Source organism: Rhodothermales bacterium (assembly GCA_039944855.1).
GTDB lineage: Bacteria > Bacteroidota > Rhodothermia > Rhodothermales > JANQRZ01 > JBBSMX01.
Genome location: JBDUXZ010000005.1, coordinates 170,286 through 227,956, shown reverse-complemented (window position 1 = coordinate 227,956; position 57,671 = coordinate 170,286). Strand labels below are relative to the sequence as shown.

At 68.8% G+C, this 57,671-nt stretch carries 43 protein-coding genes (2 of these 43 cut by a window edge); 19 read left to right on the top strand and 24 right to left on the bottom strand.

The annotated features are described in order from the left end of the window. The 9 genes from ABJF88_03520 to gap all read right to left on the bottom strand — a co-directional run. On the bottom strand, positions 1-1,031 hold the start of the coding sequence (locus ABJF88_03520; GenBank protein ID MEP0545975.1) for a protein kinase. 1,114 nt of this gene lie to the left of the window's left edge; only the first 1,031 of its 2,145 coding nucleotides appear in the window; the start codon lies at positions 1,029-1,031; its stop codon lies off the left edge, out of view. 300 nt (positions 1,032-1,331) lie between these two features. After that, a complete protein-coding gene (locus ABJF88_03515) occupies positions 1,332-2,042 on the bottom strand; it encodes a TIGR04283 family arsenosugar biosynthesis glycosyltransferase (protein MEP0545974.1) in 711 nt (236 codons plus the stop codon). A gap of 58 nt (positions 2,043-2,100) precedes the next feature. Further along, positions 2,101-2,991 (bottom strand): arginine deiminase-related protein, encoded by an 891-nt coding sequence (locus ABJF88_03510; GenBank protein ID MEP0545973.1) that lies wholly within the window; start codon positions 2,989-2,991, stop codon positions 2,101-2,103. A 122-nt stretch (positions 2,992-3,113) separates the two neighbouring features. Further along, positions 3,114-4,079, bottom strand: coding sequence for a hypothetical protein (locus ABJF88_03505; GenBank protein MEP0545972.1), 966 nt, complete (start codon positions 4,077-4,079; stop codon positions 3,114-3,116). 82 nt (positions 4,080-4,161) lie between these two features. Then, positions 4,162-5,043, bottom strand: a complete 882-nt coding sequence (locus ABJF88_03500; GenBank protein ID MEP0545971.1) for an ABC transporter permease subunit — start codon at positions 5,041-5,043, stop codon at positions 4,162-4,164. Beyond that, positions 5,040-6,002, bottom strand: coding sequence for an ABC transporter ATP-binding protein (locus ABJF88_03495; protein MEP0545970.1), 963 nt, complete (start codon positions 6,000-6,002; stop codon positions 5,040-5,042). The genes ABJF88_03500 and ABJF88_03495 overlap by 4 nt, the downstream gene beginning before the upstream one ends. Positions 6,003-6,055: 53 nt before the next feature. Then, the gene (locus ABJF88_03490) at positions 6,056-7,015 is read right to left on the bottom strand and encodes a mechanosensitive ion channel family protein (protein ID MEP0545969.1); all 960 of its coding nucleotides are present in this window, start codon (positions 7,013-7,015) and stop codon (positions 6,056-6,058) included. A gap of 29 nt (positions 7,016-7,044) precedes the next feature. After that, positions 7,045-8,226 (bottom strand): phosphoglycerate kinase, encoded by a 1,182-nt coding sequence (locus tag ABJF88_03485; protein ID MEP0545968.1) that lies wholly within the window; start codon positions 8,224-8,226, stop codon positions 7,045-7,047. Positions 8,227-8,297: 71 nt separating this feature from the next. Next, positions 8,298-9,317: a type I glyceraldehyde-3-phosphate dehydrogenase gene (gene gap / locus ABJF88_03480; GenBank protein ID MEP0545967.1), complete on the bottom strand. Its 1,020-nt coding sequence runs from the start codon at positions 9,315-9,317 to the stop codon at positions 8,298-8,300. Between the two features lie 268 nt (positions 9,318-9,585). Between gap and ABJF88_03475 the strand changes: the two genes are divergently transcribed. The 4 genes from ABJF88_03475 (at position 9,586) to nadA (ending at position 13,594) form a co-directional block, all read left to right on the top strand. Beyond that, positions 9,586-10,290 carry a tetratricopeptide repeat protein gene (locus ABJF88_03475; protein ID MEP0545966.1) on the top strand — a complete coding sequence of 235 codons (705 nt, stop codon included), beginning with the start codon at positions 9,586-9,588 and terminating at the stop codon, positions 10,288-10,290. Between the two features lie 77 nt (positions 10,291-10,367). After that, positions 10,368-11,753, top strand: coding sequence for a sigma-54 dependent transcriptional regulator (locus tag ABJF88_03470; GenBank protein ID MEP0545965.1), 1,386 nt, complete (start codon positions 10,368-10,370; stop codon positions 11,751-11,753). Positions 11,754-11,842: 89 nt separating this feature from the next. After that, on the top strand, positions 11,843-12,508 hold the full coding sequence (locus ABJF88_03465) for an ABC transporter ATP-binding protein (GenBank protein ID MEP0545964.1): 666 nt from the start codon (positions 11,843-11,845) through the stop codon (positions 12,506-12,508). A gap of 78 nt (positions 12,509-12,586) precedes the next feature. Next, positions 12,587-13,594, top strand: a complete 1,008-nt coding sequence (nadA, locus tag ABJF88_03460) for a quinolinate synthase NadA (protein ID MEP0545963.1) — start codon at positions 12,587-12,589, stop codon at positions 13,592-13,594. Positions 13,595-13,669: 75 nt separating this feature from the next. Here the strand turns inward: nadA and ABJF88_03455 are convergent, their stop codons facing one another. Further along, on the bottom strand, positions 13,670-13,792 hold the full coding sequence (locus ABJF88_03455) for a hypothetical protein (protein MEP0545962.1): 123 nt from the start codon (positions 13,790-13,792) through the stop codon (positions 13,670-13,672). 447 nt (positions 13,793-14,239) lie between these two features. Here ABJF88_03455 and ABJF88_03450 point away from each other — a divergent pair, with 447 nt between their 5' ends. Beyond that, positions 14,240-17,602, top strand: a complete 3,363-nt coding sequence (locus ABJF88_03450; GenBank protein ID MEP0545961.1) for an ATP-binding protein — start codon at positions 14,240-14,242, stop codon at positions 17,600-17,602. A gap of 4 nt (positions 17,603-17,606) precedes the next feature. On the opposite strand, the gene ABJF88_03445 is transcribed toward ABJF88_03450, so the two are convergent. After that, positions 17,607-18,962 carry a hypothetical protein gene (locus ABJF88_03445; protein ID MEP0545960.1) on the bottom strand — a complete coding sequence of 452 codons (1,356 nt, stop codon included), beginning with the start codon at positions 18,960-18,962 and terminating at the stop codon, positions 17,607-17,609. A gap of 255 nt (positions 18,963-19,217) precedes the next feature. Here ABJF88_03445 and ABJF88_03440 point away from each other — a divergent pair, with 255 nt between their 5' ends. From ABJF88_03440 to ABJF88_03395, 10 genes are all read left to right on the top strand, one after another. After that, positions 19,218-19,859, top strand: a complete 642-nt coding sequence (locus ABJF88_03440; GenBank protein ID MEP0545959.1) for an LON peptidase substrate-binding domain-containing protein — start codon at positions 19,218-19,220, stop codon at positions 19,857-19,859. A 46-nt stretch (positions 19,860-19,905) separates the two neighbouring features. Further along, positions 19,906-20,754, top strand: coding sequence for an MBL fold metallo-hydrolase (locus ABJF88_03435; GenBank protein ID MEP0545958.1), 849 nt, complete (start codon positions 19,906-19,908; stop codon positions 20,752-20,754). Positions 20,755-21,231: 477 nt separating this feature from the next. Further along, complete coding sequence (locus tag ABJF88_03430; protein MEP0545957.1) at positions 21,232-21,552, top strand: histidine kinase dimerization/phospho-acceptor domain-containing protein; 321 nt, start codon at positions 21,232-21,234, stop codon at positions 21,550-21,552. A 172-nt stretch (positions 21,553-21,724) separates the two neighbouring features. Continuing rightward, entirely contained in the window at positions 21,725-22,735 is a 1,011-nt protein-coding gene (locus ABJF88_03425) for a hypothetical protein (protein ID MEP0545956.1), read from the top strand. 353 nt (positions 22,736-23,088) lie between these two features. Further along, positions 23,089-27,234, top strand: coding sequence for a type IX secretion system sortase PorU (gene porU, locus ABJF88_03420; protein ID MEP0545955.1), 4,146 nt, complete (start codon positions 23,089-23,091; stop codon positions 27,232-27,234). A gap of 59 nt (positions 27,235-27,293) precedes the next feature. Then, on the top strand, positions 27,294-28,460 hold the full coding sequence (gene porV / locus ABJF88_03415; protein ID MEP0545954.1) for a type IX secretion system outer membrane channel protein PorV: 1,167 nt from the start codon (positions 27,294-27,296) through the stop codon (positions 28,458-28,460). Between the two features lie 255 nt (positions 28,461-28,715). Continuing rightward, on the top strand, positions 28,716-30,188 hold the full coding sequence (locus ABJF88_03410; GenBank protein MEP0545953.1) for a DUF92 domain-containing protein: 1,473 nt from the start codon (positions 28,716-28,718) through the stop codon (positions 30,186-30,188). Between the two features lie 254 nt (positions 30,189-30,442). Next, a complete protein-coding gene (locus ABJF88_03405) occupies positions 30,443-31,777 on the top strand; it encodes a dicarboxylate/amino acid:cation symporter (protein MEP0545952.1) in 1,335 nt (444 codons plus the stop codon). 119 nt (positions 31,778-31,896) lie between these two features. Beyond that, a complete protein-coding gene (locus tag ABJF88_03400; GenBank protein ID MEP0545951.1) occupies positions 31,897-33,408 on the top strand; it encodes a tetratricopeptide repeat protein in 1,512 nt (503 codons plus the stop codon). Between the two features lie 44 nt (positions 33,409-33,452). Beyond that, positions 33,453-35,051 (top strand): T9SS type A sorting domain-containing protein, encoded by a 1,599-nt coding sequence (locus ABJF88_03395; GenBank protein MEP0545950.1) that lies wholly within the window; start codon positions 33,453-33,455, stop codon positions 35,049-35,051. Positions 35,052-35,054: 3 nt separating this feature from the next. On the opposite strand, the gene ABJF88_03390 is transcribed toward ABJF88_03395, so the two are convergent. From ABJF88_03390 to ABJF88_03360, 7 genes are all read right to left on the bottom strand, one after another. Next, the gene (locus tag ABJF88_03390) at positions 35,055-36,116 is read right to left on the bottom strand and encodes a Gfo/Idh/MocA family oxidoreductase (protein MEP0545949.1); all 1,062 of its coding nucleotides are present in this window, start codon (positions 36,114-36,116) and stop codon (positions 35,055-35,057) included. Continuing rightward, complete coding sequence (locus ABJF88_03385) at positions 36,113-37,360, bottom strand: 1-acyl-sn-glycerol-3-phosphate acyltransferase (GenBank protein MEP0545948.1); 1,248 nt, start codon at positions 37,358-37,360, stop codon at positions 36,113-36,115. Before ABJF88_03385 ends, ABJF88_03390 begins: the two co-directional genes overlap by 4 nt. Then, positions 37,357-39,198 carry an AarF/UbiB family protein gene (locus ABJF88_03380; protein MEP0545947.1) on the bottom strand — a complete coding sequence of 614 codons (1,842 nt, stop codon included), beginning with the start codon at positions 39,196-39,198 and terminating at the stop codon, positions 37,357-37,359. The genes ABJF88_03385 and ABJF88_03380 overlap by 4 nt, the downstream gene beginning before the upstream one ends. 482 nt (positions 39,199-39,680) lie before the next feature. After that, positions 39,681-40,112, bottom strand: coding sequence for an NAD(+)--rifampin ADP-ribosyltransferase (gene arr / locus ABJF88_03375; GenBank protein ID MEP0545946.1), 432 nt, complete (start codon positions 40,110-40,112; stop codon positions 39,681-39,683). 57 nt (positions 40,113-40,169) lie between these two features. Beyond that, positions 40,170-42,197, bottom strand: a complete 2,028-nt coding sequence (locus ABJF88_03370) for a cation:proton antiporter (protein ID MEP0545945.1) — start codon at positions 42,195-42,197, stop codon at positions 40,170-40,172. A gap of 105 nt (positions 42,198-42,302) precedes the next feature. Beyond that, entirely contained in the window at positions 42,303-43,847 is a 1,545-nt protein-coding gene (locus tag ABJF88_03365) for a hydroxymethylglutaryl-CoA reductase (protein ID MEP0545944.1), read from the bottom strand. Between the two features lie 135 nt (positions 43,848-43,982). Beyond that, on the bottom strand, positions 43,983-44,459 hold the full coding sequence (locus ABJF88_03360; GenBank protein ID MEP0545943.1) for a GNAT family N-acetyltransferase: 477 nt from the start codon (positions 44,457-44,459) through the stop codon (positions 43,983-43,985). Positions 44,460-44,703: 244 nt separating this feature from the next. Between ABJF88_03360 and ABJF88_03355 the strand changes: the two genes are divergently transcribed. Further along, the gene (locus ABJF88_03355; protein ID MEP0545942.1) at positions 44,704-45,408 is read left to right on the top strand and encodes a Fe-S cluster assembly protein HesB; all 705 of its coding nucleotides are present in this window, start codon (positions 44,704-44,706) and stop codon (positions 45,406-45,408) included. A 16-nt stretch (positions 45,409-45,424) separates the two neighbouring features. Here ABJF88_03355 and ABJF88_03350 read toward each other — a convergent pair whose 3' ends face one another. Continuing rightward, positions 45,425-45,769: a hypothetical protein gene (locus ABJF88_03350; protein ID MEP0545941.1), complete on the bottom strand. Its 345-nt coding sequence runs from the start codon at positions 45,767-45,769 to the stop codon at positions 45,425-45,427. Positions 45,770-45,825: 56 nt separating this feature from the next. Continuing rightward, positions 45,826-46,242, bottom strand: coding sequence for a YkvA family protein (locus ABJF88_03345; GenBank protein MEP0545940.1), 417 nt, complete (start codon positions 46,240-46,242; stop codon positions 45,826-45,828). A 91-nt stretch (positions 46,243-46,333) separates the two neighbouring features. On the opposite strand from ABJF88_03345, the gene ABJF88_03340 reads away from it, so the two are divergent. Then, positions 46,334-49,294: a glycosyl hydrolase gene (locus ABJF88_03340; protein MEP0545939.1), complete on the top strand. Its 2,961-nt coding sequence runs from the start codon at positions 46,334-46,336 to the stop codon at positions 49,292-49,294. 104 nt (positions 49,295-49,398) lie between these two features. Here ABJF88_03340 and ABJF88_03335 read toward each other — a convergent pair whose 3' ends face one another. Together ABJF88_03335 and ABJF88_03330 are read right to left on the bottom strand one after the other, a co-directional pair. Beyond that, complete coding sequence (locus ABJF88_03335; GenBank protein ID MEP0545938.1) at positions 49,399-49,989, bottom strand: cob(I)yrinic acid a,c-diamide adenosyltransferase; 591 nt, start codon at positions 49,987-49,989, stop codon at positions 49,399-49,401. 88 nt (positions 49,990-50,077) lie between these two features. Next, positions 50,078-50,848, bottom strand: coding sequence for an ABC transporter ATP-binding protein (locus ABJF88_03330; GenBank protein ID MEP0545937.1), 771 nt, complete (start codon positions 50,846-50,848; stop codon positions 50,078-50,080). 81 nt (positions 50,849-50,929) lie between these two features. On the opposite strand from ABJF88_03330, the gene ABJF88_03325 reads away from it, so the two are divergent. After that, positions 50,930-51,424, top strand: coding sequence for a hypothetical protein (locus ABJF88_03325; protein MEP0545936.1), 495 nt, complete (start codon positions 50,930-50,932; stop codon positions 51,422-51,424). A gap of 178 nt (positions 51,425-51,602) precedes the next feature. Here the strand turns inward: ABJF88_03325 and ABJF88_03320 are convergent, their stop codons facing one another. Further along, positions 51,603-55,016, bottom strand: a complete 3,414-nt coding sequence (locus tag ABJF88_03320; protein ID MEP0545935.1) for a DUF4175 family protein — start codon at positions 55,014-55,016, stop codon at positions 51,603-51,605. A 502-nt stretch (positions 55,017-55,518) separates the two neighbouring features. Here ABJF88_03320 and ABJF88_03315 point away from each other — a divergent pair. Further along, entirely contained in the window at positions 55,519-57,534 is a 2,016-nt protein-coding gene (locus ABJF88_03315; GenBank protein ID MEP0545934.1) for a TonB-dependent receptor, read from the top strand. Positions 57,535-57,656: 122 nt separating this feature from the next. On the opposite strand, the gene ABJF88_03310 is transcribed toward ABJF88_03315, so the two are convergent. Beyond that, positions 57,657-57,671: the final stretch of an antibiotic biosynthesis monooxygenase family protein gene (locus ABJF88_03310; protein MEP0545933.1), read on the bottom strand. It continues 282 nt past the right edge of the window; the window shows 15 of its 297 coding nt (coding positions 283-297); its start codon lies beyond the right edge, outside the window — the gene reads right to left on this strand; it ends in the stop codon at positions 57,657-57,659.

Genomic DNA, 57,671 nt, shown 5'->3' with positions numbered 1-57,671 from the left:
GCAGACGTAGCGACGGGAGGGCGGACCGGCGAGGGCGAAGCGACGTGCGTCGCGTCGGGCTCAGCCGGCGCGGGTGGTACGTAGGCCGAGCCTGATTCGACAGCGATGGGCGCTGAGCCCGAGCGGCTCGCAGGTTCCTGTTCGATCTCCGTCTGGTCCTCCGGCTCGTGGCGCGAAGGGATCGGGGCGACGGTCGTTTCTGCCTCGGCCAACGGCGCGGCGAGGTCGAGTGCCCGCAGTGCTTCGCGGAGCGCGACGACGGAGGAGAACCGGTCGTCTGGGGCTTTGGCGAGGGCGCGGAGGATGGCGACTTCGAGCGCTTCCGGCAGGTCGGGCGCGAACTGGCGCGGCGGCGGTGGCGCCCGGTTGATGTGCGCCTCCATCACCTCGAACGAGCTCTCGCTCTGGAACGGCACGCGGCCCGCGACGAGCTCGTAGAGGAGCACGCCGAGGGCGTACACGTCGGCGCGGGCGTCCACTTCCTGGGCGCGGATCTGCTCGGGCGCCATGTACGCCGCCGTCCCGATCGTGTGCTGCGTCTGCGTCAGCCGGCTCGACCCGAGGAGCCGGGCGATCCCGAAGTCCATCACCTTCACCGTCCCGTCCGGCAGCCGCATCAGATTCGCCGGCTTGATGTCGCGGTGGACGATGCCGTGGCGGTGGGCGTGTTCGAGCCCGTCGAGTGCCTGCAAAAAGAGGGGGAGTGCCTCGGCCGGGGCCAGCCGCCCACGGCGGCGGAGGATCGCCTCGAACGTCTCGCCCTCGCAGAACTCCATCACCATGTAGAGGTCGTCTCCGGAGCGGACGAGGGTGTAGAGCGTGGCGATGTTCGGGTGGAGCAGGCGGGCGAGCGTGCGGGCCTCCATCCGAAAGCGCTCGACGGCGCCAGGCTGCGTGGCCGCGTCGGCGCGGAGCGCTTTGACGGCGACGGTCCGGTCGAGCATCGTGTCGAGCGCGCGGTAGACGGCACCCATCCCGCCGCGTCCCAGCAGCGCCTCGATGCGGTAGTTGCCGATGACACGACCGATCATGGCAGGGCCTCGGCGCCTGCGGCGCGGTCGGGGGAGACGCGGTTCGTTCCGCGGTTGTGGTCGTCAGTCAGCACATCGTCCCTGGAAGTGGGCGCGGTCACCCTGCGGCAAAGGCCTGCACGGGGAAAGTAGGGGCCGAAGTCCAGCAAGGCAAGGCGGATGGGCACGGCGGTGGGCGAAACGGACCGGCCCCGGGTGGCTCACGATCCTCGCCTACGAGAACGTAAAAACGGGGGCTGCCAGGTCACAGGGGACATCAGTCGCCGCGGTGCACGACCTTCGGGAGCCTGTTCACAGGGGTTACGACTGGGCGACGGCAGTGTCCTCGGGTTGCCTCGTGTGGGTCGGGTAAAAGCGGGCCATGCGATGCGGCGAAGCGCCGAGGAGCCACGCGCTCCACAGCGCCCAGTTGCGGAGCTGCTGCCGGAGCGCACCCCTGTGCGCGTACCGCCGCGCCGAGGTGACCACCACCGCATCGAGAAAGACGAAGCGGCCGTGCGGGAGTACGGCCTGGACGAAGTCGAGGTCTTCGAAGACGGGCTGGTCGGGAAAGCCGCCAGCGGCTTCGAAGGCGGAGCGACGGGCGAAGATCGCGCGGTCGCCGAAGGCCCACCGGGGCCAGCGCATCCACACGGACCGGGTCCAGAGCCAGAGCCAGAACCCGCCCCGGTCGAACCGGAGCCGGAAGCAGCCGGCGACGGTCTCCGGTGCGGCGAGCGCGGCGCGAATCCGGTCGAGGCCTCCGACGGGGAGCCGGGTGTCGGCGTGGAGGAAGAGGAGGACGTCGCCCTCGGCGTGCGCGGCCCCCGCGTTCATCTGCCGGGCTCGACCCCGCGCCGCCGCGGATACCACCTGCGCCCCGTGCCGCTCGGCAATCGCCTTCGTCGCATCGTCCGAGCCGCCGTCAACAACGATGATCTCCTTTGGGCCGGGTTGGGCGACCGCGCTCGCCAGCGTCGCGGGAAGCTCGGCCTCCTCGTTCAGCGCAGGGATGATGATGGATACAGTCAAGAGTCGGGGGGCGAGCGTCGGGGGTCAGGAGCCAGACCCTCAGCTCCGTACGCCCGACTCACCAATACATCAGCTTCATGCAGAACACGGAGCCGCCGGACTTGAGGAATTCGCCCGTCTCTACCTCGACGGGGGTGAAGCCGGCGTCGCGGAGCTGGGCGACGGTCTCGGTGCAGCCGCGCTGAATGAGGACGTGCTCGCCGTCTGGCGAGTGGGCGTTGCAGGCGAAGAGCGTACGGGCCTCGTCCTCCGGCGCTTCGAGCACGCGGGGGAAGAAGGCGTGGATCAGCGCGAGCCCGTCGTCGTCGAACGCGCCGGGATAGACGAGGGCCGTCTGCTCGTCGAGCGGGCAGAGGCAGGTGTCAAGGTGGTAGAAGTCGGGGTCGGTGAGGCGGAGGGCGCAGACGGGGAAGCCGAGGGCGCTGGACAACCGCTCGTACACTTCGAGGTCGGTGCGGTAGCCGTGGCCGCCCCAGAGGAGGTAGCGGCCGGGGTGCCAGAGCGCGTCGCCCATGCCCTCGAAGTCGCCGGGGAGGTCGGCGTCGAGGTGCTGCACGTCGTAGCCCCGGTCGGCGAAGAAGGCGGCGTAGTGCTCGACCTCGGGCTTCCGCTGCGACGCGTGCATCCGGCTGATGACGACGCCGCGCTCGCCGCCCGGTGTCTGGTACGGCAGCGACTGGTTCGCGCAGAACACCATGTCCGGGAGGTCCGGCGCCCCTTCCAGCACGGCCACCTCGGTGCCGGCCTGGCGGTACGCCGCGCGCAGCCGGTCCCACTGATGTCGGGCTTCGGCCGCGTCGACGGAGCCGATGTTGCCCTCCATGTGGGGGTTGATCACGTAGGCGACGCGGAAGTGCTCGGGCGTCGTGAGGAGGACGCGGTTCGGGCGCGGGATCGTCGGGAGCGCGTCGAGCGCGGGGAGGTCGTCGTTGGGAGTCGTGTAGACCATCGGGAGCCGGATTCGGGAGAGGCGCGGAATCTACGACGGGGCGCCGTGCTACCGCCGGTCTCCACGAAAAACCCCCGCCGACCGGAGCCGACGGGGGAACGTCATGCGAAACGAGCGTGCGGTCACGCGTCGTCGTGGGCTTTCATCGACCGAATGACTTTCTGGTCGACGAACCCCTCGATCGTCACGCCGTCACGCACCTCGCGGACGTCCACACGGTCGAGCGCGTCGAGCGCGGCGCGGTCGGACTTCGCCGACATCTTCATCGCGGAGACGGCCCCACGCACGAGGTCGGCCGCATCGGACGTGCTGGCGCCGGGGCGCGTCACGCCGCGGACCTGGAAGGCGACGCCGTCGTCCTCGAACCCTGCGGACACCACGACGTCTTGCATCAGCTGTCCGGCCTGCCCGAACGTGCTCTCGCCGACGGACCCGTTGTCGCCGGGGAGGTCGCGCATCGCGATCCACATGTCGTCGGGATGGCTGGCGTTGCGGATGAGGGCCATCATCGCGGCGTCCGCGCTCAGCCCCTTCGTGCCGCTCGCGAGGCGGTCGAGCATGGCGTAGACCTCAGCGCGGTCGCCGCCGACGATCATGTCGTCGTTGACGAGGGCGAAGGCCATCTCGCGGCCGTGCTGCGCTGTCAGGTAGACAGGAGCGTCGGCGTACGTCGTCCGTTCGAGTTCGAGGTCGGGCTGGCTGCCGACGTACTCGTCGAGGCGGTCGCGGTCGTAGTCGGCGTAGACGACGAAGGCGGGGGCGCTGTCGCCGCCGGGGTCGCCGGTGGCAGCGAAGTACATGCGGTGGAGGTCCTCGTCGGGGTCGAAGCCGGTGGCGGCGAGGAAGTCGTCGAAGCGGGCGGTGCCTTCGCCACCCATCCGGCGCATCGAGAGTCCGCCGTCGGTGAAGGTCTCGAAGGCGTTGGAGTCGCGGGCCTCTTCGGCGTTGAACATGCCGACGACGTTCGCGTCGGCGGGCAGCACGTCGAGGGCGCTCCGCGTCTGGAGGGTGAGCTCGGCCGGGGCCTGCACGTTTTCACAGCCCACGACGAACAGGGCGATGGCGAAGAGGGGGAGGAGACGGCGCATGAGGATTCCGGATGCTGGGAGGAGAGCGCGTGAGCGCATTTCCTTTCTTGTTCGGCGCTACGTCCCGCGAGGTTGCGCTGCCCTAGAAATCCTTTCGCTGGAAGAGGGCAAAGGCACCCGCATAACACGCCGCGCCGAAAGCGAGCGACGTGAGGAACGGCACCCAATTCTCGACGGGCTCGCCGCCGGCGAGCGTCCACGTCATCGCCGTCGCGGCGGGGAACTTGGGGAAGAGGTAATAAAGCCCAACGTAAATCTCTCGCCACGGCCGGTTGATCTGCAGCACAGCCTCGTCCGGTGCCGAGAGCACAAGCGAGGCCACGATGAGGCCGAGCGCGACGATCATCGCGAGCGCCGTGCTCTCCGTCCACACACTCACGAGCGTGACGATGCCGTAGAGCACGGCGAACATCGTCAGCACGACGGCCACGCCGATTAGGAACGAGCCGTTCCAGATCCCGCTCTTGATCGAGATCACGAGCCACACAGCTCCGAGCACGTAGACGACGAGTGCGGCGACGACGGCCCCCACGCCGAGCAATCTCCCGCCGAGCAGCGTTGAGCGTGCGACCGGCTTCGAGAGGAGGAGGTCCACCTGGCCGCGTTCCATCATGCTCGCCACGAGCGAGCCCGTCGCGAAGAGCCCGAGCAGGAGGACGACCCAGAACGTGATCCCCGCCACGCCCTGCTGCACCGAGATCACCAGGTTTTCGAGCGGGTTCTCGCCGAACGGCCGCAGCGTCTCGGTCCGCACCTCGCCCGTCTCCGGGTCCTCGACTTCGACCTGCTGCTCCAGCGCCGTCTCCTGTCCGAAGATCCGCATCCCGGCCAGCGTCCCGTCGACGATGTCGAGGTTGAGCGCGAACGTCAGCATCAGCCACACGAACGTCGCCACGGCGAAGAGGCCAACGATGATGAGCTTGGCGCGCAGCTCGCGGATCGTGAGGAGGATGAGGGCGGTCATGAGGGCACGGCCTCGCCGTCGCTCACCACCTCGACGAAGTACGCTTCGAGGCTCTGCCGGAGCGGCTGCACGGACTCGACTTCGACCCCGGCCCCGCGCAGCGCGTCGAGCACGGCGTTGAGGTGGGCGCGGTCCTGCACGGCGAGGCGGTATGACGCCAGCGCCTCGTCGGGGAGCGAGCGCGACTCCGCCGCGTCGAGCGGGCGAAACAGGCGGACGAATTCGGGATCGAGCGAATCGGGAAGCGGCGTGCAGCGGAGTTCGTAGACGCGGTCCTGCGTCGTCAACTCCTCGACGGTGCCGAGCCGGGCGAGGCGGCCCTCTTTCAAAATGGCGACGCGCGTGCAGATCTGTTCGACCTCGCTCAGCAGGTGGGAGTTGAGGAAGATCGTCGTGCCCTCGCGGCTGATATCGAGGAGGAGGTCGCGAATCTCGCGGCGGCCGACGGGGTCGACGCCGTCGGTGGGCTCGTCGAGGAAGAGGAGGTCGGGCGTGTTCACGAGGGCTTGCGCGAGGCCGAGCCGCTGCATCATCCCTTTCGAGAACTTGCGGACGCGCGTGTCGGCCCACTTCGCCATGCGGACGCGCTCCAGCAGTTCGGGAATACGGCGGACGCGCTCGGCTTCGGACACATTTGCGACGCGGGCGTAGGTGTCGAGCACCTGGGCTGCCGTGAGGTAGTCGGGGAAGCGGTGGCTCTCGGGGAGGAAGCCGACGGGTCGCCGCGCCTCGGGCTCCCGGATCGAGCGGCCGAAGAGCCGGCCCTCGCCGCCGCTCGGAAGGGCGACGCCGAGGAGCAGTTTGACGAGCGTCGTTTTGCCCGCGCCGTTCGGCCCAAGCAGGCCGAAGATCTCGCCCCGCTCCACCTCCAGATCGAGCGGGTGGAGCGCGTCGATGCTCGCGCCGAAGACGCTGCGGTAGGTTTTGTGCAGGCCGAGCGTGGAGATCGCGGCAGACATAGACGAGCGGGGAGCAGGAGGGACGGGAACGCTACGACCTTCCAATCTCAGAGTTACGCTGCGTCGTCCACGTTCTCGGCGGGCGAGGCCTCGGTCTGCTTGATGGAGCGGGCGGGCAGCTCCGTTTCTTGCCGGAGATAGAGGGTCCGGCGCGGGAACGGAATCTCGATACCCTGCGCGTCGAAGCGGCGCTTGATGCGTGCACGAAGGTCCCGCTCGGCCGGGAATTGCGAGCCCGGAATCACCTGCACGACGATCCGAGCCGTGACCGACGAGTCGCCGAGGTCGGTGACGGCCTGGACCACCGGCACCTCTTCGAGCATCGTCTCTTTGTTCTCCGGCACGGCGGCCCACTCCAGCGCCACCTCGTTCAGCACCTCGAGGATTTCGTCGAGATCCTGCTCGTACGAGACGCCGATCGGGACGATGACACGGGCGTAGCCGACGCTCTTGTTTCCGAACGTCCGCAGCTCACCCGCCGGGATCATCACGAGCTCGCCGTCGAACTTCCGCACCTTCACGAGCCGGAGGCTGATGGCCTCGACCGTCCCCGTCGTCGAGCCGAAGGTGATGAGGTCGCCGACGTGAATGATGTCGTCGAAGAGGAGGAAGAGCCCGGCGATCACGTCTTTAACGAGCGTCTGCGCCCCGAAGCCGACCGCGAGGCCGGCGATCCCGGCCCCGGCGATGAGCGGCCCGATGTCGAGCCCGATCGCGGCGAGCACCATGATCGTCGTGAACGTCCACACGACGTAGCGCGTCGCCGACATGATGAGGTTCGAGACCGTGAACGCGCGCTGCCGGCGCGGGTCAATCGCGGGCAGGGCTTCGTGCTCCGCCCGCCAGCGCAGCATCAGCCGCCGCACGAGGCCAATGATGAAGACGGCGAGGCCGAGGATGACGGCGACGCGGAGCACCGAGGCTCCGATGCTCAGCCAGAAATCCAGCCCGGCCAGGTCCGTCAGCGTCAGCGGGTCGGATTCTGTGATGACAGCGGTGGTGTCGGCTTGCATAGAAACGGGGAAGGGGAGAAGGGAAGGGGTTATCGGTCGCTCAGCGCGGCGATGCCGGGCAGGGCCTCGCCTTCGAGGAATTCGAGCATGGCGCCGCCGCCGGTCGAGACGTGCGTCACGTCGTCGGCGTAGCCGGCCTGCGTGATGGCCGCGACGGAATCCCCACCGCCGACGATCGTCAGCGCGTCGTTCTCGCGCGTAGCCTCGACGATGGCGTCGGCGACGGCGAGCGTGCCGGCGGCGAAGTTCGGCATCTCGAACACGCCCATCGGCCCGTTCCAGATCACGGTCTTCGCGTTGAGCAGGATGCTGCGGTACTGCTCGCGCGTCTTCGGCCCGATGTCGAGCGCCATGCCCTCGTCGATCTCGCCTTCGACGACGCGCCGCGCGGCGTCGTTGTCGAAGGCGTCGGCGACGACGTGGTCGGTGGGGAGGACGATCTGGTCGCGGGCGCCGTCGTAGAGCCGGAACGCCTCGTCCGTCCGGTCGTCCTCGACTTTGGAACTGCCGACGTCATGGCCGAGCCCTTTGAGGAACGTGTAGCTCATCGCGCCACCGATCAGCAGGCGGTCGACTTTGCCGAGGAGCGCGCGGATCACGCCGATTTTGTCCGACACCTTCGCCCCGCCGAGCACGGCGACGAACGGCCGCGCCGGGTCTTCGAGCGCGTCGCCGAGGATCTCGACCTCGCGTTGCAGCAGGTAGCCCATCGCCGCCTGCTCCACGAACTCGGTCACGCCGACCGTCGAGGCGTGGGCGCGGTGCGCCGCGCCGAAGGCGTCGTTCACGTACACGTCGCCGAGGGCGGCGAGCTGGCGGGAGAAGTCGGCGTCGCACTGGGTCTCGCCCGCGTGGAACCGCGTGTTTTCGAGCAGGACGACCGCGCCGTCCGGCGCGTCGGCGATCGCGCGCGCGGCTTCGTCCCCGACCGTGGCCTCGGAGAACACGACGGGCGCGTCGATGAGGGAGCGGAGGTGCTCGGCGACGGGGGCGAGGGAGTACGCCGGGTCGGGCGCGCCCTTCGGGCGGCCGAAGTGGCTCATCAGGATCGCGGTGGCACCGCTGCCGGTGATTTTGCGAATCGTCGGGAGCGCGGCGCGGATGCGGGTGTCGTCGGTGATCGTGCCGTCTTCGAGGGGCACATTGAAGTCCACGCGGACGAGTACGCGGCGCCCGCGGAGGTCGAGGTCGTCGAGGGTGAGTTTCGGCATCGGGAGAGGGGAAATGAGTAGGGGCGACGCACGCGCCGCCCCTACAGTCGTTCAGGGAGGGGACGCAGCGCTTACTTGCCGGCGTTCATCAGCTTGCCGATGAGGTCGACCGTGCGGCAGGAGTAGCCCCACTCGTTGTCGTACCAGCCCACGACCTTCGCGAGGGTCCCGTGGGCCATCGTCTGCTCGGAGTCGAAGATGCAGGAGTGCGGGTTGTGGACGATGTCGGAGGAGACGAGCGGCGCCGTCGAGTACTCGAGGATGCCCTTGAGCCCGTCGCCGGCGGCCTTCTGGAACGCCGCGTTGATCTCCTCGGCCGTGGCCTCAGTCTTGAGGACGACCGAGAGGTCCGTCATCGAACCGTCGGGGACGGGGACGCGGACGGCGAACCCGTCGAGCTTGCCCTGCAGCTCGGGGAGGACGAGGCCGACGGCCTTCGCGGCGCCGGTCGTCGTCGGGACCATGTTGATGGCGGCGGCGCGGGCGCGACGGAGGTCCTTGTGCGGGGCGTCCTGAATGTTCTGGTCGGAGGTGTAGGCGTGGATCGTCGTCATGAAGCCCTTGTCGACGCCGAAGGCATCGTCGAGCACCTTCACCATCGGGGCGAGGCAGTTCGTCGTGCAGCTCGCGTTCGAGACGATCTCTTCGTCGCCGGTGAGCGTGTCGTCGTTGACGCCGATCACGACGGTGGCGTCGACCTTCCCGCTCGCGGGGGCGGAGATCACGACCTTCTTCGCGCCGCCCTTGAGGTGGAGCGCGGCCTTCTCGCGCGTGCGGAAGACGCCCGTCGACTCGACGACGACTTCGGCGCCGAGGTCGCCCCACGGGAGGGCGGCGGGGTCGCGCTCGGCGAACACCTTGAACCGGTCGCCGTCGATCACGAGGTCGCCGCCCTCAACCCGGACTTCGCCGGGGTAGATGCCGTGGACGGAGTCGTACTTAAAGAGGTGGGCGAGGGTCTCGGCGTCGGTGAGGTCGTTGACAGCGACGACGTCGTAGTCGTGCTGACCGGCGCCTTTGCGTTCGAGGATGGCGCGGAACACGAGCCGGCCGATGCGGCCGAATCCGTTGATCCCAATCTTGATCGACATAAAAGCGAGGGCTAGGGTGAGAGGGGAGGAGAGCCGTGGTGCAGGCGCTCTGATGAACGTACGCAGGGCCCCCCGATAGGGTAGTGAAAACGCGGCAAAAAGGGCTCTGAAAACCGCGCAAAGGGGGTCGGGGGCGGGGCGGGTCGTTGCGGCCGGCAGCCCCTCGGACTATCTTCTGCGCCTCGCTCCGTTTGGGGCGGCTAACCCTTTGCAATCCGCTGCGCTCGTTCCCCGAGCCCTAACCCGACAGGCCCCCCTTATGTCTTCGATGCTCAAGCCCCCCAAGCAGGTCAGCCGCCGCCAAGAGCTCCGGGAGGACAAAGTTATCACCGCGTACGCCCGGACGATGACGATGGCCGAGAAGTACCGGGGCGCGCTGATCGCCGCCGGCATCGGGATCGTCGTGATCATCTTCGGCGTGCTCGGCTACACCTATTACATGGTGAACCAGGGCGAGGTCGCCAACGACGCCCTCGGCGAGATCCTTCCGGTCTACGAGAGCGGGTCGTTCCAAGAGGCCCTCGACGGCACCGCCGACGCGCCCGGCCTGCTGGAAATCGCCGACGAGTACGGCTCCACGGGCGGCGGCAACCTCGCCCGGTTCTACGCCGCGAGCGCGCTCTTCGAACTCGGTCGCTACGAAGAGGCCGGTGCGTACTTCGAGGACTACGACGGTGGGGAGGACATCCTCGGGGCCAGCGCGGTTGCCGGGCAGGCCGCCATCGCCGAGCAAGCCGGCGACTTCGCCGACGCGGCCCGTCTCTACCAGCGCGCCGCCCGCAGCTACGAGAGCGCGGCGACCGCGCCGGGCTACTACCTCGACGCCGCCCGCAACTTCGAGCAGGCCGGCGACTTCGACGCCGCCCGCGCGGCCTACGAGGAGATCGTCGAGGAATACCCGGACGCCCCGCAGGCCGCGAACGTCCCGGCGTACACCGCCCGTCTCGCCGCGATGGCGCAGGCGGGGGAGTGACCACGGGCGCGGCGTGAACCAATAGCCCCGCCGCTCGTACCCCCGCTCGCCCTCTTCGCATCCCTGCCCCTCTGCCCATGCCAACCATCCTCATCGCCGACGACGAACCCAGCATTCGTCGCACCCTCCGGGACATCCTCGAATACGAGGGCTACGAGGTCGAGGAGGCGGTGGACGGGGACGACGCGTTCGAGCAGGCGAAGAGCGGGCGGCACGACCTCGTGCTGCTCGACATCAAGATGCCGAAGCGCGACGGGCTCGACGTGCTCGAAGCGCTCGGCGAGGCCGAGGTCGGCATCCCGATCATCATGATATCGGGGCACGGCACGGTCGAGACGGCCGTCGAGGCCACCCGTCTCGGCGCGGCGGACTTCATCGAGAAGCCGCCCGACCTCAACCGCCTCCTCGTCTCCGTGCGCGGCGCGCTCGAACGCGGCTCGCTGAAGACCGAGAACCGGCGGATGCGGCAGACGATCGTCGACGCCGAGCAGTCGGACCTCACGCCGATCGTCGGCGAGAGCGCCGCGATCGACCGGATCAAGTCGACGATTGAGCGCGTCGCGCCGACGGAGGCCCGCGTGCTCATCACCGGCGAGCCCGGCACGGGCAAAGAGCTCGTCGCCCGGTGGGTCCACCACCGCTCGAACCGCGCCGACGGCCCGCTCGTCGAGGTCAACTGCGCCGCGATCCCGAGCGAGCTGATCGAGAGCGAGCTGTTCGGCCACGAGAAGGGCTCCTTCACCGGGGCCACGAAGCAGCGGATCGGGAAGTTCGAGCAGGCCGACGGTGGCACGCTCTTCCTCGACGAGATCGGCGACATGAGCCCGAGCGCGCAGGCGAAGGTGCTCCGCGCCCTGCAAGAGAGCAAGATCACCCGCGTCGGCGGCGACCGCTCCATCGACGTCAACGTCCGCGTCGTGGCGGCGACGAACAAGGATTTGCTGGCCGAAGTGGGGGAGGGCACGTTCCGCGAGGACCTCTACCACCGGCTCTCGGTCATCCTCATCCACGTCCCGCCGCTGCGCGAGCGCAAGAGCGACATCACGCTCATCGCCCGGTTCATCCTCTCCCACGTCGCCCGCCGCAACGGCGTCTCCGCCAAAGCCTTCACTGACGCCGCGCTCGACCGGCTCCAGCGCTACGACTGGCGCGGGAACGTCCGCGAGCTGAACAACGTCGTCGAGCGCCTCCTCATCCTCTCCGACGGCGATCAGATCACGGAGCACGACGTCGAGCTCTACGTCCGCCCCGGCGGTGCGGCCCAGGACCCGCTCGTCGGCCTGCTGAACCAGTACGACCAGTTCGCCGACTTCCGCGACATGGCCGAGAAGCTGTTCATCGAGCGGAAGCTGGAGGAGTTCGGGTGGAACGTCTCGCAGACGGCCGAGGCCATCGGCATCCAGCGCTCGCACCTCTACAACAAGCTGAACAAGTACGGGATCGAGCGCGAGGACGGGGAGTGAACGGCCGCGACGCAGACCCCGACGGCCTGCACGCCGAAGCGCCGCCGTCGCGGCTCGCCGGGGCCACTCCGATCCTCGTCGCCGAAGGGTTGAGCAAGCAGTATCCGACGGCAGCGGGAACGCTGGAAGTCCTGCGTGACGCATCGCTTACCGTGCGCGCCGGCGAGATCGTCGCGATCGTTGGCGAGAGCGGGACGGGCAAGAGCACCCTCCTCCACCTCCTCGGTGCGCTCGACCGACCGACGGCCGGCACCGTCCGCTATGACGGCGCCGACATCTTCGCTAAAGACGACGAAGCCCTCGCCGACTTCCGCAACCGCTCGGTCGGCTTCGTCTTCCAGTTCCACCACCTGCTGCCCGAGTTCAGCGCGCTGGAGAACGTGGCGATGCCGGCGCTCATCAGCGGTCGATCCCTCGCGAAGGCCACACCGCGCGCCCGCGCGCTTCTCGAATCGCTCGGGCTCGGCGACCGGGCCGACCACCGACCGGCCCAGCTCTCCGGTGGCGAGCAGCAGCGCGTCGCCGTCGCCCGCGCGCTGATGAACGAGCCGCACCTCGTCCTCGCCGACGAGCCCACCGGCAACCTCGACACGAAGACGGCGGAGCTGCTCCACGACGAGATCGTCCGCCTCGCGCACGACCGGACGCAGGCGTTCGTCATCGTCACGCACAACCCCTCGCTCGCCGACCGCGCCGACCGCGTGCTGCACCTCCGCGAGGGGCAATTGGTGGACGAAGGGGCAGCGGGAGCGTAGGCAGAACTCGCCGCCGTATCGACCGTTTACGGGAGGCACGCGATTTTCCGCTGCCTCTAGCTGACTCCTCTGCGTCCGATGACCGACACCCTCGACCTCCTCGTCCCCGATCTCCTCACCGACTTCGGCTACGTCCGTGAAGCCGTCGACCCGACGCTCGACCTGTTCGACGAGATCGAACGGCTGAAGCGCGAGAAGAACGCCGTGCTCCTCGCGCATTACTACCAGGAGCCCGACATTCAGGATATCGCCGATTACATCGGCGACTCCCTCGGGCTCGCGCGCGAGGCCGCTCGGACTGACGCCGACATCATCGTCTTCGCCGGCGTCCACTTCATGGCGGAGACCGCGAAGATTCTGAACCCGGATAAGAAGGTCATCCTCCCCGACCTCAACGCCGGCTGCTCCCTCGCCGACTCGTGCCCGCCCGCCGCCTTCGCCGCCTTCCGCGCGCAGTACCCGGATCACATCGTGATCTCGTACATCAACTGCACGGCCGACATCAAAGCGCAGACGGACATTATCTGCACGTCGTCGAACGCCGAGCACATCGTCCGGCAGATCCCGCCCGAGCAGGAGATCATCTTCGCGCCCGACCGCAACCTCGGCCGCTGGCTCATCAAAGAGACGGGCCGCGACATGGTGCTGTGGGAGGGGAGCTGTATCGTCCACGAGGTGTTCTCCGAGCAGCAGCTCGTCCGCCTCAAAGCTCGCCACCCCGATGCCCCCGTGCTCGCCCACCCCGAGTGCGAAGAGGCCGTCCTCCAGCATGCCGACTACATCGGCTCCACGAGCGGCATCCGCCGCTTCGCGACGGAGAGCGAGGCCGACACCTTCATCGTGGCAACGGAGTCCGGCATCCTCCACCAGATGCAGAAGGATAACCCGGAGAAGACGTTCATCGCCGCGCCGCCCTCGAACGGCTGCGCCTGCAACGATTGCCCGCACATGAAGCTGAATACCCTCGAGAAGCTTTACCTCTGCCTCAAGCACGAAGCGCCGGAGATCGTCATGGACGAGGCAATCCGGCTCCGTGCGCTTCAGCCTATCGAGCGTATGCTTGCGATGAGCGAAGGCGTCCGCTGAGCGCGAGCGCTCCGTAAAGAAAAAAGCGCCGGCCTCCACGTGGAGGCCGGCGCTTCTGCTTGATGCGGACTCAGCTCAATCGAGGATGTCACCGGCGGGGGTCGTGGTCCCGGAACGGCCTTTCTCGGCGCTGGCGGTCTGCGCGAGCGGGCCGCTGATGACGAGGAGGAGAGCGATGGCAGCGAGGAAGCGTTTCATGTGGCGGGGTGTCTAGTGGGTGGCGGCTCTACTAGCAAACGGACGATCTATAATAACTGCGGCTTTTGTAATATGCAAGTGTCAGGCGTGAATCTATCAGCACACGTGCGGTGGGTATTGGGGGGGCTTAGACACCCGCGAGAGCTGGCCTGACGGGGACGGCAAGAGCGGGATCTTCCGGACATCTGGCTTGAGATTCTAAAGGCAGTGAGCGCACGGCCGATACCGCTCTTGGTTGATACGGCACCCATGAACTCTGCGCTGCGGCTGTGTTGTCTTACTCTGTTGCTGCTCCCCATCGGAGCGGCAGGACAAGCCCTGCCCTCCGAGCGAGGGCGACCGTATTTCGTGGAGCGGTTCACCCCCGAGGAGTATGGAGCCCATGCTCAGAATTGGTCCATCGTGCAGGATGTTCGTGATGTGATCTACGTCGCCAATCGGTCAGGATTGCTCGAGTACGACGGTGCCACATGGCGAAGCCTAGTTCTTCCCGGCCAGTTCGCCCGCTCGCTCGCCACAGACTCTGCCGGTCGGGTCTTTGTCGGGGGGGTAGGGGAGGTGGGGTTCCTCGCGCCGGATGCGGCAGGACAGATCGCGTATCAGAGCCTGCTATTCCACGTGCCGGAGGAGGGGCGCGGCTTTGGCGATGTCTGGACGACGCTCGCAACAGAGAAGGCGATCTACTTCCAGAGCTACGATCAAATCCTTCGCTGGGATGGCACGCTCATGGATACGTGGCGGGCGGATACGCGCTTTCACAAGGCGTTCGTGGTGGGCGAGGCGTACTTCGTTCGGCAGGACGGTGTGGGCTTAATGGAGATTCAGGGTGAAGACCTCGTTCTCGTGCCCGGCGGCGAACGCTTCGCTCACGAGCGTATCGATGCGCTCTTGCCTTTCGGGGAGACGGCCCTACTCGTGACGCGCAACGAAGGGCTCCTGATTTGGCGCAACGGACGCTTCGAGCCGTTCGCTACCGCAGCCGACGCGTATCTAAGTCGCGAGCGCGTCTATGCCGGGGCCGTGTTGTCCGACAGTGTCTTCGCGCTGACCACGATTAGCGGTACGGTCGTGCTCATGGACCGGGCAGGTCGGGTGCTCCGCGTGCTGGGGCAGGATGTGGGGTTGGAGTCAGACGAACTCGTCCTCTATGCGTACGCTGACCGGCAGGGAGGGCTCTGGCTGGCGCTCGATACAGGGCTGCTGCGCGTAGATGTCCTATCGCCGCTGACCTCCTTCGGCCAGCAGGCAGGCCTGCCTGGAGCGGTCTACAATATCAACCGCATCGACGGCCAGGTGTACGCCGCTACCTCGCAGGGCTTGTTTCGTCTCGAATCCTCAGGCGCGTCGACGCGCGACGTTGTGGGGCGGTACGCACGGTTCGTGCCCGTTGGCAACTTTACGTCGCAGGTCTGGGATGTGGTGGAGGTCGGAGGAAAGGTGTTAGTCGCGGCCAACGACGGGGTCTACGAGATCGGAGGCGAGCGTCCCCGCCTCGTGTTGGCGGGGCGTGCCTTCGTGTTGTCCCTGTCAGCGTCTCGCCCCGGTCTGGTCTACGTAGGGATGAAGACGGGCCTGGCGCTCTTGCAGGCGAGAGGGAGCGACTGGGAAGTGACAGAGCACGTGGGCGGGGTTGAGGTCGGCGAAGTGCGCTCCGCTACGGAAGGGATAGACGGGAGTCTCTGGTTGGGGTCTTCCGCAAACGGGGCCGCCCGCGCTTGGCTTGACGAAGGGCAGCTCGTCGGAATGCAACGCTACGGAGAAGAGGAGGGGTTGCCGCCGGGCCCCGTCACGGTGTATCAGAGCGAAGGCAACCTGTTCACCCTCTCGCTAGACGGCGTGTATCGAATCGACCTGGCTGGAGCGCGCCCACGCTTCGTTCCTGCGGACGCGGTCAACGCAGCGGTCCGACCAGACGGAGCGACGCCGTTCCTGCTCCACTTCGATTGGAGAGGGAAGCTCTGGGTGGTACGAGAAGGGCAGCTCCGCGTATTCAACCACACGCCTGATGGCAGCTACGAGGACGTGACGCCGCCTGTCCTTCACTTCCGCGGGGTCCCGAACCAGATCCTTTACTCCGAACCCGATCGCGATGTGACGTGGATCGCGGGGGAGCAAGGGCTGCTCCGCTACGACGCCGGTGAGCAGAAGGACTACACCGTGCCCTATCCCGCCCTCGTCCGCCGCGTCACGGCCGACAATGATAGCCTTCTCTTTGCAGGGGCGATGAGCGAGCGCTTTGCGGTACCGGAAGTGGGGCATGCATCCAACAACTTCCGCTTCACGTTTAGCGCGCCTACGTTCAACGCCTCCGAAGAAACGGTGTATCAGTACTGGCTCGAAGGGTTCGACGAGGGGTGGTCGGGCTGGAGGTCGGAGACGAGCAAGGAGTACACGAACCTCCCGGAGAACGACTACCGGTTCCGCGTGCGAGCGCGGAATGCGCAGGGCGTCGTAAGTGAAGAGGGCGTCTTCGCCTTCGAAGTGCTGCCGCCGTGGTATCGGACGTGGTGGGCGTACAGCCTGTACGTGGTGATTGCGCTCGTCGTCATCTGGGTGTCGGGCAACATCCGCATCCGCCAGCATCGCAAGATGCTCCTGCATGAGCAGGCCGTCAACCGCCGGCTCGACACGGCGAACGCCCGGCTGCGCGAGGCCAACGAGCGCCTCCACCAGGCCGATAAGCTCAAGGACGACTTCCTCGCCAATACGTCGCACGAGCTGCGGACGCCGCTCACGGCGATCCTCGGGTTCGCCGACGTGCTCCAGGACGAGCTCGAGGGCGAGCTGCACAGCTTCGCCACGATGATCAAGCGTGGCGGCGAGCGGCTGCTCGACACCGTGAACGCGCTCCTCGACATGGCTCGGCTCCAGGCCGACGTGATCGACGTGGAGCCGAGCGACCTCGATGTGATCGAGGAGGCGAAGGAGACCGTGCGCGCGTTGGAACCACTCGCAGATGAGAAAGGACTCTTCCTCCGCGTGCTCCCCGAATCGAGCGCGTTGCCGGCACGCATGGACCAGGCCAGCCTCGAGCGCATCCTCGTAAACCTCGTCGGGAACGCGATCAAGTTCACGCAGGAAGGCGGCGTCACCGTCCTCATCGACGCGAGCGACGACGAGGTCTTCCTCACCGTTCGCGATACCGGAATCGGCATCCACGACGAGTTCCTGCCGGACCTCTTCGAGGAGTTCAATCAGCAGTCCACGGGCTACGGGCGGTCCCACGAGGGGAGTGGGCTCGGGCTCGCCATCACGCGCCGGATCGTCCACATGCTCGGCGGAGACATCGACGTGGAGAGCCGCGTGGGCGGCGGCACGACGTTCCAGGTCACGATACCGCGATACGACCAGCGAGAGATCGAAGGGGCGGGGACGTCCCGAGACGCGCTGCCGACGCTGCCGGAGCGCACCCGCCTGCTCGTCGTGGAGGACGGCGCCCGGCCGCAGCCCCGGCTCCGGGGCATCCTCGAGTCGACGTGCCACGTCGACGTGGTCGTGGGGGGCTCCGAAGCAGTCGCCGCTGTTCAGGGTACGGCGTACGACGGGTTCCTCATCGACGGGCACATCGGATCCTTGCCCTCGGGGCAGCCTGTGCTCGATGCGCTACGCCTCGTGCCGGGTCACGCCGACACTCCGGCCGTCGCCGTGACCGGGTTCACGATGCCCGGCGACCGCGAGCGCTACCTCGCGGCGGGCTTCACCGGATACATCGGCAAGCCGTTCACCGAGCGTCGGCTGCTGTTACTCTTGGAGAGCCTGCTCCACGCCCGCCACTTCGCGGAAGAGAAGAACGTAGGCGGTCTCGGGTGATCCGCTATTGCAGGAGCAGCCGAACGCCGACGAAGGGCTCGAAGCGGCGCTCGACGAGGTATCGCTCCGTGCCGTCGGGGCCGTCTGCGACGCGGGTGAAGCCGTAGCGCGAACGGATGAAGATCCACGCGGGTCCGGTGACGGCGTAGTCGAGGTGGAAGGTGAGGGTGTTCTGGTCGCGGAAGTCGCCGAAGAGGGACCCGAACGAAGTCCGACCCTGCCGCTGCACGTCGAAGACGAGTCGGAGCGGGTCTCCGCCATTGGGGGAGACGACGAGTCGGAGCCCGGCCTCGCTCAGCGGGTCGTCGCTGTAATCGCGGCGGACGTACGTGGCGAGCTCGAACGCCCGGAAGACGAGGGCGCGGAGCCCAAAGTACACGGAGGTGCCGCCCTGCGCCTCGGCGAGCGGCGTCCCTACGGTCTCGTCGGCCACGTCGCGGTAGAAGGCGTCGGCGTTCCAGATCCGCGCTTCCGGGTTGCTGACGGAATAGAACGCGTTGAAATAGCCCGGCACGAACTCTGACCCGCTGCGGAAGACGCCGAGCGTGGCGCGGACGCGCCCGAGCCCGATCAACTCGGTGCTGGCGAACTCGGCGCCCGCGCCGAAGCTATCGCCGTACTCCAGGAACCGGGCGTAGCTGACGAACGGGGAGAGGGCGAAGTCGCCGACGCGGAGGTAGTCGAACCGGGCATCGAGGCTGAGGGCCGTCGTCGCGAGTTCGGCGGGGAGGCCGAGGTCGGTCACCGCCGTCGCGCCGACCTCGAGCGAGCGAAGCCGAGGGCGGAGGGACCCGCCGAACGGCGCGACGGTAGCCCGCCCCCCGACGACGCCACCGAGCCGGACGTCGTCCGCGAACCCGACGAGGCGGACCGCCGGGAGTTGGACGCCGACCTCGGCCCCGACGGTCCGCTCGTCCCACGCCGTCGTGGTCTGGAAGGAGTGGACGAGGTGGCCGGTCCCCAGCGTGGTGTTCGCAATCGGGCCGACGCGGGCATAGACCGGGACGCCCGTCGCCGGTTCGAACCGGGCGTAGCGGAGGACGCGGAGGAGGTCGTACGTCTCGTCGACGTCGTCGTCGTAGAGTCCGCTGTCGCCGATGCGAAGCCGCCCGCTCAGGCCGAGGGAAAGCGGCCCCGACGCAGCGTCGGCGTCGATCCCGAACCCGGTGCGCCACCGCACGCCGATGTACGACGGGCCGCCGAACGCGTCGACGCGGAGCGCGGTACCTCGCGCCGTCCGGGTGATCACTTCGGTCGGGTTGTCCGCCGAGCCGAATGCGAACGGGCTCGCTCCGACGGACTGCGCGCTCGCCGGGGTGGAGAGGAGGGCGAGGAGCAAGAGGGCCGAGAGCCGGGGCATACGGGCAGGGGAGGAGAGGGCGTGGAGCGTAAAGATAGCCGCCGCACCGAGACAGCGCGGTGGCCTTGTGGGCGCGGCGGTGGAAGATCGGTGCGGGCTCGCGTACTTTCTGTGATGCGCGACGCCAGGCGCCGCCGCTCCGTGTTTGCACGTGCCGACCGCGTCGTTCCGAACGCGAACGTCGAAGGGGTTGCGCGGCACTTCGGCGCGGCCCGAGCGTTCTTGCGGGCCCGACTTCCATCGTTGCTGAGAGCTATGCCCATCCCGTCGTCCGAACCGTTACCCCTCTTCCCGCTCGGCCTCGTATTGTACCCCGGCGAGTCGCTCCCCCTCCACATCTTCGAAGAGCGCTACCGCGAGATGATGCGCTACTGCCTCGAGACCGACGGCCCCTTCGGCATCGTCTGGATGCAGGACGACGACGAGCTGGCGCGGGTCGGCTGCACGGCGCGGATCGAGCGCGTGCTCGAGCGCTACGAGGACGGCCGGATGGACATCGTGGCGACGGGCGTGGAGCGCTTCCGCATCGAAGAGGTGATGCAGGAACGGCTCTACCTCACCGCTCAGGTCGCACCCTATGAGCCGATGGAAGGGCTCGTGGACCGGACCGAGCGGGAGCGGGTGATCACCCTCCACATGAAGTTGCTGGAGCTGGCCGGCGAGACGATCCGGCCGGCGATCTACGAAGGCCCGAAGCGGATCTCGTACGTGGTCGCGCAGAACGCAGGGCTCGACCTCGTCCGCAAGCAAGAAGTGCTGGAGCTATCGACCGAAGAGGAGCGGCTGCGCTACCTCTCCACGTACCTCGAGCAGATCATCCCCGAAGTCCGCGAGGCCCGCGAGCGCCGCCGGAAGGTGCAGTCGAACGGGCATTTCAAAAACGAGGAGCACGAGTAGTCCGTCGTCCCTCGCCCTCCGTTCCGTCGCCCAATCTAGTGCCCGCATGAAGATCGGTCCGTATACCCTCCACGAGATCCACGCCGGCCGTCTCGGCCTCGACGGCGGGGCGATGTTCGGGATCATCCCAAAACCGCTGTGGGAGCGCCGCATCGCGCCCGACGGGCGGAACCGGATCCCCCTCGCCATGCGGTGCCTCCTGCTCGAAGGCGACGGCCGGCTCGTCCTGATCGACAACGGGCTCGGCGACAAGTACGACGCTAAGTTCTCCGACATCTACGCCGTCGACGTGGAATCGTCCGAACTGCACCGTTCGCTGCGGGCGGCAGGCTTCGGCGCGGACGAGGTGACCGACGTCGTCCTCACGCACCTCCACTTCGATCACTGCGGTGGCTCGACGGTGCGCGACGGCGACGGCCAACTCCGCGTTGCGTTTCCGAACGCGCGGTTCCACGTTCAGCGGTCTCACTGGGAGTGGGCGCACACGAGCCCGCGCGAAGGGGCCTCGTTCCTAAGCGAGAACCTCGACCCGCTCGAAGCGTCGGGCCAACTCCAACTCGTCGACGGGCCGGGTGAGGTGCTGCCGGGCGTCGAAGCGCTCGTCGTCAACGGGCACACGCGGGGGCAGCAGCTCCTCAAAATCGTTGGCTCTGATCGCACGCTGCTCTACGCGGCCGACCTGCTTCCCACCGCGGCCCACGTCCCCTTGCTCTGGGTGATGGCGTACGACGTGGCCCCGCTCGATACCCTGGCCGAGAAGGAGCCGATCCTCGCTCAGGCGGCGCGCGAGGGATGGACCGTCTTCTTCGAGCACGACACGGAAACGGCGACGGCGCGGATCGAGCACGGCGAACGGGGGTTCCGCACGGTGGACGAGGCCCCGACGTTGCTGTAAGTTAGGGGTACATTACTTCCTGCTTCGTGTAATTGCGGGACGGTACCTGTCGTCGGGGAGGTGGCACAGCCTTTGACGATCGGCACCCACGCACGGGCCCTCGACCGGTTCGGACATCGCGACCGCGTCGGGGCGTTCGAAATCTCCCGCTTCTACAGCACGGGGAGTAGTTCGGTAACGGGTTCGCGCTCGCGGCAGGAATGCCGTGGACGCTGTGATTCAGAAAGGGGCTCACCCATCCTCGATAGCGGCAGACTCCACTCCGTGTCGTTGCGGGTCGGCGGGTAGCTCGCGCCGAACTTGACGTATGCAGTTGCTTCGGTGCGGTCGCCTGGCGACTTCCGGGGATGGCATCGAAATTTTGCAAACGAGAAAGTTGTAACCGCTTACATTCGTTCTCCACCACATGCGGACGCATCGGCTCACTCGCTTGGCCGCTCGGAGCGAAACGTCCGTCCCCACCACCTGCCCTGCTCAATGAACGAATTGCTTCCGCATTTGGATGGGCGTTCGGACGGCCTTCGCCCGATCAAGAAAGACGGTGATGCCGGACCTCGCGTCGAGCTTCAGGTGGCGCTCACCCGCGTCACCCACGACATCAACAACCCGCTCGCCGTCATCTCCGGGAACGCGCAACTGCTGCTGGAACTCGCGCGTGCGCTCGACCTCGACCCGGACGTGGCCAAGCCGATCCAGGACATCGAAGAAGCGAGCCAGCGGTTGGCAGATATGGTGCAGCGGCTCAACGCGCTGAACGACGCAGCCCGCGCCGAGGGGTTCGGCGGAGACGGGGCGTAATCGAGGGTAGGAGACGGGCTGTGCGGAGTGGGCAATTTCCACCGCGCGGCTTAAGAGGGGGAGGGCGGAGTCCGATTATCTGGGTACACCCTCCTACGTGGCGCGCCCCCGAGCGCGCACTCGCCGCACGTCTGAGGCTGCTTGTTGACCATCCCCAAGCGAGCCCACTGATATGCCCTCAATCCCCATGGTCCCCGCGCACGAGCGCGAGCACATCGAGTTGGCTGGCGAGCACCTCGCTGGCGTCCTCTCGAAAGCCCACCTGGACCGATGGAACCACGCCCTCCGCTCAATCGAGGAAGCGCGGGTCTATGACGCGTTCCTCGAATTCAACGAACTGCTAAAGGAAGGCGGCCTCGACGCAGTCGGGCGAACGCACGTCCAACTCCAGGCGGTGCGCTGTCTGCGCGACGCCCCCATCGAGCGCGTTAAGACCGAACTCGCCTTCATCGAGCCCCACGACGCGTACCAAACCGTCGTGCTGGACTACCGGCTCGGTTGGCTGATGCGGCACCGGCTCCACTCCGACGTCGCGGCCGAGCAGTACTTCGACCGGGTCCGTGAGGAGGCTCGGCGGCTCGGCGTTCGCTCGTGGGAGATCGCGGCCCTCCTGCAGGGCGCCGACGCGCAGGCGGAGGCGAACGATTCCGAAGAAGCCATCGAGACCTACAACCGGGTGTACAACCTGAGCCGGCGCAACGGCTATGTCGAGTACATCCCGAAGGCGCTGCTCGGCAAGGGCGTCGTGCTCATCCGCACCGGACGCCGGGCCGAGGGGGAGGAAGACCTCCAGAAGGCGTACGAGCTGGCCTGCCGGAACAAGCTCGTCGGCGAGCAGGGCCTCGTGCTGCACGCGCTCGCCGGGGTGTACCACCGGGACTTCCAGTTCTACGGCCTCGCCCTCGAGTACTACGAGCAGGCCCGCGTGGTCTTCTCGAAGGTGCCCGTCTGGAACTCGATTCGGGAGGACTTGGAGCGCGACATGCACGCCTGCCAGACCGAGCTCGAAGACCTCGACATCGCCAAGATCCTCGGGCCGGTGCCGATCACGAAGCTGCGACAGGAATACCTTACGAGCCTCGTCAACGGCTTCGTCGGCATCCCCGGCATCGACAACCGCTCCCAGCTCGGCGAGCGGATCGGGCTGACCCGGCAGGCGATTCACCGCAACATCAACGGGTAGCCGTCGCCGAGCGCCCCGTGTTGTCGTCCCGTTGCGGGGCCGCACTCGTTCTCGGGTGCGGCCCCGCACGCTTCCCGGCTCCGATCCCGACGCCGGAACGGGCGGCTCGGGGGAGCGATGGGGACGCGGGCGTGCCCTTGTCTGGGGCTCGGGATGGGACTATATTTGCAAGCTCGCACAGAAGGCCAATCCTAAAGCCCTTTCGGGTTTCCTCGACGTCAACGTTTGCCTATCGAATCAGGTGCTACTTCCAGCGGGTCGGTGATCCCGGCTCTGTTCTGCTGACGATCCCCTTCCTCGCCACCTGGCGACGGGCCCCGCACCCTGTTTCACTTTAGCAAAGGCAACACTCGATGACGCTCCGATTCTGGATCGCTACGTTCTGTGTCAGTTGGTTCGCGGGCGTCGTCCCCGCACAGGCACAGGCCGTCCGGTCGGGCTCGACGGCCCCGACCCTCCGCGTGCTCGAACGCACCGACGCCGGCGTCGTGTTCGAAGCCACGGCGACGTGGCCGACGCCGCTCGCTGAAGCAGCGAGGACGGGCAACGACCCGTACAGCTTCGCGCTCCGCGCCGTGCGTGGGGACGGGACGCTCTCGGAGTCCGTAGCCCTGCCGTCCCTTGCCTCCCCCCGCGTTGAGATTCTGGCGTCGGACTACGACGAGGTGCCCTATGCACCGCCCGCCGATGCAGAGGTGGCTTTCGCCGGGCCCGCCGCTGAGGTGGCGCACCTCGGCATGGAGCGGCGTCAGCCGACGGGGACGTTCGTGGCGCGGATGCTCCAGTACGACGCCGAGCGGCAGACGGTGCGTCGCTACCGCCGCATCGTCGCCTCCGTTCGGTTCGACGCCGCTGCGCCCGCTCGCCGCTTGGCGGGCAACGCAGCGAGCCGCGCCGGCGGCTCCGATAACCCGCACCTCGCGGTGGGGCAGAGCGTGCTGGCGGCGGGGACGTGGTTCCGTGTACCCGTCACGAAGGAGGGGATGTACCGGATCGACCGGGCGTTCATCTCCAGCCTCGGGCTGTCGCCGGACGCGATTGATCCGGACCGGGTCGTGGTCTTCGGAAACGGCGGTGCTCCGCTCCCCGCGCTCAACAGCGCACCCCGCGTCGCCGACCTCGCCGAGAACGCCTCCTTTGCCGTTGGCGGCGGCGATGGGGTATTCAACGAGGGCGACGCCGTCTATTTCTACGGCGCCGCGGCGCAGGGTTGGACGTGGGACTCGGCCGCAGCGGACAGTGGCGATCCCGGTTGGCGGCACTATATCAACGTGTTTTCGAGGCGCAACGTGTACTTCATCCGGGTCGATGCGCCGTCGGCGCAGCGGGTCGGCAACCCCGGCTTTGCCGATCAGCCCGGGCCATCGGTACGCACCGAAGTCACGGGTCGCACCTTCCGCGAAGAGGACCTGCCGGACGGGATGATCGACCGCGACGGCGGCGGCTCCGGACTGGACTGGATGGGGGCGGAGGTCGTGTCGTCGCGCCCGACCGTCGTCGTGCTCGACACGCTGCCGCCGGGGATCGCGGCGGGCACGGTTCAGTACCGCGCGCGCCTCGCGACGCGGTCGAACGCTACGGTCAGCCTCGCGCTGCGCAGCGGCGGGGAGACGTTCGGACCGTTCTCGTTGAGAGCGGTCAACATCCTCGCCCGCGACCGCGTGGACGTGTTCGACCAGACCGTCGCGGCGGGCGCCGCGCTCCGGATGGAGATGACGCTCTCCGGTGGCGGCAGCAGCGGGCAGGGCTGGATCGACTACGTCGAGGCGTTCTACCCCCAAACCCTCCGCGCCGCCGACGATTACCTCCGGTTCGCGACGCCGGGCGGCGAAGCGGGCCTCTTCGAGTTCGTGCTCTCCGGCTTCGCCGCCGAGCCGCAGGTGTGGGACGTGACCGATCCGCAGGCGATCCGCCGCCTCGGTGTCCGCGCGGCCGACGGGACGTACCGCGTGCAGATCGACGTGGCCGAAGCCGATCAACCCCGTGAGCTCGTGGCGTTCACGACGGCGAGTCCGGCGATCCGTCGGCCCGCCGCCGGCGAAGCTGTTCCGAACCAGAACCTCCACGCCGTCGGCGGTTTCCCCGACTACGTGATCGTCGTCGCCGCCCCGTTCCGCGAGGCAGCCGACGAGCTTGCGGCATATCGCGCGGAGGGCGGCTTGCAACCGCTCGTCGTCGACGTGCAGCAGATCTACAACGAGTTCTCCGGCGGGCTCGTAGACATGCGGGCCGTGCGCGATTACCTCCGCTTCCTCTATGACCGGGGGCCGAGCACCGACCCCGCGCTCCGCTATGCCCTCCTCTTCGGCGACGGCCACTATGACTTCCGTGGCATCCGGCCCAACGGCGATCAGAACAACTGGGTCCCGGTCTACCAGACGGACAACTCCTTCAACCGCATCGAGTCGTACACGAGCGACGACTACTTCGGGCTGCTCGACGACGACGAAGGCGTTTGGAATTATAGCGTCAGCACGGCGAATCGCGAGCGCGTCGATATCGGCATCGGGCGGCTGCCCGTCCGGCTGCCCAGTGAGGCCGCCGACATGGTGCGGAAGATCAAGCGTTACGAGAGCGCGGCGACGCGCGGCGAGTGGCGCACGCGCTACACCTTCGTCGCCGACGACCAGTTTCCGAACGCGGGCGATCTCGATCTCCACCTCCAGAACGCGGACCTCGTTTCCGACACGGTGAAGACGAACTACCCCGCGATGAACGTGCAGAAGATCTACGCGATGACGTACCCCCGCGTGCAGACGGCCCTCGGCGCGCGCTACCCCGAGGCGCAGCGGGATATCATCCGCTCGTTCAACGAGGGCACGCTCGTCTGGAACTACAGCGGCCACGGCGGCTCCAGCGCCCTCGCCGACGAAAAGCTGCTCGTGAAGGAGGACATCATGCTGCTCGACAACACCGACCGGCTGCCGATCGTCATCACCGCGACGTGTTCGTTCGGCCGCTACGATGTCGTCGACGAGCAGAGCGGGGCGGAACTGTTCCTCCTCAACGCCGGCGGCGGCGCGGCGGGCGTCTTCACGACGACGCGACTCGTCTACACGAGCGCGAACCCCACGTCCGTCAACCTCGGGCTCAACGTCGCGCTCGCCAAGTTCCTCCTCGCGCGCGGCGAGGACGGCCGGCCGCTCCGGCTCGGCGACGTCTACCGCCTGACGAAGAACACGAGCGAGGGGCTCCAGAGCAACAACCGCAAGTTCAGCTACCTCGGCGACCCGGGGATGCGGATCCAACTGCCGGAGCGCCCCGTCGCCATCACGTCGATCAACGGCGAAGAGGTCGGTCGGGGCGACGGAGCGAATCGGCTCGCGAGCGCGGCGCAACAGCAGGGCGGGAAAGGCGACGCGCTGGCGGCCGTGGGCGACGCTCCGGCGACATTCGCCCGCAACGTTCGGCCGGGCGCGACGGCGGCCATGCGGATGCTTCCCGAGCTGCGGGCGCTGGAGCAGGCCGAGATCACCGGAGAAGTCCTCGGCTTCGACGGGCTCCGCGACACGGGCTATAACGGCGAGGTCGAGGTGGCCGTGTTCGATGCCGAGCGGACGGTGCTGATTCCCGAAGAGGCCATCAGCTACACCGACGGCCGCTACCAGGTCCGCAGCGACCTCATCTACCGGGGCCGCGCCACGGTCCGCGACGGCGCGTGGACGGCGCGGTTCGTCGTCCCGCGCGACATCTCGTACTCGAACGATCGGGGCCGCGTCTCGGCCTACGTCACCGACTCCGGCAGCGAGGACGGCTTCGGCTTCACCGAGCAGTTCCTCATCGGAGGCACCGCCGGAAACCCGGTGCAGGACAGCGAGGGGCCGCGCGTCAACCTCTTCATGAACGATACGACGTTCGTGCCCGGCGGCCTCGTCGGCACCACGCCCGTGCTCATCGCCCGGCTCTTCGACGAGAACGGGATCAACACCGTCGGCGCGGGCGTCGGCCACGAATTGTTGCTGACCGTCGACGGCGCCGAGCAACAGTCCATCGACGTCGGCCGTTTCTACCGTGGCGACCTCGACTCCTTCCGGCGCGGCACGGTCGAATTCGAGCTGCCGGAGCAGACGCCGGGCCCGCACACCCTCACGCTCCGGGCGTGGGACGTGGCGAACAACTCGGCCAGCGCCACCCTCGACTACTACGTGGAGCCCGACGGCGAGCTCGTCCTCCGCAACGTCTACAACTATCCCAACCCGACGAATGGGCCGACGCGGTTCCTCTTCGAGCATAACCAGCCGCCGGGCACCGTCGCCCGCGTGCAGCTCCGCATCTACACCCTTTCCGGCCGGCCCGTCCGCACCCTCGACGCGGAGGAGACCCTGTTGGGAGGCGTGCTGACCGGCTCCGCCGTCCAGATCCCGTGGGACGGGCGGGACGAAGACTTCGACACCCTCGCCACGGGGATCTACCTCTACAAGGTGCGCGTGGAGGTGGAGCGGCCCGACGGCGAGAAGCAGGTCTCCGAACGCATCGAACGCCTCGCCGTGATCCGATAGCCCGCATACCGACGCCCCGTACCTGAGACGTCTTTCCTTCATAGTCCGAACTCGACCTTATGCTTACCCCTCTCCTCGCCGGCGCTGCGCGCCGCGTCCTCCTCGCCCTCCTGCTGACCCCGATTCTCGGGGCCGGGAGCGCGCTGGCGCAGCAGATCGTGTATACGACGGCCGTGCCGTTCCTCCAGATCGAGCCCGACAGCCGGGCGGCTGGGATGGGCAACGCGGGCGTCGCCCTCGCCGATAACGCGAGCGCCATCTTCTGGAACCCCGCCGGCCTCGCCGCGCAGGAGGGGGCCGAGGTGTCACTGACGCACGCGCAGTGGCTCCCCGCCATCACGTCGGACCTCTTCTACGAGCACCTCACGGGCAAGTACCAGCTCGAAGGGATCGGGACGTTCGGGGCCCACATCACCTTCCTCAACCTCGGCGAGCAGGAGTACCGCGACGAGAACAACGTGAACCTCGGGACTTTCCGCTCCTACGAACTCGCCACCGGCGCCTCGTACGGACGGCAGGTGACGCGCGGGCTCGCGCTCGGGACCGGCGTTCGGCTGATCTATTCGAACCTCTCCGGCGGCCGGTCGGTCGGGGAGACGCAGACGAAGGCGGGCGTGTCGGTCGGTGTCGACCTCGGCGCGCTCTACACCTTCAAGCCCGTCGAGCTCGGCAGCGTCCCGCTCACGACGAAGCTCGGGTTCAACCTCGCCAACATGGGCCCCGCCATCGGTTACACGGTCGGCGACAGCGGCCGCAACGACCCGATCCCGACGAACCTCCGCTTCGGCGGCGCCGTCAGCGCGCAGCTCGACGAGTTCAACAAGCTGAACTTCGCCGTCGACTTCAACAAGACGCTCGTGGACTTCGACAGCACGGGTGCGAAGTCGTTCGCCGAGGCCATCTTCTCGTCGTGGAAGAGCATCCGCGTCGCGAGCGGCCAGGACCCCGTGGACCCCGACGACCCGACGACGTTCGAGGAGGTCGGCGTGCTCCGGCAGATCACGATCGGGACCGGGATGGAGTACTGGTACAACGACCTGTTCGCCTTCCGCACGGGCTTCTTCTACGAGGACCCGTACAACGGCAACCGGAAGTTCCTCACCTTCGGCGCGGGCATCCGGTACAACCTCATCGGCGTGGACTTCTCGTACATCTATCCCCTCGAGGACGAGTCGCCGCTCGCCAACACGCTCCGGTTCTCGCTGCTGCTGAACGTGCTGCGGTAGCGTACTTTTCGATGCGCGATACGGGAGGGTGCCGGTAGTTTCCTGCTACCGGCACCCTCGTTCTTTGGGCCGGCCCCGCCCGACGGTGAACCGCCGGCCCCGCCCGACGGTGAACCGCCGGGCTCACGAGCGTAAGGACGCTGAAGCGCCCTCTACAGCGGTGCACAGGACAGCCCCAGAGGGGCTTCTGCCGTAAGCCCGGTGATTCATCGCCGGGCGGTGTGGAGGGTACAACTCCAAGTCATTCTGCACTCCATGTCCGATTCCCTCGCGTTCGCCCTGTTCGGCTCCGGGTTGCTGGTGGCGGTGGCGATGGGCGAGGCGCTCCGGGCGAGGGCGGGGTTGCCGCCCGAGGCGTCGCGGCGCTTCGTCCACGCCGCGACGGGTGTGCTCGTCGCGCTCTGCCCGCTGTGGTTCTCTCAGCCGACGGGGGTGTACGTGCTGGCGGGCCTGTTCGTTGTCGTCAACCTGTGGGCGATCCCGCGGCGCGTGTTTCCGGGGATGCACGGCATTCAGCGGCGGAGCTGGGGGACGGTCACGTTCCCGCTCGCGCTCCTCTTCGCGCTCGTGACGTGCTGGACGCTCGACGCCGGCCGCGTATACATCTTGCAGACGGCGTTCCTCATCCTCGCGCTCTCCGACCCGCTCGCGTCGGCCGTGGGGATGGGGCTGCGGCGGCCCGGCCGGTTCGTCGTCGGATCGAACGAGAAGTCGGTGGCGGGGTCGCTCGCGTTTTTCCTCTCCGCCTTCGCCGTGACGATGGGTGCCCTCGCCGTACTCGGCGGGCACGGGCTGACGGTCGCCGGGAGCCTGGCGGCGGCGTTCGTCGTCGCGTCACTCACGACCGGGGCCGAGGCGCTCGCGAGCCGGGGGTGGGACAACTTCTTCATCGTCGTCGCGGCCGTGGTCCCGCTGACGATGCTGCACGGGGAGCCCGAAGCGGCGGGGCTGCTGGTCGCTGCCGTCGTTGTCGCCGTCGCGTTCAGCGGAGCGGCCTACGCCGTGGGCTTCCTCGATCGATCCGGGGCACTCGCGACGGCGGGTCTCGCGTTCTCCGTCGTCGTGCTCGGGCCGGCGTGGGCCGTGCCGGGCGTCACGTTCTTCGTGCTGTCGAGCCTGCTCTCGAAGCTCGGGCGGCGACGGAAGGCGCAGGCGGAGAAGCTCGCGGAGAAGGGCAGCCGACGCGACGCGGGACAGGTGTACGCGAACGGCGGCGTCGCGTGGGCGCTCCTCATCGCGTACGTGTTCGTCCCCGTCGACGCGCTCTATTGGGGCTACGTCGGGGCGTTCGCCGCCGCCGCGGCCGACACGTGGGGAACGGAGATCGGCACGCTCGCGCAGGGGCCGACGCGGTTGATCTGGAGTGGGCGGCGCGTCCCGCCGGGCACGTCGGGCGGCGTGTCGCTCGCGGGTACGCTCGGCGCGCTCGCTGGCGCCACGGTCGTGTTTCTGAGCGTGCTGCCCGTCGGCGGCGTCCGGCTCGACGGCGTCGGGGTGGCGGCGGCGGCGCTCGTCATCGTCGGTGGCGGGATGGCAGCGGCGCTCGTCGACAGTTTGCTCGGGGCGACGGCGCAGGCGCTCTACCGCGACGCGAGCGGACAGCTCACGGAGCGATCGGACTCGAACGCCCTCGTTCGGGGTTGGCGCTGGCTCACGAACGACAGGGTGAACCTCGCTTGCACGCTCACCGGGGCGTTGCTCCCGGCCGCGTTCATCGCCCTGCGGTAAGCCGCCCGTCGTTGTGCCTGCGCTCGCCACGGGCGAGGCACGCCTCGCCCCTACGGACGCCGTGGGAGAACGGGGGACCATTCCTCGGCCGGGCAGACACAGGGGTCTGCCCCTACGGGTGCCCGTGGTGAAGGTGTCCGTTGTCTTCTGTCCCCTGTCCACGGTCCACCGTCGTCTGCCCGTTGCATTCTGCCCTCTGCTCTCTGTCCGCTGTGCGTACTTTCTCGCGGCCTTCCTCCCTAACCTCCGCGCGCATGCCCTGGTACAAACAGCTCCACTGGCAGATCATCCTCGGCCTCGTCCTCGGCCTGATCTACGGCGTGATCGCGGCGGCGAACGGGTGGGGGCAGTTCACGAGCGATTGGATCGCGCCGTTCGGGACGATCTTCCTCAACGCGCTCAAGCTCATCGCCGTCCCGCTCGTTCTCGCCTCGCTTGTCCTCGGCGTCGCGTCGCTGAGCGACCTCCGCAAGCTCTCGCGCATCGGCGGGAAGACGATCCTGATCTACCTCGGCACGACGGCCGTCGCGGTGACGATCGGGCTCGTGATCGTGAACCTCCTCCAGCCTGGCGCTGCGATTCCCGACGCGCTCCAGGCCGAGCTCGGCGCGGCGTACTCCGGCGACCTCGCCTCGCGCGAGGCGGCGGCGGCGGCGGCGCAGTCCCGCGGCCCGCTCCAGTTCCTCGTCGACATCGTGCCGGGCAACGTCTTCGCGGCGTTCTCCGACAACGGGAATATGCTCCAGGTCGTGTTCGTCGCCCTCTTCATCGGCATCGGGCTGATCCAGATCCCGCGCGAGAAGGCCAAGCCGGTGCTCGACGTGGTCGAGGGGCTCAACGACCTCATCATTCGGCTCGTCGACGTCATCATGCTGATGGCGCCGATCGGCGTGTTCGCGCTCCTCGCCGGGACGATCACGCAGGTAGCGGGCGACGACATCAACCGGATCGTCGAGCTCGTCGGCGCGCTCGGCTACTACTGCCTCGCCGTCGTGCTCGGGCTCGCGATCCACATGCTCGTGACGTATGCGTTGCTCCTGAAGTCTTTCACCCCGATGTCGCTCGGGACGTTCTATCGTGGGATCGGCCCGGCCCAACTCGTCGCGTTCTCGACCTCGTCGAGCGGGGCGACGCTGCCGGTAACGATGGAACGGTGCGAGGAGAAGCTCGGCGTGAGCGAGGAGATCTCGTCGTTCGTGCTCCCGCTCGGGGCGACGATCAACATGGACGGGACGGCGCTCTACCAGGCCGTCGCTGCCGTGTTCATCGCCCAGGCTATCGGGCTCGACCTCCCGCTCGCCGCCCAGCTCACGATCGTCCTCACGGCCGTGCTCGCGTCGATCGGGACGGCGGCGGTGCCGGGCGCGGGCATCATCATGCTCGTGATCATCCTCCAGTCCGTCGAGGTCCCCGTCGCCGGCATAGCCCTCATCCTCGGCGTGGACCGCATCCTCGACATGCTCCGCACCGTGACGAACATCACGGGCGACGCGACGGTGGCGACGATGATCGCCGCGTCCGAAGGCCAGCTCGGCCCGCCCAACCTCGACCCCGCGCCCGATCACATCCGCGTCACGGCCGAAGCCTGAACGGGAACGCCCCACCGAGCGTCGCCCGATTATTGAAGTGAACGTGTTCGATTGAAAGCGCGATCTCACGCGCCGATACGTTACCCCTCTCCGCGCACCTCCATTCTTTTCCCTCTCCGATGCGGCTCCGCCTGCTCGCTCTCTTCGCCTTCTGGCTGGCCCTGCCTGCGGCCTTCGCCGCCACCGATCCGGGGCCGATGCTCGTGCGCGAGCCCGAAGCGGTGGCCCTCCTCGACCGCGGCCGGACGCAGATGATCGCTTTCCAACTCGACGCGGCGGAGGCGACGTTCGAGCGGCTCGGCGCGCAGCCCTCGGGGCGGCCGGCGGCGCTCCTCCACCTCTCGAAAGTGGCGTTGTGGCGGGCGATGATCCTGGAGCAGGATGCGCTCTACGACCGGTTTTTCGAGCGGAGCGATGCCCTGCTCGCCACTCTGGAATCGATGCCGGAGTCGCCGTGGCGGACGCATTTCCGCGCCGAGACCGAGCTGCACCGCGCCGTGATCCACGCGAAGAAGACGGAGTATGCCCGCGCCGCGTTCGCGCTCCGGCAGGCGTACAACCACTTCGAGAAGAACGTGACGGAGCACCCCGCCTTCTTCGAGTCGTCGTGGGGGATGGGGCTGTGCCACACGGCGGTCGGGCTCGTGCCGAAGAACTTCCGCTGGATGCTGAAGCTGATGGGGTTCGGCGGGACGGTGCAGGAGGGGCTGGCCGAGATGGAGGCGTCGGCCGCCCGGAGCGCGTATTACCGCGACGAGGCCTCGATGATCTTCGCCCTCACCGACCTCCTCGTCAACGACTCGAAGAAGGGCGGGATGGAGTACGTCGTGGCGATGCGGCGGCGGCATCCGACGAGCCCGCTCGTGAGCTACATCCACGGCTTCGCGCTCCTCACGCAGCGCGACGCGACGGGCGCGGAGACGGCGCTGCGCAACGCCGCGCGGCAGCTCCAGACGCCGGGGACGTTCACGATGCCCTACGTCGACTACTTCCTCGGTGAAGCCCTCTTCCGGCAGAACGAGTTCGCCGAAGCGGCGCGCTACTTCCAGCGCTACGTGAAGACGTTCCCGGGCCAAGCCCTGCTCGCGCAGGCGTACCTCCACGTCGGACTTTCGCTCGACATGACGGGCGATCGAGCCGGCGCGATTCGGGCCTACGAGCGTGTCCGCACGCGCGAGGACTACGACAGCGATGCCGCCGCGCTGCGGGAGGCGAAGGAGCGGATCGAGGCCCCGCTCACGCCTCGGGAGCGGGCGCTCCTCCTCGGCCGCAACGCCTTCGACGGCGGGCGCTACCGCGAAGCGGTGAAGGCCGTGCAGCCCGTCCTCGGCGATCAGCAGGCGCCGCCCATCGAGCGGGCCGAGGCGGCGTACCGCAGCGGCCGGGCCTATCAGGTGCTGAAGGAGTGGGACGAAGCGCTCCGCCACTACGAGTTCGCCATCAACCGCCCCGGCGACGACCTCGCGAAGTGGGGGCCGTGGTCCCTGTTTTACACCGGCGAAGTCCACGAAGCGATGGGCAACACGGCGGCGGCACGGTCGGCCTACGAGCGCGCCCTCGCCAACGAGCAGCCGTACGAGTACAACAAGGCGCTCCAGCAGCGCGCGAAGGCCGCGCTCGGTCGGCTCTGAGCGCGTCGAGTCCCATCGAGCCGCTGCACGACACGAAGTCCCCGATGCCCCGATTCCTCCTCGTATGGCTGGCCCTCACGCTGGGGAATGCGGCGCTGGCTCAGCGCATCGCGCCGCCGGCCGACACGCTCTACGCCGCCGATTACGACGCATTCACCTTCGTCGCGCCGCCCGCCGCGAGCGCGCTACGTGGGACGGCTCGGGCGCAGTTCGACCTCGACCTCTCCGGCTTCCCGCCCGCGGCGGAGGCGGCGTTTGCCTTCGCCGCCGGCATCTGGGCGACCCACATCGAATCGCCCATCCCGATCCGCGTGCGCGCCGTTTTCTCGTCGCTCGAAGCGCAGACGCTGGCCGCGACGGGCCCCGCGTGTGTCGAGGCAGGGCCCGAGCTTCCGGTCCCGAATACGTGGTACGCCGTGGCGCTCGCCGAAGCCATCCTCGGTGAAGACCTCAACCCGCTCGGCGCCGAGGTCTGCCCCGGCGTCGACATCACGGCGACGTTTAACAGCGACGTCGACTGGTACTTCGGGACAGATGGCAGCACCCCGCGCGGGAGGTACGACTTCGCTACCGTCGTGCTGCACGAGCTCGGGCACGGGCTCGGGTTCTTCGGCTCGTTCTCCGTGGTGACGGACGGGGAGGACGGCGCCTGCCCCGCGTTGCTCGGCGAGGTCAGTGTGGGGGAGGGGTGCTGGGGGTTCGGGTCCGATGCGCTGCGGCCCCTCATCTTCGATCGCTTCGCGGAGGACGCCACCGGCGTATCGCTCCTCGACACCAACGTGTATCCGAACCCGTCGCTCGCCCTCGGCACCGTGCTCCGCAGCGATGCCGTCTTCTTCGACGGGCCGAGCGCCACTCCGTCGAACGCGGCCGTTCCCATCGACCTCTTCGCCCCGTCGAACTTCGAGCCCGGCTCCAGCTTCTCCCACCTCGACGAAGCGGTGTCGCCGGCGGGCGACGCAAACTCGCTGATGACGCCGTTCCTCGCGCGCGCCGAGGCCATCTTCAGTCCGGGCCCGTTCACGTGCGCCATCTTCCGCGACATCGGGTGGCCGCTCGGCCCCGACTGCCGGGCGCTGCTCGAGGGCGGGCTCAGCAGCTTCACCGCCCGCGTAACGGAGGGTGACGTGGTGCTGACGTTCCGCCTCGGTCTCGACAGCGAGTTCGTCACGGCCGTGCTGGAGCAAGAAGGGGCGGATGGCCGCTTCGAGCCCGTCGATGTGGCGATCGCCCCGCTCGACCCGTCGGGGTCGGCGGCGTACACCGTGCGCGTGCCGGGGTTGGAGCAGGGCGTGTACGCCTTCCGCCTCCGTCTCACGCGAGCCGACGGCACCGAGGTCGTGAGCCAGCCGCTCGTCGTCTCGGTCCTCGACGGGGCGTTCGCCCTCGCCGTGTACCCCAACCCCTTCGCGGACGTGGCTACGGTCGAGGTGATCGTGGCGGATGCGCAGGACGTGCGGGTGGACGTCTACGACACGCTGGGCCGGCGGGTGGCGCAGCTGTTCGACGGGACCGTGGTGTCGTCGCCCACGGGCGCACTCGACCTCCGGTGGGATGGGCAAGGCCTCGCCGCCGGGGTCTACTTCGTCCGCGCCGTCGGCGAGACGTTCGGGGTCACGCGGACGGTGACGCGGATTCGGTGAGGGTCACAGGGTCACGACGCTCCGCGTCTCGCTCGACCGCCGTGCCGCTTCGATGACGGCGAGCCCCCGGACGGCGTCTTCGGGATCGACGGGCAGCGGCGAGCCGGTGCGCAGCGCGTCGCGGACGCCGGCGTAGAACGCGAGGTAGTCGCCGGGTTCGGTGGCGACGGACTCGGCCTCGTCGCCGCTGCGGATGTACCCCCACTGCTCCTCCGGCTCGTCGCTGAAGCCGGGCTCGTCGGGTGTGGCACCCGCGCGCAGCCGGTCCTCCTGCACGTCGAGGTCGTATTTCGTGTACGCCGCGCGGCTGCCGAGCGCGCGCATCCGGGGGCCGAGGTCGGCGGCGACGGCGCTCATCCAGAGGTGCGAGCGGACGCCGGATGTGTGCGTGAGCGCGACGAACACGTCGTCGTCCACGTCGCCGCGGCGGGCGTCGAGCTCGGCGTAGACGTCGCGGACCGGGCCGAAGAGCACGAGCGCCTGGTCGATGAGGTGCGCGCCGAGGTCGAAGAGCAGGCCGCCCGCCTCCTCCGGCGCGGCCTGCTGCCTCCACCCCGGCTTCGGGACCGGCCGCCACTTCTCGAACCGCGACTCGAACCGCTGCACGTCGCCGAGCGCACCCTCGCGCAGCAGCCGTTGCAGCGTGAGGAAGTCGCCATCCCACCGCCGATTGTGGAAGACGGTGAGCAAGAGGTTTCGCCGCTCGGCTTCGGCGATGAGGTGGCGGCCGTCGTCGACCGTCGGCGTAAGTGGCTTGTCGACGACGACACCGAGCCCGGCATCGAAAGCGGCGAGCGTGAGCGGGACGTGCGTCCGGTTCGGCGTCGCGAGCACGACGAGGTCGAGATCGTCGGCCCGCTCCCAGAGTCGTTCGGCCGACGGGACGATCAGTGCGCCGGGGTAGCGGTCGCGGGCCTGCTGCGCGCGCTCGGCGTTGCCGGTGACGACGGCGGCGAGGTCCATCCCCGGCGTCGCGGCGATGAGGGGGGCGTGGAACGCCGACCCGGCGAGGCCATAGCCGAGGAGGCCCACGCGGATCGGGCCGGCGGAGGAGGTCGGAGTCATGGTGTAGCGGAAGAGATGGGGAGCGGAGGGGACGCCTCGAGGGGCGGGAGCGGGAGGTCTTTGAGCGACCACCGGAACTCGCCCTGTTGCAGCCGGGCCGCGCGGCGCGCGAGACCACGGAACCCGCACGGCGGGCGACGCAGGCGGCGCAAGAGCGCGAGCAGCGGCCAACCGAGCACGGGGACGTACCACGCGAACAGGTCCCAATCGCGGAACCGGCGGCGTGAAGAAGCCCCTTCTTTCAGATCGCGTTCGAGCCGGAGGAACGGACCAGGCCAGCCCGTCGGGAGAAGCCGTAAGAGGCGGCGGCGCTGCCGCCAGAGCGAGGGACCGAGGCTCCGCACGTCGAACGGCGCGCGGCCGTGCACGGCGACCTGCCGGTCGAGCTCCGCCTGCATCTGCTCGCGCAGCCGCTCGGCCACGGCCTCGGCCTCGGACCGTGTCGGGCGGCTCGGGTCCGCCGCCCCGGCGTCGCGCAGCCAGCTCCGCACATCGACGGGCTCGGTGACGACGTACCGCAGCTTGCACGGGAGTGCGAAGTACCACAACACCGGGACGAGGCCGAGGAGGATCACCGGGAACGGGAAGAACGGGACGTGGAGCCACCGCTGCACGAAGCGGTTCGCGCGCCGCGTCGTGTACCCGAACGGTGCCGCCCACTCCGCGCCGACGACGTGGACCGGGACGACGGGCGCATCGTGCCGGGCCGCGAGCTTCACGAACGCGGGCGAAAACGGTTGGAGTCGGTAGCGTTGATCGAATCCCTTCGCGATTCCGTCGGCGCCCTCTGGGAAGTAGAGGGCGCGGGTGCCGCGCGCGAGCAGCCGGTCCATGTTCGTGACCGTGGTGTCGACGCCGCCGCAGCGCCGCCAGAAGTCGTCGAGTCCGAGGAAGCGGGTCCACCACGCGAGCGAGATCTCGCGCTCGAAGAGGGTGCGGAGCTTCCGCTCGGGGCCGGGCCGGCCGTCGCGCCGCCAGAGGAGCGTGTCGAGCACCATCGCGTCGTGGGGGAAGCCACTGCCGCTGTGGTTCGCCGCGAGGAGGGCCGGTCCTTCGGTCGGGAGGTGCTCGGCCCCGACAACGTGGGCGCGGAAGTAATGGTCGATGACGGGCTCGTACGCCGCCGTGACGGCGTGGTGGAACGGCGCGTCGTAGGGCTCCCACGTCGCCGTGCCGGGGGCGAAGGGCGGTCCTGTGCCGACGGTCGGCGGGAGGTCGCGGACGTAGGACGGGGCGGGCTTCACCGGCTCCGCGCCCCCAGCCCGAACACGACGGCGAGGCCGAAGAGCGGGACCCACAGCCACCACGGCCCGCCGAGTCCGGCGACGAGCGATCCGCCCAGGAGGGAGAACCCCGAGAGGAGGGTGCTCTTCACCCCGTCGAGCGGGTTCGGGGGCGGGCGCTTCACGCGGTGCTCGACGAACCGGATCGCGTCGGAGAGCAAGACCGGCGCGTGCACCATCAGGTCCACGAGCTCGGGCAGTCCGCGCAGGCTCTCTTTCCCGAGGGCGAGCGGGTTGAACTTCTCGACGAACGTCTTATTCGCGTGCCGCTGCGAGAGCTTCGCTACGTCGAAGTCGGGGATGAGCGCGTGGCCGACGGCCTCGAACGTGACCAGCGCCTTCACCATGAGCACGAGTTCGACGGGGAAGTAGACGCGGTACCGGCCGCCGAGCGAGACCGACTCCATCACCATCTGCCCGAGCGAGTAGTCGCTGAAGTTCGCGGCGCGCTGGAAGCGGCGGCACACCTCGGCGACGGCCTTGCGGAAGCCGTCCACGTTTCCGCCGGGGCCGGGCTCGGCGACGGAGGCGAGGTAGCGCGCGGCGTTCTCGGCGTCGCCCGTGACGAGCGAGTAGTAGTAGTACATCAGCGTCCGTCGCAGCTCGCCGTCGAAGTAGCCGACCATCCCGAGGTCGATGAAGCCGAGCTGCGGCTCGCCGTGGGGGCCGCGCAGGATGAAGAGGTTGCCGGGGTGGAGGTCGGCGTGGAAAAAGCCGTCGCGGTAGAGCATCCGGATGATCGACTCCGCGCCGAGGTCGATCACGGCCTCGCGGTCTTCGAGCGGGAGCCGCTGCGCCGCCGTGCTGTCCGGCCGCAGCCCGTCGAACCGTTCCATCGTCATCACGGACCGGCTGCTGAAGGCGGGGTAGATGCGGGGGAAGCGAATGCCGGGGAGGTCGGCGAAGTTGAGCGCGAACTGCCGCGCGTTGTCGGCCTCGCGCCGGAGGTCGACCTCGCGAAGCGTGTACTCGGTGAACTCGTCGATCACCCGCTTCGGCTGGTACTTCGCGAAGAAGAGCTGGAGGAACGAGCCGAAGAAGCCGAGCAGCCGGGCGTCCCGTTTGAGGATCTCGCCGATGTTCGGCTTGACGACTTTGATGATGACGTCGTCGCCGTCGACGGTCCGGGCCCGGTGGATCTGCGCGATCGACGCGCTGCCGAGCGGATGCTCGTCGATCCACGCGAACATCGTGTCGATGGGGCGGCCGAGCCCCCCCGCGACAAGCTCGCGGTAGCGCGCGAACGGGACGACGGGGAGGCGGTCGAGGAGGTGCTGGAGCTCCGCCGTGATGAACGGCGGGAAGATGTCGGTGCGGAGCGCGAGGACCTGCCCGAGCTTGATGTACGTCGGCCCGAGGATTTCGAGGCGGCGGCGGAGCTGGACTTCGAGCGGGAGCGCGCGGAGGTCCTTCCGCACGAACGGCCGGAGGAAGAACGCGGCGACCTGGATCAGGAAGAGCGGGAACCCCTTGACGAAGTCGAACTGCTCGCGGTCGCGGGCGACGGCGATCGCGGCACCGTAGATCAGCCCGATGGCGTGGCGCCACGTCGTGAGGAAGCGGCGGACGAGGCTCGGCGGCGGCCCCTCTTCGAGCACCTCGAAGCCGGACGGCGGGACGGCTGGGCTGATCGGTGGTGGATCGGGCGGGGGCTGTACCGGCCGCGCCTCGGGCAGGGTACGAGGGAGCGACTCGGGCGGCGGGCCGTGGCCGACGTCGCCCCCGCCGGAACGGGCGGCCTCGAACGCCGCGTCGAGCGCGTCGTCGTCGAGCGGGCGGGGAGGAGGCGTGTCGGGCATGGAAGGGACCGGATGGTGCGCAAAATACGTCGAGGCGCCCGACGGCTCGTGCCCTTCGGCGCGCACCGGCCGAGGTAGGGGCGAGGCATGCCTCGCCCCTACGCCAACGGCCACGCCGCCGCGCGACGAACTGTGGACCGCTTGCTCTGTTGAGAAGCTCTCCACTTTGTCATCCCGAGCGGAACGGAGTGGAGCCGAGGGATCTCTGCGGGCACGGTTTCAACAGTCCGTTGCGGGTTTCCCCGGAAAGATGGGCTTCGCCGAGCCTTCGGGACGAGTCCCTACGGGTTCTTCGACTCCGGCCTGCGGCCTCTGCTCAGGATGACACCCATTCGAGCTTCTCAACAGAGCATGGACCGCTCAGCCGCAGCGCGCTGACTGGTCGGTAGGACGAGGCAGTGTAGACACCGCCGCTCGAAAGAGGCAAGGACGCTCGTACGTGCTGTCAGCCTGCAGCGGTAGGTTCTGCCGCGCCGGAGCTATCACGCCTCGTCGTTCAGCGACTTGACCCCTTGCTCTTTCAGCTTGTTTAGGCCGTCTTTCATCGCTTCGACTTGCTCCGGCGGATGCCCCTGCCACACGCCGACCTCTCCGATGACCCTGAACGAGTGCGTGGACCGATACGACATCGTGGGGTTGCCGGGAAACTTCCGGTCCGTCAGGTCGGGGTCGTCCTCAACGGGGCCGGTCGCCTCCACTAGGTAGATCCTCTCGCGCCCATCTCCGAAAGCGAGTTCGGCCCCCCAGATCGCGGCGTCGAGGGTCGCGGTCAAGAAGATGTACCCTGCGTTGTTCCTCTGGCCGAAGTTCGACGCGAAGCCGACCTCAATCAGATCCCCAACCCGGAGGTCAGCCTTCGTTCCGTGGAAGTACGTCTGGGCGAACGGGGTCGCTCGGGACTCGTCAGAGTTCATACTTCCGTGAGGCGATGGTGGAGGAAGAGGAGCGGGGCAGAGTCACGGGATGGGGGATTACGTCTCGGCGTCGGCGGGGCGGGCGACGGGGGGGCGGAAGAGGTCGGCGCAGGCGGCGAAGTGCTCGGCGAGGCCGACGAGGATGAGGCGGTCGCCGGCCTCGACGCGGAAGTTGCCGGCGGGGCTCGCGATCGTCTGATCGCCCCGGCGAACGGCGAGCACGGTGATGCTGTGGTCGCGGCGCAGGGCGAGGGCTTCGAGCGTCTCGCCCGCGGCGGGTGCCCCCGCCCGCACGGCGACGGCGCGCGTGTGCATCCCCTCCTCGTCGAGGCCCTGCAACACCATGAGGTGCGCCTCCTGGATGCTCCCGCGCAGCACGCCGTAGTCCTCGGCGCGGAGGGCGCGCGCCTTCCGCTCGATTTCCTCGGGCGGCACCATGTACGATCCGAGGACGTGCGAGAAGATCCGCACCGTCGTCTCCATCTCCTCGGGCACGACGATGTCCGCGCCGACCTCGTGGAGCCGCTCAATGTCGGCGAGGAACCGCGTCCGGGCGACGATCTGGAGCGTGGGGTTGAGGAAGCGCGCGAGCTGGATGATGCGCGGCGACGCCGCCGGATCGTTGATGACGACGACGGCGAGCTTGGCTGTCTCGACGCCCGCGAGTTCGAGGATGTGCTGCCGCGTCGCGTCGCCGTAGATGGCGCGGACGCCCGCGTCGTTCATCGTCTTCACCGACTCCGGGTTCATCTCGAGCACGACGAACGGGATGCCTGTGTCGCGGAGCACCTGGACGAGGCGGCGGCCGGCCGGGCCGTAGCCGACGACGATCACGTGGTCTTCGAGCTCCGGCTCGTCGGCGGCCTCCTCCACGGGATCGACGGAGGCCCCGAGGCGGCGGAGCGGCGTCCGCGCGAGGGCGGTGCCGAGACGGGGGCCGGTCTGGATGAGGAGCGGCGTCAGCAGCATTAGCAGGACCGTCGACGCGATGAACACCTGCTCGCCCGTATCGCCGAGCCCGGCGGGGGAGAGGCCCGCCGCGCGGCCCGCCCGCTCCAGCACGAACGAGAACTCCCCGATCTGCGCGAGCGTCAGCCCCGTCGCCGCCGCGATCCGCACGGGGTAGCCCAGGGCGAGCACGCCCGCCGACGCCGTCACGAGCTTGACGACGACGACGACGGCGGCGACGGCGAGGACGAGGCCCAGGTTTGAGAGGAAGAACGAGAGGTCGAGCAGCATCCCCACCGACACGAAGAACACGGCGTTGAAGATCGTCCGCAGCGGAAGGACTTCGCTGAGCGCCTGCTCGCTGTACTCGCTCTCGCTCACGACGAGCCCGGCGAGGAACGCCCCGAGCGCGAGGCTGACCCCGGCGAGGCTCGACACCGCCGCCGTCCCGAAGCACACGGCGACGACGGTGAGGAGGAACAGCTCCTGCCGCCGCGTCCGCGCGATCTTGTCGAGGAGCCACGGCACGCCGCGGCGCGCGAGCACGAGCACGGCGGCGATGAGGAGGGCCGCTTTCGCGAGGACCCACAGGAACTCGCCCGTCGTCCCGCCCTGCCCGGCGAGGAGCGGCACGAGCAGCACCATCACGACGATGGCGAGGTCCTGGAAGATGAGGAGCGCGAGCGAGAGCTGGCCCGACGGCGTGTCCGACTCCGCCCGCTCGGCGAGGAGTCCGAGCACGATCGCCGTGCTGCTCAGCGCGACGAGGCAGCCCGTGTACACCCCGCTCTGCCACGTCCCGCCGAATGCCACGAGCGCCGCCGTGATGAGCGCGATCGTGATCCCGACCTGGAGCCCGCCGCCGACGAAGATCGCGCTGCCCAGCTTCGCCAGCTTCGTCAGGCTGAACTCGACGCCGATCGTGAACAGCAGCAGGATCACGCCGACTTCGGCGAGGACGTCCACCAACTCTTGCTCGGACACCAGCCCGAGCGCGTGGGGCCCGATGAGCACGCCCGCGATCAGGAACCCCGCGATGGGGACGAGCTTGAGCCGGTAGCAGAGGTACGCGATCGCCACGCTCGCGGCGAAGAGCGCGACGAGTTCGTTGAGGAAGGGGATCGTGACGGCGAGCACAGGCAGGACAGGCGAGGAGAAGAATGGACTGCAACATACGCGGAGGGGCGGCCAGCCAGCCGCCCCTCCGGTGCAAAGAATCGGGCTAAATCCAGAGCCGGTACGCTAGCGGTTGCGGCCGTACTGCTCGTGGCTCGATACCCAGTCGTTCGACGAGATGGCGGAGGCGAGCGAGATCTCGCCCGCGAGCACGACGCCGGCGATGATCTCGGCCAGCTTCTTCGCTTTCCCCCGGCCCACGCAGCCGAGCATCTTCAGGCACTCCTGCTGCGTCGCCCCGCCCGTCCCGCCGCCATGCGTCGCGATGATGAGCGACGGGATCGTGATCGACATGTAGAGGTCTTCGTCGGGCGTGAGGTCGCAGTAGAGCAGGGCGGCTGAGGACTCCGAGACGTTCGCCACGTCCTGCCCCGTCGCCATGAACATGGCCGTGATGCCATTCGGCGAGTGGAGCCCGTTGTTGTTGGCCCCGGAGAGGATCGACCCGATCGCGCCGGCAATGCCCCAGTGGTAGTAGAGCCCCTTCGGCTCGACGCGCATGTGCTGGCGCAGGACTTCGGCCTTGATCGTGCACTCGGCCGTGACGCGCTTGCCGCGCGTCCGCATGATGTTCACCTGGCTCGCCTTCTTGTCGGTGGCGAAGTTGCTCTCGAGGAAGAAGCGGCGGATTGTGTCGTTGTTGTCGAGGATCCACGAGCACGCGGCGAAGGTGGCGCGGCCGACCATGTTCTGCCCGGCGGCGTCGCCCGTCGTGAAGTTGAAGCGGCAAAAGGCGAAGTTGTTGGAGAGGTACGTGTCGATGAACACGAGTTTGCCGACGCTCGTCGTCCCTTCGGCGGCTTCGCGGATGGGGCCCATGTTGTGGTTCAACCACTCCTTGAAGTCGCGGGCCTCGCGGGCGGACTCGAAGATGAACACGGGCGCGCGCTGCATGCAGTCCTCAGAGACGGTGCACTTCACGCCGCCGGACATGTTGAGCACCTTCATCCCCCGGTTGTACGAGGCGACGAGGGTGCCCTCGGTCGTGGCGAGCGGGATGAGGAAGTCGCCCTGGGCGTGCTCGCCGTGGACCGTGATCGGTCCCGCGATGCCGAGCGGGATCTGCGCCACGCCGATGAAGCTCTCGACATTCCCCTGCAAGGCGTGCGGGTCGAACGAGTAGTGCGGGACGTGCTCCAGCTTCGTCCCCGTGAACTCCTCGACGAACTGCTGCCGCTCGGCGATGGCGTCCTCGGAGTAGTCGTCCTCGGTGTCGCGCGGGATACGGACGCGGTTCTCGTCGCGCTCGGTCACGGCGTCTTTCACCTTGAACGAGAGCTTCCCGAAGCCGTCCGTGTCGAAGCCGATCTGGATGTGGTGGACGCCGTCGCCGAGGTCCGTGTCGCGGGCTTTGAGGTGGATCACCTCGCGGAGCGGGAGCGGGATCGGCCGATCCGGCGAGAGGGCGGACGCGGGCCGCGTGGTGCCGTCGGAGAGCTCCAGCGAGAGGCGGTCCGCCGGGATCGTCGTGCCGTCGATGCTGACCTCGGTGAGCCGGAGGAGCGTGACGTCGGAGAGCCGGTTCTTGAGGCTGAAGCGGACCCCGCCGTTCTCGCGAGCGAGACTGCCGAACGTGTAGAGCTGGCGGAGGACGAGCGAAGGGATTTTCATGGCGACGAGGTCAGGCGGGGGAGGAGGACGAGCACGGGGTAACCGCACGGGGGGAAGCAGGATAACAGCAGGCTTGCCGGATTGTCAATCGGATGGCACGTACGGAGCGGAATGCTGCGGAGCGTCACCTTCCGGTTAGCCGGCGCGGCGCACGTCTTTCCACATGACGAAGTGCGGCCCGATGCCCGCGATGTCGAACTCGTCGCCGACCGCTGCGAAGCCGAGGCGTTCGTAGAAGCCCAGCGCGCCGAGGCGGGCGTTGCACCACAGCACCTCGGCCCCGGCGCCGCGGACGTGTTCGATGCACCGCGTGAGCACGGCGCGCCCGAGGCCCGACCCTTGCAGCGTCGCGCGCGTCGCCATGCCGCGCAGACGGAAGGCGTTGCCCGGATCGAAGTCCACGTCGGAAAGCAACGCGGCCGATTCGGGCGGCATCGGCTCGGGGTAGACGGTGGCGATCCCGACGATCTCGCCGTCCACGAAGGCGCCGGCGTGGAAGCTGCTGGGCGCGTCGTCGCCGGGGTAGACGAGGGAGTCGGGGGGCTGGCCGGGGCGGAGGATTTCGCTGCGCAGCGGGCGTGTTTCGGCGGGGGAGATCGGACGGACGGTCATCGGCGAGTACGTCATGGGCGAGCAAGAAACCCGAGGTGCGCCCTATCCTGTTGTCATCCTGAACGCAGGGAAGGATCTGTCCTGCGAGGCGTTTCGTGGCGAGGGAGATCCTTCGCGTCGCTCAGGATGACAGGAGAAGTGGGGCGGTGCTATTCCGCACAACTCGGGCTGAGAAACGAAACTACGGAAGCGGGCTCACCCGGCGGATGGGCAACCCGCTCGGAGCGCGAGCGTGTGATCAACCATGTCATCCTCTCCCGATCCCGCGCTCCGCGCGAAGGCGCTCGCCGTCCACGACCGGCTGTGCGCGGCCTATGAATGCCCGGTCCCGTTCTTCTCGGACAAGGACCCGCTCAGCGAACTCGTCTCCGCACTCCTCTCGCACCGCACTAAAAACCGCGATTCCGGTCGCGCCTACGCCTGCCTCCGCGAGCGCTTCCCGACGTGGGAGGCCGTCCGCGACGCGCCCACCGCCGAGGTCGAAGCGGCCGTGTCGGCGTGCACGTGGCCCGAGCAGAAAGCGCCACGCGTCCAATCCGTCCTCCGCGCCATCACCGACGAGTGCGGCGAGCTCTCGCTGGGTTTCCTCGCTGACCTCCCCGTGTCCGAGGCGCGGGCGTGGCTCGAACGGCTGAAGGGCGTCGGACCGAAAACGAGCGCGGCGACACTCCTCTTCAGCGAATTGCGCCGCCCGGCGCTGCCGGTGGACAGCCATCATCACCGCGTCGCGCAGCGGCTCGGGCTCATCCCGGAATCCATGCCCGTCGGCCCGGCGCACGACGCCCTCGCGGCGCTCATGCCCGCCGAGTGGGACGCCCGCACGGTGTACGACCACCACGAAGTGTTCATGCTCCACGGGCAGCGGTGCTGCTTCTGGAAGAACCCCGCGTGCCCGCGCTGCCCCGTCCTCGACCTCTGCCCGACGGGGCAGGCGCGGACGGCGTCGTGACCTCAGTATCGTGAACTCAACGCCGGACGATGCCGAGGGCGCGGCCGGTCCCGCAGTCTACCTGCAAGAGATAGTCGTCGTCGAGGCCGTAGCGGCCGTCGGGGACTTCGTAGAGGCCGCGGCCCGGTGTAGACTCGAAGAGGATCAGCCGCGTCCCGTCGCGCGGGTCCACGAGCGGGCTGCGGCACGCGCTGCCCGGCGCGGGCTCCGTCGTCTCCGCGCTGTCGAAGGCACCGACGACGAAGTGGTCGGGGAGGTCGGGCGAGGTGGCGGGGAGGACGGTGCGCTCGGTGGCGCAGCCGGCCGGGAGCACGAGAAATGCGACGCACAGCGCGCGGGCGCGCGAGAGGGAGCGGGGCATCGGGGTAAGACGCTCGGCGTGGCAGGTCCCCAGAGGCTTCGGCTCCGGGCGTACGGCTACGAAGTTAGGAAGCGTTCGACTTCCCACGCGCGGAAAATCTCTAGCTCCTGCTGGAGCGTCCGCAGCACGTAGCCCACGACGGCCGCGTCGTCGAGGTAGCCGATGACGGGGAGGAAGTCGGGGATGAGGTCGAGCGGGTTGAGGAAGTAGAGCACGGCCGCGACGACGAGGACGATCGACTTGAGCGGGACGCGGCGGTAGTCGCCCGAGGCCCACGCCCGCGCGAGGCGGAGCAGTACGGGGAGGTCGGCACCGATGCGGCCGATGTCCTTCCGGTGCTCGGAGATCTTGTGGAAGGCGTCGCGGACGACGCCGCGAACGCGCTCGGGGTCGCGCGTGACGTCTTCGGCTTCGTCCTCGAAGCGGGAGAATCCTTTGGGGCGGCCGGAGGAGGAGAATCGCTTGAGAAGCATGGGGTCGGGAAGGGCAAGAAAGAGGGGTTGTGCCTATCATTCGGCGGCGCCCCGCCAAGATACGAGACGACCTCCCCTTCGCCCGCTGCCCATGCTCCGCCTCGCCCCGCTCGCGCTTTGCCTCGCCCTCCTCACCCCGGCCTCCGCTGCGCAGCCGTCCGAAGCTGCGGATGCGCTCGAACGACCGAACGCCGTCGCCCCGACCCCGGCCGACGCCCGCCTCGCCGGGTTCGCTGCCCGCCGGGCACTGCGCGACCGCTCGCTCGTCAACAACGTCCCCTTCCGTAGCGTTGGCCCGACGGTGATGAGCGGGCGCGTCACCGACGTCGACGTCTCGCCCTTCGACCCGACGACGTTCTACGTCGCCTACGCCTCGGGCGGGCTGTGGCGGACGACGAGCGGCGGCGCTTCCTTCGAGCCGCTCTTCGACGATCAGGCCGTGATGACGCTCGGCGACATCGCCGTGGACTGGCGCGACGCCGAGGGCGACGGCGAGACGATCTGGCTCGGGACCGGCGAGAATAATTCGAGCCGCTCCTCGTATGCCGGGGCCGGCATCTACAAGAGCACGGATGGCGGGGCCACGTGGCAGCACCTCGGCCTCGCCGACACCGAGCACACCGGCCGCATCATCATCCACCCCGACGACCCGGAGACGGCCTACGTTGCCGCGCTCGGTCCGCTCTATTCGCCGAGCCCCGACCGCGGCCTCTACAAGACGACCGACGGCGGCGCGACGTGGACGCAGACGCTCTTCGTGAACGACGACGCCGGCATCGTCGACCTCGTCATCGACCCGGCCGACCCCGACGTGCTCTACGCCTCGGCGTGGGAGCGGACGCGGCGGGCGTGGGACTTCACCGAGGCCGGCGCGGGCTCGGGCATCTACAAATCGACGGACGGCGGCGACACGTGGACGCTCGTGACGACCCCGGCGAGCGGCTTCCCGACGGGCGAGACGGTCGGGCGGATCGGCCTCACGGTCTATCCGGGCATTCCCCAAGTGCTCTTCGCCTCGCTCGACAACCAGGCCCGGCGGCCCGACGAGGAGGACGAGGACGCGCCGACGCTGACGAAGGACGCGCTCCGCACGATGAGCCGCGCCACGTTCCTCGCTCTCGCTGAGGAGGAGCTGAACGAGTACCTCGATCGCAACGGCTTCCCGCTCTCGTACACCGCGCAGTCGCTCATCGAGATGGTGGAGGACGGGAGGCTGGAGCCCGTCGCGCTCGTCGACTACCTCGAAGACGCGAACGCCCAGCTCTTCGACACGCCGGTCGTCGGGGCCGAGGTCTACCGATCCGACGACGGCGGCGCGACGTGGGCGCGCACGCACGACGACTACATCGACGACCTGTTCTTCTCCTACGGCTACTACTTCGGCGAAATCCGCGTCGCGCCCGACGACCCCGACCGGCTCTGGCTCCTCGGCGTCCCGCTCGTCGTCTCCACCGATGGCGGCGTGACGTGGAAGGCGGTGGACGGCGACCACGTCCACGCCGACCACCACGCGCTCTACGTCAACCCGAACAAGCCCGGCCACCTCGTCAACGGCAACGATGGCGGGATCAACATTTCGTATGACGGCGGCGACTCGTGGTTCAAGGCCAACAGTCCGGCCGTCGGGCAGTTCTATACCGTCGCCGTGGATACGCAGGAGCCGTACCACGTCTACGGCGGGCTGCAGGACAACGGCGTCTGGGCCGGCCCGCACACGCACGACCCGTCAGATGCCGGCTGGCGCGCCTCGGGCGACTACGCCTTCGACTGGATCATGGGCGGCGACGGGATGCAGGTCGAGATCGACACGCGGACGAACAACACCGTCTACACCGGATTCCAGTTCGGCAACTACTTCCGCCTCGACCGGCCCGCGCCGGGGGCGGAGTACGAAAGCACCCGGATCACGCCCGAGCACGACCTCGGCGAGCGCCCGCTCCGGTTCAACTGGCAGACGCCGATCCACCTCTCGCGCCACAACCAGGACATCCTCTACCTCGGCTCGCAGAAGCTCCACCGCTCGCTCGACCGGGGCGATACGTGGGAGGCGATCTCCGCCGACCTCACGCGCGGCGGGATCGCGGGCGACGTGCCCTACGGCACGCTCACGAGCATCGCCGAGTCGCCCCGACGCTTCGGGCTGATCGCGGTTGGCAGCGACGACGGGCTCGTGCACGTCACCGAAGACGGCGGGCACCGCTGGACGAACGTCTCCGCCGGCCTGCCCCCGGACTTGTGGGTCAGCCGTGTCGTCACGTCGGCGCACGACACCGAGCGGCTCTACGCCGCGCTCAACGGCTATCGCTGGGACCACTTCGACGCCTACGTCTACCGCTCCGACGACCTCGGCGCGACGTGGCAGCGGATCGGCACCGACCTCCCGGCCGAGCCCGTGAACGTGATCGTCGAGGACCCGGAGAACGCCGACCTGCTCTTCGTCGGAACGGATCACGGGCTCTACGCGAGCCTCGACGGCGGCGCCACGTTCATGACGATGATGGGCTCCGGCGCGGCGAGCGGGCTCCCGAACGCGCCCGTCCACGACGCCGTGATTCACGCGGGCGCCGCCGATCTCGTCGTCGGCACGCACGGCCGGTCGATCTGGATCGCCGATCTCGAACACGTCCGCGCGCTGACGGCGGAGGCTGTGGCGGATGGGCTACAGCTGTTCGAGATCGAGTCGGTCCGCCACAGCGAGGGCTGGGGCGACCGGGGCTGGGCGTGGAACGAGCCGAGCCGGCCCGAGGTCGCGATCACGTACTTCGCGCCCGCCGCCGGCCAGGCCACCCTCACCGTCACCGACTCGACCGGCACCCTCCTCAGTGCCACGTTCGACGACGCCGAGCGCGGCCTGAACACGGCGACGTACAACCTGACCGTCGATCCCGACGAAGTCCGCGATGAGCAGGAGGAGGCCGACGACGGCCGCGTCTACCTCACGCCCGGCAGCTACACCGTGACGCTCACCCTCGGCGAGGAGACCGTGACGGAGACGCTGACGGTGGAGGCGGGGCCGGAGAAACCGGCGCGCGGCCGGAAGAAAACGCCCTGACTGTCATTGCGAGGAGGCCGACAGGCCGACGCGGCAATCTCCGTACGACTAGCTGGCCGAAGGAGATTGCCGCGTCGCTGCGCTCCTCGCAAGGACAGGCTAGCTCAAGCGTCCTCGCCGTCGAGCTTCGGCGTCTTCCTGTCCACAGGCACCCACTTCGCTTCGGGCACGCCCGCGCGGTGGTTGACCCAGCGCGAGAGGACGAAGAGGAAGTCCGACAGCCGGTTGAGGTAGCGTGCCGCGTGGTCGTTCACCTCCTCCATCTTCCCGAGGTCGACGGTGTGGCGTTCGGCGCGGCGGGCGACGGTGCGGGCGACGTGGAGCGCGGCCCCGCCCGGCGACCCGCCTGGCAGGATGAAGTGCTTCAGCGCGGGCAGGTCCTCTTCGAGCGCGTCGATGTCGCGCTCCAATTGCTCGACGTGACTGGCTTCGACGCGGGGGACCGGATACTTGGTCGCGTGGGGCGAGGCGAGGTCGCCGCCGAGCACGAACAGTTCTTGCTGGATGCGGTCGAGGATGGCATCGGCGCGGTCGGCGCCGGGGGCGTCGCTGAGGAGGGCGCGGGCGAGGCCGAGCGCAGCATTGGCTTCGTCGACGGTGCCGTAGGCGGCGATGCGCGGGTGCGTCTTTGCGACGCGGTCGCCGCCGAAGAGGGCGGTTGTGCCGTCGTCGCCGGTGCGGGTATAGACTTTCACGGGTTCGGGGTTTGGGGTACGAGGTTCGAAGTCGGGTACGCTCGATCGTCCTCGCAGAACCTCGAACTTCCAACCTCAACCTCAAAACTCACACAGGCGCTAGGTAGCGGATGTCGAGCGGGCGGTCCGGGGCGGCGACCACGTCGGCCTTCATACGGAAGACGGAGCGGATGAGGTCCGGGGTGAGCACGGCGGCGGGTGGGCCGTCGGCCACGATCCGGCCGCCGTCGAGCACGAGGAGACGGTCGGCGTAGCGAGCGGCGAAGGCGAGGTCGTGGAAGGCGGCGACGACGGTGCGACGCGGCGTGAGCGCGGCGACGCGGTCCATCCCGTCGAACTGGTGGTGGACGTCGAGGTGGGCCGTGGGCTCGTCGAGGAGGAGGACGCCGGCTTCCTGCGCGATCGCCTGGGCGAGCTGGACGCGCTGCTGCTCGCCGCCGGAGAGGGTGTCGAGCGCGCGGTCGGCGAAGCCGAGGAGGTCGAGTTCGGCGAGGGCGGCGCGGACGCGCTGGCGGTCCCCGGCCGAGAAGCCTTCGAGCCAGCCGTGGTGCGGGGCCCGGCCGAGGAGGACGAACTCCTCGACGGTGAAGTCGAACGCGAGCGACGGGCTCTGGCGGACGAACGCGAGCCGTTGCGCGAGGTCGCGCGGCTTCCACGAGCGGACCGGCTGCCCGTCGAGCGTGAGCGTGCCCGAATAGGGGAGGAGCGCGCCGAGCGTCCGCAGCAGCGTCGTCTTCCCGCTCCCGTTCGGCCCGACGAGCGCCGTCCACGTCTCTGGCTCGACCGTGAAGGTGAGCTCGTGCAGGATGGGTCGGCCGTCGAGGGAGACGTGGAGCGCGTCGGCGGAAAAGACCGGCATGAGGCGGGATCGGGGCGGAGGGAACCCGGCGAGGGGCGCCCTTGTGGACTCCGCTGCACAGATCAGAACTGGATTCGCTCCATGATACGAACGCTGCTCCTCGCCTCCGTTTGCCTCTGCCTCCTGCCCGCCTGCGACACGAACGCCGGGCAGGACGAGTTCTTCCTCGAATCGCAGCTCTCGCCGTCGGGGATTACGCGGACGAGCGCTTCCGGCGAGATCCTCGGCGAGTCCGACCCCGACGATTGGCGTGTCGCGCCCGCCTTTCAGGGCAGCGTCGAGGTCGTCCCGGCCTCACCGAACCCGGTCGACCGCAACGGTCTCGTCACGATCGTCGTGCAGGACACGTTTGACGACGCGCTCACCGGCGGCGTGCGGGCGACGGGGTTCACCGACACGAACCCCCGCCAATTCGTCGAACTCGACCGCGACGACGGGAACGGTCCGTTTTACACGCTCACGTTCAGCCCGACGCTCCTGAGGCAAACCGGGGGCGATGCCGCCCGGCTCTTCCGCATCCGCATCTTTACGACGGACAGCCGGATCGTGTCGTACGGCGACATTGAGGTGCGGTAAGCGAGAGGGGAGGAGCGCGGCAGGTCAGCGGGTACGTAAGGGCCGATCCTGACAGGGCGACCCCATGGGGTCGCCCCTACGGCGCGTCGGTTTTCCACGAACGTAGGGGCAGACCCACGTGTCTGCCCACCTCGCCACGTCATGACGTGGCAGCCGCAAGCGCGGCGGCGTGATTCCGTCACGAGCCGTTCCGCTGCTGCAGGAGTTCGAAGTAGCGCTTGATGAGCTCCTGGTAGTCGGGTGCGTAGCCGCTTTCGAGCGCGCGGATGAGGTCGCGGCGGAGGCGGTCGACTTCGTCCGTCGGCGGTAGCTCGCCGGGGGCGGACTGCGGGCGGTCGTCGCCGGTCTGGCTCTCGCGTTCGGGCTTCTTGCCGCGCTGGTTGATCGACTCGCGGGCTTCGAGGAGGCGGGTGAGAATGTTCTGCTGGCGCTCGCGCGTCTCCCGCGAGATCCGCCCGCCGTCGAGCTGCCGCGCGACTTCTTCCATCTCCTCGGCGATCCGGCGGAGCTGGCTCTTCGTTCCGGCGTCGAGCTCTCCGCTGCGCGCCATCTCTTCGAGTTGCTGACGGAGCGCCTCCTGTTGCTGGCGCATCTGCTGCATCCGGCCCTGCTGGTCCTGCGAGAGCCGCTGGCCCTGCATGTCGTTGAGCATCTGCTGGAGCTGCTGGTTGAGCTGCTGCTGCTGGCCGCTCATCTGCTGGAGCTGCTGCATCATCTGCTGCATCGACGGCGTGCCCTGGCCCGAGCCGGAGGAGGGGTTCTGCATCTGGTCCATGAGGTCCGAGAGCAGCAGGGCGAGGTCGTTGAGGTGCGTCATCGACGCCTTCTGGTGGCCGGCGGCCTGCGGCACGCGGCGCTCGGCGAGCTCGGAGACGGACTGGCCCATCTCGCGGAGGGCCTCGCCGGTGCGCCGCTGGATCTCGATGTCCATCTGCGGGACCTCGCGGGCGAGGCTGCGGAGCGAGTCGCTGACGGTGGCGAGCCCGGCCGAGAGCTCGACCTGTTGCGCGGCGGTCGGCCGGAGCGCGGGGCTGTCCTGCGACTGCTGGGTCGTCGTGCTGCGGAGGGTTTCCTGCTCGTACGAGAGCGTCAGCACGTCGTCGAGGGCGCGGCGGAGGCCGGAGAGGTTCGCGCTCTTCTTCTGCTGCTGCATCTGCTGGCCCATCTGCATCATCTGCTGCGACATCTGCTTGAGCTGCTGCTGCATCTCCTGCTGGCCCTGCTGCGCGTCCTGCAACTGGTTCTGCTGGAGCTGCTCGCTGTTCTCCTGCATCTGCTCGGGCATCGACTCCATCTGCTCCTGCATCTGCTGCATCTGGTCCTGCGGCGCGCCCTGCATCCCTTCCATCTGCTCCTGCAGCTCTTTCATGAGTTGCTCCAGCGCCTCGGCTTCCTCCTTCGCCCGTTGCTGCTCCTCGGCGAGCCGGTCCTGCTCGGCCTGCGCTTCCTCGTCGCTGAGCTCGCCGGACTCCTGCTGCTCCTCTAGCTCTTCGGTCTGCTCCTGCAACGCCTGCTCCTGCTCGGCGAGCGACTCGGCGCGCTTCGCCGCCTCGTCGAGCTTCTGCGCGGCCTTCATCTTTTCGAACAGCTCGAGCGCGCGCTCCATCCGCTCGCGGAACTGCTCCTCGTTGAACTCGAACTCCTCCATCGCCTCCATCATCTGCGGGAGGTCGAGGTTCTCCATCGCCTCCTGCAGCTTTTGCAGCGCCTCCATCAGCTCGGGCGTGGCGATCTCCTCCATCACACGCTGGAGCTCTTCGTACTGCCGCATCGTCTCCTCAGAGACGAGGTCGTTCTCGCGCATCTGCTCCAGCATCTCTTCCATCTGTTGCGCGCCCTGCTCGACCTGCTGTTCGAGGGCCTGCTGCCGCTCCATGAGGTTTTCGAGCTGGCGGCGGTCCTCCCAGTCGGTGTCCTGCTTGCGGCGGAGCTCGTCGCGGAGCTGCTCGAACTGCTCGCGCGTCTCGTCCTCGTCTTGCAGCATCTCTTCGAGTCCGCGCTCGGCCTCGTCGCCGGCCTCGTCGAGCTGCTCGTACTGCTCGGTGAGGGAGGGGAAGCGGAGGGTGTACGTCGGTGTGCGGGCCGATTTGTAGCCGGCGACGGCGTCGTTGTCCCACACCTGCACGTAGTACTCGACGACGTCGCCGGGCGTGAGGGCGCGGCCGGTCGAGCGGAGGAGCCAGTCGTGGGCGACATCCTGATCGAGCAGGCGCGGGTTCGAGAGCGGGAGGTCGATGGGGGCGAACGCGGCGTCGTCGCTGTCTGCGAGGCGCCAGAAGAGGCGGAGGCGGGCGAAGCCGAAGTCGTCGGTGATGCGGACGGCGACGGTCGTGCGGAGGGCGTCGGTGAGGGCGTCGTCGGCGCCGGGCGCGGTGAGGCGGATCTGCGGCGCGGCGTCGCTCAGCGTCTGGAGCGTGTAGACGATGGGGTCGGCGTTCTCGAAGCCGTTCTCGCCGTGGAGGACGAGGCGGTACGTCCCCTCGCGGCGGAGCGTGAACTCGCCCCGTGCTCGCTCGCCCGATACGTCGAGCCGCGTGCTCGTCCCGTCGTCGAACACGACGCGCGCCGAGTCCACAGCGACGCCGCCGATCTCGGCGAGGACGGTCACGACGGTGCCGGGGAGGCCGGTCACGTCGCCCACGTTCGGGTCGAGCTGCTGCGGCGGGAGGCGGGTGTACGTCGGGGGCCGGACGGCGACCTGGAACCGCTGCACCGTCGGCCGCGCGACGACCGACGCCGTGAACCAATCGGTCCGCACGCCCTCGGCCTCGATGCGGTAGCGGAGCGTCTCGCGGACGTTCGTGACGACGTGACGGAAGCCCCCCGTCGAGTCGGCGATGAGGCGGACGGGGTCGGTACGCTCTTCGTCGGCGCGGCCGAGGAGGAGCGTGGCCTGACGCGGCAGCGCCCGCCCGCGCAAGGCGATCTCGATGGCGAGGTCTTCGCCGCGCACGAGTTCGACATCGCCGGGCGTGACGACGAGGCTGAACGGTGCGGGCGGCGCGAACGTCTCGGTCGGGGAGAACAGGCGGTGGACGGCCCCCGTGAATGCTGCGGGGGCGAAGACGCCGAAGAGGAGGAGGCCCATCAGCGGCACGGCCGCGAACGGAGCGGTCTGCTTCGCGGGCCGGAGATCCTCGACGCGCTCGAACGGGACGGGCTCGATCTCGCGCCCGAGCATCTGCACGGCCCCGTCGAGGAGTGCGCTCGGCGAGTCGGAGGCGCGGCCGTCGGCGAGGTCGAGGAGGTTCACTAGCCGGTCCGACACGGCGGGGAAGCGCCGCCCGATCGTCGCGGCGAGCGATTGGTCGTCGAGCCCCGGCAGCACGCCGAAATACCGGAGCACGGGGCGGACGACGAGGTAGCCGACGAGCCCGGCGGCGGCGAGGAGGAACGCGACGAAGAACAGCAGGCGCGCCGCCGTCCCCATCCACAGCCCGGCTTCGAGTGCGGCGCCGAGTCCGAGCGCCGCGGCGAGCACGCCGAGCGTGAGCACGAGCCCGAACAGCAGCTCCGCGGAGAGCACGCGCTGGCGGGCGCGGTGCAGACGGAGGCGAAGGGCGTCGAGAAGTTGTCGGCTGTGCTCACTCATGGCGGACCGGGCGAAGGGCGGGCTCGAACATACAACAGAGACGAGGCCTGGGATGCAAGCAGAACGCGATCACCGGCGGCAGAATTGTTCTGAACGGGAGCTAGTCAGAGCGATCGCCCGCCACGCGCCCATGACCACGCCGGGGCGCGCATCCCCGGCTCACAGCCGAAGCCCCGCTGGGGCTGGCGACGAGACGGTAGGGCGCTTCAGCGTCCTTTACCTGTAAGCCCGATGGTTCACCGCCGGGCGACGTCGGATCGTAGTGTGCCCTCGCCTTGGGGAGCCGGCCGTCTTCAATTTCAACCCGCGAAGGGCCGGGCGTACCTTTTCGGCTCTCGCTTGCGAGGCGAGCAGAGGGTTGCGACGCATGGGGGAGCCCGCTCCGCTGCTTCCGCCGCTGCCTCCGCCGGTGGCGGACCCCCACCTGTCCTCCCCCTCCGAGGGGGAGGGACGCGATCCCGCTCCTCTCGCTGGATTCGGTTCACGTGCCTTCTCGCTTTTGATGCTGCACATTTCACGTTTCTGGCGGCTGATGGCTATGGCATGGGCGATGCTCGGCGGCGCGGGAGTCTGTGCGGCGCAGGCCCCGGCAGATTCGCTGCGGGAGTACGACCTCGGCGAAGTCGTGGTCGGCACGGGGTCGGGCGAGCGCGTGGCGCCGTCGACGCTCCAGCGCATCCCGCTCGCGGCCGTGGACCGGCTCGACGCCGTGGGCGTGGCGCAGGCGGCGCGACTCATCCCAGCCGCCCACGTGCAGACGAACTCGCGCGGCGAATCCCTCGTCTATCTCCGCGGCGCCGGCGAGCGGCAGGTCGCGCTCTTCTTCGACGGCGCCCTCCTCAACATCCCATGGGACAACCGGATCGACCTCGGGCTCGTGCCGAGCAGCGTCGTCGGCGGCGTGACGGTGGCGAAGGGCGTGCCGTCCGTGCTGTGGGGCGCGAACGTGCTAGGCGGCGCCGTCAACCTCACGTCGCGCGGGCTCGACGGCGACGGCGCGTTCACCGAGGCGACGGCGCAGGGTGGGACGTCGGCGTTCGCCCAGAGCGTGGTGACGCACCTCGGGCGCCGCGGCACGGTGTCGTACGTGGGCTCGGCGGGCTACGCACAGCGCGACGGGCTCTCCGTCCCCGGCGATTTCGCTGAAGCCGGGCTCTCGTTCAACCAATCCTCCGATCGCCTCCGCACGAACACGGACCGGCGCCTTCTGCACGGCTTCGGCCGCGTCGCCGTCGATCTCGGCGTCCGCTCTCGCGTCGGGCTCTCCGCACTCCACGTCGACGGTGAGCAAGGGGTCGCGCCCGAGGGGCACCTCGATCCGGCCGTGGAGCCCGTCCGTTTCTGGCGCTACCCGCTGTGGCGGTTGTCGATGCTCATCCTCAGCGGCGAGGCCGGGCTCGGCGAGGCGACGACGCTGCGGGGCGCGCTCTGGGGCAGCCGGTTCGCACAGACGATCGCCGAGTACGATGGCGTCGCCTACGACCGGCTCGAAGGCGAGCAGGACGACGAGGACCGGACCCTCGGGGGTCGCGCCATCGTCGAACACCGGTTCTCGCCGGTCACGCTCCGGCTCGGGCTCAATGCCCTCGCATCGACGCATCGGCTGCGGGAAACGGCAGTGGAGGACGGGCAGCGGAGCGCAGACCCGCCGTTGACCTATCGACAGGGACTCTACAGCATCGGGCTCGAAGCCGAGGCGTCGCCCGTCGCCCCGCTCACGTTCACAGCCGGGCTCAGCCTCGACGCGCTCACGGCACCGGAGACGGGCGATAAGCCGGCCCGTGACCCGTTCGTCGACTACGGCGTCACGGCCGGTGGCGTCTATCGGCTCGATGCGACGTGGGCGCTCAACGTAGCCGCCGGCCGCAAAACGCGATTTCCGACGCTGCGCGAACTCTTCGGCGAAGCGCTCGACCGGTTCCTCGTCAACCCCGACCTGAAGCCCGAATCGTCCCTGCTTGCCGAAGTCGGCGTGCGGCGGAGCGGTGATGCGCTCTCCGGCGAAGCGACCCTTTTCCTGAACCGCACCGACGATACGATCGATCAGCGGCGGCTGAACGACGGGCGGCGGCAGCGCGTCAACCTCAGTGGGAGCCGCATCTACGGCCTCGAACTGGCCGGGGCCGTGCGCCCGTTCCCGCGCGTTCGCCTCGACGGACACCTCACGCTGCTCCGCCTCCGTGGGCTCGACGGCGACGGGAACGCGGTCCGCCTCTCCGAGAAGCCTGACGTCATAGGTCGTCTCGCCGCGACGTACAACCCCGGCCTCGGCCCGAACGCGACGGCCGAAGCTGTGTACACCGGCGTCGCCTTTTCGCCCGACGCCCCCGGCTCGTTCGCCCGCCTCGACCCGGCGCTCGTGCTCCACCTCCGGGCCGGCTATCGCTTCGCCGTGCACGCCGTGTCGGCCGAACTCTTCGCCCGCGTCAACAACGTCGCCGACTCGGTCGTGCTCCCCCAACTCGGGCTGCCCGGGCCGGGCCGCGAGGTGCAGGCAGGCGTCAAGCTGGCGCTTTAGAATGCTCCACGAAACCCTGATTTGTCATTGCGAGCGGAGCGAAGCAATCTCCACAGGATGGAGGAGATTGCCACGTCGCTGCGCTCCTCGCAATCACATGGTGGGGGAGTTGAAAGAGGTACTTAAACCGGTCCGAT

Excerpts from the sequence above, each read along its gene's own strand:
- ABJF88_03510 (MEP0545973.1), bottom strand. The coding sequence starts at position 2,991 with ATGGTCTACACGACTCCCAACGACGACCTCCCCGCGCTCGACGCGCTC.
- ABJF88_03505 (MEP0545972.1), bottom strand. The coding sequence starts at position 4,079 with ATGCGCCGTCTCCTCCCCCTCTTCGCCATCGCCCTGTTCGTCGTGGGC.
- ABJF88_03500 (MEP0545971.1), bottom strand. The coding sequence starts at position 5,043 with ATGACCGCCCTCATCCTCCTCACGATCCGCGAGCTGCGCGCCAAGCTC.
- ABJF88_03495 (MEP0545970.1), bottom strand. The coding sequence starts at position 6,002 with ATGTCTGCCGCGATCTCCACGCTCGGCCTGCACAAAACCTACCGCAGC.
- ABJF88_03490 (MEP0545969.1), bottom strand. The coding sequence starts at position 7,015 with ATGCAAGCCGACACCACCGCTGTCATCACAGAATCCGACCCGCTGACG.
- ABJF88_03485 (MEP0545968.1), bottom strand. The coding sequence starts at position 8,226 with ATGCCGAAACTCACCCTCGACGACCTCGACCTCCGCGGGCGCCGCGTA.
- gap (MEP0545967.1), bottom strand. The coding sequence starts at position 9,317 with ATGTCGATCAAGATTGGGATCAACGGATTCGGCCGCATCGGCCGGCTC.
- ABJF88_03475 (MEP0545966.1), top strand. The coding sequence starts at position 9,586 with ATGCTCAAGCCCCCCAAGCAGGTCAGCCGCCGCCAAGAGCTCCGGGAG.
- ABJF88_03470 (MEP0545965.1), top strand. The coding sequence starts at position 10,368 with ATGCCAACCATCCTCATCGCCGACGACGAACCCAGCATTCGTCGCACC.
- nadA (MEP0545963.1), top strand. The coding sequence starts at position 12,587 with ATGACCGACACCCTCGACCTCCTCGTCCCCGATCTCCTCACCGACTTC.
- ABJF88_03455 (MEP0545962.1), bottom strand. The coding sequence starts at position 13,792 with ATGAAACGCTTCCTCGCTGCCATCGCTCTCCTCCTCGTCATCAGCGGC.
- ABJF88_03445 (MEP0545960.1), bottom strand. The coding sequence starts at position 18,962 with ATGCCCCGGCTCTCGGCCCTCTTGCTCCTCGCCCTCCTCTCCACCCCG.
- ABJF88_03440 (MEP0545959.1), top strand. The coding sequence starts at position 19,218 with ATGCCCATCCCGTCGTCCGAACCGTTACCCCTCTTCCCGCTCGGCCTC.
- ABJF88_03435 (MEP0545958.1), top strand. The coding sequence starts at position 19,906 with ATGAAGATCGGTCCGTATACCCTCCACGAGATCCACGCCGGCCGTCTC.
- ABJF88_03430 (MEP0545957.1), top strand. The coding sequence starts at position 21,232 with ATGAACGAATTGCTTCCGCATTTGGATGGGCGTTCGGACGGCCTTCGC.
- ABJF88_03425 (MEP0545956.1), top strand. The coding sequence starts at position 21,725 with ATGCCCTCAATCCCCATGGTCCCCGCGCACGAGCGCGAGCACATCGAG.
- porU (MEP0545955.1), top strand. The coding sequence starts at position 23,089 with ATGACGCTCCGATTCTGGATCGCTACGTTCTGTGTCAGTTGGTTCGCG.
- porV (MEP0545954.1), top strand. The coding sequence starts at position 27,294 with ATGCTTACCCCTCTCCTCGCCGGCGCTGCGCGCCGCGTCCTCCTCGCC.
- ABJF88_03410 (MEP0545953.1), top strand. The coding sequence starts at position 28,716 with ATGTCCGATTCCCTCGCGTTCGCCCTGTTCGGCTCCGGGTTGCTGGTG.
- ABJF88_03405 (MEP0545952.1), top strand. The coding sequence starts at position 30,443 with ATGCCCTGGTACAAACAGCTCCACTGGCAGATCATCCTCGGCCTCGTC.
- ABJF88_03400 (MEP0545951.1), top strand. The coding sequence starts at position 31,897 with ATGCGGCTCCGCCTGCTCGCTCTCTTCGCCTTCTGGCTGGCCCTGCCT.
- ABJF88_03395 (MEP0545950.1), top strand. The coding sequence starts at position 33,453 with ATGCCCCGATTCCTCCTCGTATGGCTGGCCCTCACGCTGGGGAATGCG.
- ABJF88_03390 (MEP0545949.1), bottom strand. The coding sequence starts at position 36,116 with ATGACTCCGACCTCCTCCGCCGGCCCGATCCGCGTGGGCCTCCTCGGC.
- ABJF88_03380 (MEP0545947.1), bottom strand. The coding sequence starts at position 39,198 with ATGCCCGACACGCCTCCTCCCCGCCCGCTCGACGACGACGCGCTCGAC.
- arr (MEP0545946.1), bottom strand. The coding sequence starts at position 40,112 with ATGAACTCTGACGAGTCCCGAGCGACCCCGTTCGCCCAGACGTACTTC.
- ABJF88_03365 (MEP0545944.1), bottom strand. The coding sequence starts at position 43,847 with ATGAAAATCCCTTCGCTCGTCCTCCGCCAGCTCTACACGTTCGGCAGT.
- ABJF88_03360 (MEP0545943.1), bottom strand. The coding sequence starts at position 44,459 with ATGACCGTCCGTCCGATCTCCCCCGCCGAAACACGCCCGCTGCGCAGC.
- ABJF88_03355 (MEP0545942.1), top strand. The coding sequence starts at position 44,704 with ATGTCATCCTCTCCCGATCCCGCGCTCCGCGCGAAGGCGCTCGCCGTC.
- ABJF88_03350 (MEP0545941.1), bottom strand. The coding sequence starts at position 45,769 with ATGCCCCGCTCCCTCTCGCGCGCCCGCGCGCTGTGCGTCGCATTTCTC.
- ABJF88_03345 (MEP0545940.1), bottom strand. The coding sequence starts at position 46,242 with ATGCTTCTCAAGCGATTCTCCTCCTCCGGCCGCCCCAAAGGATTCTCC.
- ABJF88_03340 (MEP0545939.1), top strand. The coding sequence starts at position 46,334 with ATGCTCCGCCTCGCCCCGCTCGCGCTTTGCCTCGCCCTCCTCACCCCG.
- ABJF88_03330 (MEP0545937.1), bottom strand. The coding sequence starts at position 50,848 with ATGCCGGTCTTTTCCGCCGACGCGCTCCACGTCTCCCTCGACGGCCGA.
- ABJF88_03325 (MEP0545936.1), top strand. The coding sequence starts at position 50,930 with ATGATACGAACGCTGCTCCTCGCCTCCGTTTGCCTCTGCCTCCTGCCC.
- ABJF88_03320 (MEP0545935.1), bottom strand. The coding sequence starts at position 55,016 with ATGAGTGAGCACAGCCGACAACTTCTCGACGCCCTTCGCCTCCGTCTG.
- ABJF88_03315 (MEP0545934.1), top strand. The coding sequence starts at position 55,519 with ATGCTGCACATTTCACGTTTCTGGCGGCTGATGGCTATGGCATGGGCG.